The following is a 53,500-nucleotide window of genomic DNA, read 5'->3' as shown; positions in this document are numbered from 1 at the left end:
TTGCAGCCAACAGGACCCTCAGCAAGTCCTATCGTTGCAGGTCAAGAGCACTTTCTGTCTTCGTGATCAACCTCTGGACAGCCCACCTCGTGAAAGCACGAGGCTAGTGACGGGAGTACGGCTCACCCAGCGTCGTCGGGTGCGCAGCAAGCATGTCAGCCGCACGTTCCGCCTTGTCGTAGTGCGCATCCGGGAGCAGCTCAACGACGCGAAAGCCCGGCGGACGGCGAACACCACCGGACCCTCCGTAGCCGCACCCCACACCCAACAACGCCGCACCCCGCACCCACCAGCACAGCGCGGGACGCCCGGCCGGGGAAGGAACCCCGACCGGGCGCCCGCGTCGAACGACAGCGGCGGGAAACGCCGTTGCTACTCCTCCGCCCCGAACAGGTGCGTGTACGTGGCGAGGGCGATGGCGATGTCCGCCTGGGCCCAGAAGCGGTGGTACTCGAACGTCGGCACCTCGCCGCCGTTCAGGTACGCCTCGACCTGCGGCCAGTTCTCGTCGTCCTCGTAGAAGGTGCGGATCGAGGAGAACGTCGAACCCTGCTCGATCGGGTCGCCGTTGGGCATCGTGCCGCTCCAGCCCGCCGGGATGTAGATCTCGTCGGCGAAGCGCGCGTAGTCCTCGCGCGGCTCGGGGACCGAGATGCCCTGCCCGTCCTGGAGCGCGAGCAGCGCGTCGAGCAGGCCGGAGGCCGTCTCCTGCGCCGCGGTGTCACCGCTGGCCGCGGCGTAGAACGACAGCGCGTTGGCCAGCGAGCCGGTCACGCCCACGTCCTGCGAGTACGTGGTGACCTCGACGTGCAGGCCCGCGTTGTCGCCGGGGTTGGCCGGGTCCCACGTGTCGGGGGCGCCGGTCCACTCCAGGGTGGCCGGGATCTGGAAGTCCCCGCCCTCGCCGATGGTGACCTCGCTCACGACCCAGTCGGCCCACTTGTCGAGGACCGCACCGGCACGCTCGTCGTTGGTCGTGTAGTAGTACTCGGCAAGCCGCTGCATCGACCACGCCTGCATGCCGAACCAGCGGTTCGACGGCGGGTCGTGGTAGACGGGCTGCTCGTCGTAGAACATCCCGTAGAACGTCGGGGTACCGGCCGGGGGCTCGCCGTAGTGGCCCTCCCAGCTGTTGGTCGCGCCACCCGCGATCGCGCCCTCGGCGGACTGGAGCCACGTGTAGAACTCGATCATCCGCTCAAGGCTGTTGCCCCAGTCCTCCACCGCGGTGGGCGACTGCGGCTGGAGCGCCGCGTCGGTGGACAGGACGTGCGCGGCCATGGGGTTCTGGTAGCCGAAGTGCGCGTAGCTTGAGCCGATGCGCCAGGCCCACGGGGCCGAGGTGTCCAGCGCGCCGCCCCACGCGTAGTACCAGGACATCAGCTGGTGGTTGCTGCTCTTGCCGCTGCCCGCGGGGCACTCGGACGCGCCGACGCAGTCGCCGACCTCCTTGAAGTACTTGTCGTACATGGAGTAGCGCAGATAGTCGCCCATCATCGCGGCCTTCTCGACCGTCGCGGCGACCTGGCTCGCGTTGCCCTGCTCGCCCGCCCAGACATTGGCCCAGTAGGCGGCCTGCACCGCGCGGGCGTCGGCGTCGGGGGCGTTGGTGTAACGCCACTGCTGCGAGTACGCCTCGTCCCCGGTGAACAGGTCGAGGAAGCCGTTCTCGCCGCCGCTGCTGAAGTCCTCGCACGACGGGTGCGTGACGGTCTCCCAGGTCGACTCCTGCGGGCCGCGCTGGAAGGTGTTGATGAAGGTCGGATCACCGGCCGTTCCGCCGCAGGCCGCACCGTAGCCGTAGACGTCGTCCACGTCCTGGAGCCAGTGCATGCCGTAGATGTCGTCGGTGCCATACGTCGACGACAGCTCGTCGGCCAGCGGGTCGTCGCCCACCGGCACGTTCGGGTCGAGCGGCGCCGGGTAGTCCTCGGGGCTCGTGGACTCCGGCGCGTAGGTGGCGGGCGACGAGGGGTTGTACCCGCTGTTGGTCGGCTGCTCGTCGGCGCTGGGGATCATCCACTCTTCCATGAGCGCCCAGGCGTCGTTGAACGGCTGCCAGTCACCGGTGACCTGGCCGTACTGCGCCTCCAGCCAGATCAGATACGAGTACGCCTCCGATGTCGTCTCGTGCCCGTGGTCGGGCGCCTCGACGATCATCGTCTCGACGGAGTGGTAGGGGATGCCCTCGTCCGAGAAGTACCCGTTGGCCGGGTCCTTGATCGTCTCGTAGAGGGTGAGGAACTGCTCCTCGTACTGGAGGAGTTCGGGCTCGTCGCCGAAGGGCGAGCTGGCGTTGCCCTGGGCCGCGGCCGTGAGGCCGAGCGGCAGTGAAAGGGCGACGGCGCCGGCGACCCAGAGGCGCCGGGACGTGCGGTGTCTTGTTCTGGTCGGGATCTCGATGTCTGATCCACGGCGGATCCGCATCGTGTCCTCCTCGCGGCTCGTGGGGTGAGGAGCGGTTCGGACCAGTGGGAGCGCTCCCAAGCTTTGAGCAATGGACTGCACACGTCAAGTGGCACGACAAATCCCGCTCTTGCGTGGCAGGTCAGCGGTAATTTCTCGAACGACCCCTTGGCGAAAGGGGTCGTTGTGGCCTACGGTCCATTCAACCAGTGGGAGCGGTCCCAAACTGTCAGGCGCCGGGGACGGCGCGCTGTGACGACCCGGAGCCGCTCCGAGCATGCACCCCCACAACCCCCACATACCCCCACACAACTCCCAGGTGCTCCGTTGAACGAGCAGTGGCGAGAATCCCCGTGCCCTCGGCCGGTCGCGCTCCGGCGCCCCGGCCGATCGGACCCGTCATCGGTCTGTCCCCCGGTCCCGCCCGTGGCCGGTGGTATCGGCACGTGTGGGCATGCGGCGGGACCCGTGGAGACATCTCGGCAGTGGCTACCGGGTCGCCATGGCGGCCTGTCCCCGAGCCGCGACGGCATCCGACGCCGTTCGGCATCGGCCGTACGCAACCATCCGGAGGATCAACAGCGATGAGCCGCACCAACCCCCCACCCCGTCGGTCGCGCCGCAGGGCGTATCTGGTCGCCGGAGCCCTGGTCGGGGCTGCCGCCATGACCGTGAGCACGCTGAGCACCGCGTCGGCGGGCGATGACCCGCAGGTGTTGCAGCGCGTCGACAACCCGTACGAGGGCGCCCAGCTCTACGTCAACCCCGACTGGTCCGCCGCGGCCACCGAGGGCGGCGGCGCCGCGATCGCCGACCAGCCCACCGCGGTGTGGCTGGACAGCAGGGCCGCCATCGAGGGCGGCTCCGCGGGCTCGAACACCATGGGCCTGCGCGAGCACCTGGACGAGGCGCTGGCCCAGGGCGCCGACGCGATCCAGATCGTCACCTACAACCTGCCGGGCCGCGACTGCGCCGCGCTCGCCTCCAACGGCGAGCTGGGCCCGGAGGAGATCGACGTCTACAAGACCGAGTTCATCGATCCCATCAACGCGATCGTGTCGGACCCGGCCTACGCCGGACTCCGCATCATCAACATCGTGGAGATCGACTCGCTGCCGAACCTCATCACCAACGTCGGCAGCCGCGAGACCGCCACCCCCGAGTGCGACGAGATGCTGGCCAACGGCAACTACGTCGAGGGCGTGGGCTACAACATCGGGACGCTCGGCGACAACGAGAACGTCTACAACTACATCGACATCGGCCACCACGGCTGGATCGGCTGGGAGGACAACTTCCAGGCCACCGCCGACCTGCTGTTCGAGGCGGCCAACGCCGGGGGCGCCACCCCCGACGACGTCGCGGGCTTCGCGGCCAACACCGCCAACTACAGCGCGACGGTGGAGGACAACTTCTCCATCAGCGACACCATCAACGGCCAGCCCATCCGCGGCGAGAGCTCGTGGATCGACTGGAACAACTACGTCGACGAGCAGTCGTTCGCCCAGGACTTCGCCGCCGTCGCGGCCCCGGCCGCTGGCTTCCCCCAGGGCCTCGGCGTGGTCATCGACACCTCGCGCAACGGCTGGGGCGGCCCCGACCGCCCGACCGGGCCCGGGCCGCAGACCTCCGCCGACGAGTACGTCGACGGCGGGCGCTACGACCGCAGGATCCACCTCGGCAACTGGTGCAACCAGGCGGGCGCTGGCCTCGGCGAGCGGCCCACCGCGGCCCCCGCGGCCAACATCGACGCCTACTCGTGGATCAAGCCCCCGGGGGAGTCGGACGGCTCGAGCGAGGAGATCCCGAACGACGAGGGCAAGGGCTTCGACCGGATGTGCGACCCCACCTACGAGGGGAACCCGCGCAACCAGAACAACCCGTCGGGCGCCCTGCCGGACGCCCCGATCTCGGGTCACTGGTTCCAGGCCCAGTTCGAGGAGCTGCTGGCGAACGCCTACCCGCCCCTGTGAGCTGACGGTCTTCGCGATCCGGCGGTCTTCGTCCCTTGAGACGGAGGGGACGGATCGGATCGGATCGGCGTGAACCCCCCACGCGCCCGCCCCCGGTGCCCGCCAGGCGCCGGGGGCGCGGTGCGTCGCCGACCCCCTTGCTCAGTCGGGGAGTTCAACGTCGCGGTACTCCTCGCAGCCCTCGTACCCCTCGCCCTCGGCACCCCCGCCCCGGTCGACGTAGTGGACGCGGAGGGGGCGCCCGGCCTCGGGGCCCTCGTCGACGAGGTCAATGTCGACGCGGTCGTGGGCCCCGTCCTCGCGCACGCCGAGCGCGCCCGCGGGCTGCTCCCCGATCGTGGGCGCGCCCTCGGCCCACGAGCTCTGGTGCGCCTCGTCGTTGAGCGGTTCCGCTTCAACGGCGGTGCCATTCTCGACGGTGATGCGCCAGGCGCCCTTGGACGCGGCGCCGCAGTCCCCGTCGAACAGCTCCAGCGTGTAGGCGTAGTCGTCGGGCTCGTCCCACGCCCCGGACCCGGGCCCCGCCCCTGCCCCGTCGCCGCACCCGGCGAGCGCGGACACGGCCAACGCGAGCACGGCGGCGCTGCGCCGCCCGCTTCCTGTTCTTCTTCCCGTCATGTGTCAGGGACGGAGAAGCGGGCCCGAACGTTCGGCCGCGCCGTCATCCACTGCCGGAAACGGCCAGCGCCGGGCGCCGAACTGCGTCACCGTCACCAGCGTCCCGCCGTCGGGCGAGAGCGCCACGGCCCCGTCGGCCCGCCCGAACGGCACCTCGGCAACGACCGTTCCGCCGCGCGCCTCCCACACCGCGCCCCAGCCGTGGCTGCCGGGGAAGGAGGCGCGGGGCCCGCCGGTGGCCGACCACACGAGCGCGCCCTCGGGCTGGTCGTGCATCGGGAGGTCGGGCACGGCGAGCCGGGGGCGTTCCGCCCCTTCCCCCGCCGTGCCGCCAAGCGGCAGCAGCCACAGCGCGGCATGGCCCCGGTCGGTCGCGCCCGCCACAGCCAGCTCACCGCCATCGGGCGAGAACGCGAGCCCGGTGATCTGGCGCAGGCCCGCGGGCTCGGCCCGCAGCAGGGTCGCGCCGGTCGCCACGTCGCGGACGACGACGCGGCTCGCCGCGTCCTTGGCGCCCAGGGCGACCCGCGCGCCCGCGCGGTCGAGCGCCGCGGCCTCCATCCGCACGCCGCGCCAGTGACCCGGGCGCGCCTCGGGCTCGTCGATCGTCCGCACCGCGTCGCCCGTCGCCGCGTCGATGACGGTGGCCGAGCCCGCCGTGTGCAGCGCGCACACCAGCCGGGAGCCGTCGCCGCTGAACGCCAGCCGCAGCCGTTCCTCCCCGTGCGGCGCGGTTGACGGCAGAACGTGGCGCCAGCGCGTGGTGGCGCCCGGCACGTCGTCGAGGACGACGCACGACCGCTCGCCGAGGAGCGCCCGCGCGAGCGCGGAGCCGTCGGGGGCGAAGGCCAGATCGGAGAGATAGGCGGCCTCGGCGACGCGCGGCAGCGTGACGACGCGGGGGTCGCCCGCCCCGTCCCAGGTGCACAGGATCTGCGGGCGGTCGGCCGAGTCGCGGTCGAGCTTGGCGCCGAACGCGAGGGCGCGCGCGTCGTCGGCCACCGCGGCCACCGGTATGGACCAGTGGGAGCAGGGCAGCGGGGGCGCTCCCGCGGGGGCGCCCACGAGCGTGGCGGGGAGCCCGGTGAGCAGCACGCGCCCCGGGCCTGGCTCGGGCGGCGCGGCGGTGGCGTCGCCCGGCGGGGCGAGCCCCGCGAGGAACCACGCCTCGATGTCGTCCTGCACCGTGACCAGCGCGGCGCCGTCGGGGGTGAACGCCGCGATGGCCGGGGCCGGGTCGGCCCACAGCGTCCGCCCCTGGCCGTCGAAGAGGAGCGAGCCGAAGTCCGCGCCGATGAACCCGTAGGGCCCGTCGCCCGTCCAGATGGCGCGCGTGGTCAGGGCGGCGCTCGGCGCGTCCGCGTCAAGGCCCTCGGCAAAGCCCTCGGGGCGCGGCAACGCGCCGGGCTCCAGGGTCAGTTCGTCGTCGGACGAGCGGCGCACGGCCAGCAGCCGCGCGGCCGGGCAGGCCGCGGTGGCCAGCCCGGCGCGCTCGGGGGCCCCGCCCACCGCGCCGCCGACCGCGAACACCCCGCGCCCGTCGGGCGACACGGCCAGCGCGCCGACCGATGTGAGCCCGGTCTCGGCGGTCGCCAGCACCGCGCCCGTCACCACCTCGCGCACCACCACGCGCCCCGCGGGGCCCGCGTGCGCGAGCAGCCGCCCCTCGCCGTCGAGCGCCACGGGCCCGAACGCGTCCTGCCCCTCGGGCACCCGCAGCAGCACCTTGCCCGTGGACACCTCGACCACCGCGACCACATCGGTCGAACCCGTCCCGACGGCCAGCCGCTCCCCGTCGCCCGAGAACGCGAACCGCACCACGTCGTCGCGCCCGAAGCACACGTCGTCGTCCTCGTCGCCCAGCCACGGGCGGACCTGCCACAACGGCTCGCCCGTCGCCGCCGACCACGCGTGCCACGCGCCCTCGACGGCCGTCACCACCGTGGCGCCGTCCGGGCTGACGGCGATGTCGTACGCCTCGTCGTCGTACTCGCCACCCGAGAGGTACCACACCAGCGGGGCGTCCCTCGTGGTGTGCCAGCGGACGATGTCGCCGCCGTTGTGGTGCCACTCCGCCGCGGCGGCCAGCGCGAGCCAGCGCAGCCCGGGGGGCGCGGCGACGGCGCTCGCACCGCTGACGAAGTACGCGCCCTCGCTGCCGTCCGCGTCCTCGCGGTCGTCCTCGACCGGGACGGGCACGGTGCCGGTCTCCACGCTGTCGAGGCGCCCCAGGCGGCGGGTGCCCGCGAGCGCGTGGCACGGGCGGATGTCCCCCGCGACCCAGCGGGCCCACCAGCCGTCCGGCATCGGGCGCTGCCCGGCGGGCCAGCGCAGCACGCGCGGGGCGACAGCGGCGAGCGCCGCGTCGTCGAGCCCTTCGAGCAGGCGGCAGATCTCGCGCCAGCCCGCCTCGCTCGGCCGGGCGGCGAGCAGGGTGTCCAACGGTGTCATCGCGTCGTTCCTCGCCATGTCGTTCGTCGCCCCGTTCCCCCGTGCCCCGTTCCCTCGCGCTCCGCTCTCCGATGCCCCGTTCCCTCGCGCTCCGCTCTCCGATGCCCCGTTCCCCGGCGCCCCGTTGTCCATCGCCCGTCCTCACACCGCGTGGGCGCGCACCCGCTCGGGGCTCGCGACGACCAGCGCGCGCCCCTCGGGGCTCAGCGCCCAGGCCGTCGAACGGCCCAGGTCGGAGACCGCGAGCAGGGGCGCGCCCACGGCCAGGTCCCACACCGTCACCGTGCGCCCGGCCCGCACCGCCGCGCGCGGACCCGCCGCGCCCCACACCGGGCGGACCACCTGCCGCCGCGCCTCGCCCGGGAGTTCGGCGAGCGCGACGGTGGAGGGCGCGCCGCCGTCCAGGTCGACGAGCACCGCGACCGCGGCCGACTCGGCGGCGCCGACCACCGCGAGGGAGCGCCCCTCGGGCGAGAAGGCCAGGCCCGCGCACCAGTCGAGGCCCGTCGGGTGGGTGGCGAGCGCCCCGTCGCGCAGGTCGAGCACGGCGATCGCGCCTTCGGGCGCGCGCTCGTACGGGCGGCAGAGCCGGAACGCCAGGCGCGAGCCGTCCGCGTCCACGGCGATGGCCTCGCTGCCGCCGATCCCCGCGGGGTCGGCGACCTGCTCGCCGTCCGCGGCGCGCCAGGCCACCACGCTGCGGCTGCTCTGGTCGCAGCCCGCCACCGTCGCCCCGTCGCCGCTGACCGCGAGCCGCACGCCGCCGAAGTCGCCGTACCCCGCGTAGAACGGGCGGCTGATGGAGCGCCGCCACCGCTCGCGCGCGCCGAGCCGCGTCCAGTGCGCGACCTGGCCGACGTGCTGCTCCTCGGTCCCGCCGAACGACGCGCTCAACGCCGTGCCCCCCGGGCTGAACAGCAGGTCCCTGATCGCCACTCCCGGCGTGCGGCGCGACACCCCGAGGCGCACGGGATCGCTGCCCTGCCCGCCGTGGGAGGCGTTCTCCCACAGCAGCAGCTCGCCAAAGCCGGGGAACCACGGAGCGGCGGTGGCCACCGCGACCCGCTCGACGCCCTCCGAGACGGCCACCGCGGTCACGCGCTGCGCCACGGCGGGCCGCCCGGGGAGCGGCCTGCGGATGTCCAGTTTCCCGGGATCGCACAGGTGCCGAACAGCCATGACAGGGACCTTAAACCGCTCCGCCGCCCGCGGAGACCGTCCTTGCACGGGCCGACGGGCACAGTTCGGCCACGCCGCGTCAGGCCGTTGACGACAAGCCTCGGGGCCACGAGCGCCACGGGGCGCGAGGGACGCGAGGGACGGGGGGCGTTGCGTTCAACGCATGGAGTCAGCGGCCACCGCGCGCCCCCCCGAGGGCCCAGGGCGCGCCCGGCCGCTCCCCGCGCGGCCGTGGCGGGGCCGGGCCGGGGCGGAACGCCGCCCGTTTCGTGGGCAGTTGGGCGGGGTGCCGGGGCAGGGCGGCGCGACCGCCCCACGCGGCCCGCGGGAGCCCTCCCGTGGAGCCGCGCGCGCCGACGCGGCAACGCCTCGGCGTTCAAGAGGTGAACGTATCGATCCGGCAACGGCGCGCCGCGCGGGGCCACTTCACGCCCCGTCACCCGCCCGCGCACACGCGCCTCGCCCACGACCGCCCGCGAATCTCCGCGCGTCACACACCCCGAACGCGCCCCGGTCCGACGCCCTTCACGCCCCCCGTCACGACGACGCGCGCCGCACCAGCTCGGTCGGCAACACCAGGCGCGGCCGCTCGGGCGGCCCGTCGGCGATCTCGGCGAGCAGCGCCCGCGTCATCGCGCGCCCCATGCCCTCCATCGGCTGCCGCACGCTGGTCAGCGGCGGGTCCATGTGCCGGGCGAGCGCCGAGTCGTCGAAGCCGACGAGCGCCACGTCGTCCGGTACCGAACGCCCCATCTCCCGCAGCGCGCGCCTGGCCCCGATGGCCATCAGGTCGGAGGCGCAGAACACCGCGTCGAGCCCCGGCCGCCTGATCAGCAGCTCGCGCATGGCCGAGTGGCCGCTCTCCTCGGTGAAGTCACCGCGCCCGACCAGCTCCTCGCCCTGCTTGCGGCCCGCCGCCCGCAGCGCCTCCCGGTAGCCGTCGAGGCGGCACCTGGCCACATACATGTCGGCGGGGCCCGTGATCGTCGCCACGCTCGTCCTGCCGCGCCCGAGCAGGTGCTCGACCGCGAGCTGGGCGCCGCCGATGTTGTCGCAGTCGACGTGCGGGACCAGCTCGTCGGCCGACCTGCGCCCGTTCATCACCAGCGGGATGCCCATCTCGGCCAGCTGGTCGGGCAGCGGGTCGTCGCCGTGCACCGACACCAGCAGCACGCCGTCCACGCGGTGGCTCGCGGCGTACTGCGCGAACCGCGCCCGCTCCTTCGGGGTGCGGATCAGCGTCAGCAGCAGCTGGATGTCGGTGTCCGCGAGCTCCGCCGAGACGCCCCTGAGGATGCCGGAGAAGTACGGCTCGGCGAACAGCCTGGTCTCCGCCTCGGGGACGACCATCGCGATGGCGTCGGAGCGGTTCGCGGCCAGCGCCCTCGCGGCCCGGTGCGGTACGTAGCCGAGGTCGGCGATGGCCTGCTCGACGGCGGCCCGCGTGCGATCGCTCACCCGAGGCGAACCGTTGATCACGCGCGACACCGTGCCGCGCCCCACCCCCGCGCGGGCCGCGACTTGTTCAAGTGTCGGTCTTCCGTCGCGACCGGTGCCGCGCCTTGCCATTGCCATCGCTTCCTCCCGTTTCCGCCCCAGGATCCAACTACATCACGGAATCCGAGACGAACGGTTCTACGCCTTGACACCCGCTCAGCACTCGGGAACCCTTCAACCCATCACGCCTGGGAGCGCTCCCATGGCTAGCAAACCCTACAGAACCCGTACGTTCCGAGCCCAGGCCCCCATCCCCACGTGTCGCAACCACCCGGCTGGGAAGGCAACGTCAGTGCGCCAGGAGGACGACGACGTCATGCGCAACACACCACGTACCACCCTTCGATCGCGCCGGCGCGCGGGCAGAGCGCTCGCCGTCGGCCTCGCCGCCGTCATGTCCACGGCGTTGCTCGGCGCGTGTTCGAGCGACGACGACGACAACGGCGGCGGCAACGGAGACGAGGAGATCACTCTCCGGGTCGGCGTCTTCGGCCAGTTCGGCTTCGAGGAGGCCGGACTCTACGACGAGTACGAGCGGCTGAACCCGCACATCACTATCGAGCAGGACTCGATCACGGACAACGGCGACTACATCACACAGCTGCGCACGCGCCTCTCGCAGAACAGCGGGCTGCTCGACGTCCAGGCCATCGAGATCGGCAACATCGCCGAGATGACCACCGAGCTGTCCGACCGCTGGGTGGACTTCAACGAGTACCCCGACGTCGACGCGAGCCACTTCCTGGAGTGGAAGAACCAGCAGGCGACCGACCCCGACGGGCGGCTCATCGGCCTGGGCACGGACATCGGCCCGACCGGCATCTGCTACCGCACCGACTTCTTCGAGGAGGCCGGGCTGCCCACCGACCGCGAAGAGGTGACCGAGCTGTTCGCGGGCGGCTGGGAGGACTACCTCGCGGTCGGCGAGCAGTTCGCGGCCGACGGGCCCGATGGCGTCGCGTTCCTCGACTCCGCGGGCGGCATGTTCAACGCCGTGGTCTCGGGCTACGAGGAGCGCTACTACAACGCCGAAGGCGAGATCGCCTACGAGGACTCCGAGGCGGTCGCCACCGGCTGGGACCTGGCCACGCAGGCCGCCGAGGCGGGCCTGTCCAGCGGCCTCCAGCAGTTCCAGCCCGACTGGAACCAGGCCATGGCCAACGGCGACTTCGCGACCCTGCCCTCCTGCCCCGCCTGGATGCTCGGCTACATCCAGTCCCAGGCCGGTGAGGGCGGCGAGGACGTGTGGGACGTCGCCCAGTCCCCCGTCCCGTCCAACTGGGGCGGCGCGTTCTTCGGCGTCCCCGAGGCCGGTGAGAACAAGGACGAGGCCGTCGCCCTGGTCGCGTGGCTGACCGCCCCCGAGCAGCTGGCCACGTTCTTCACCGAGCGCGGCAGCTACCCCAGCTCCGCCGAGGCCCAGCAGCTGCCCGAGGTGCTTGAGGCCACCCACCCGTACTTCAACGACGCTCCGATCGGCCAGATCTTCTCGCAGGCCTCCGCTGACGTGCCCACGACCGTGATCGGCCCGTACGACCAGCAGATCCAGGAGGGCATCACGGACGGCCTGGTCGCCCTCGAGCAGAACGACCTGTCCCCCGACGACGCCTGGGACGACGTGGTCAGCGCGCTGGACAACGCGGTCGCCGAGTGAGCAGGACGGATCCATGACGACTGAACACCGTCAGGCCGCGCCCCCCGGTACCCCGGGGGGCGCGGCCCCGCGCCTTGACAAGCCGCCCCGCGGCGAGGCGCCCGCACCCGACCCCAAGGAGGCGCGCCGCCAGGCGCGCCGCTCCCGGCGCTACCGCTGGGACATCACGTACAGCCCCTACGGCTTCATCGCGCCGTTCTTCCTCTTCTTCGCGGCGTTCGGCCTCTTCCCGCTCCTCTACACGGGCTGGTCGTCCCTCCACCAGGTCAACCTGAACAACCCCAACGACCTGGAGTGGGTGGGCTTCGAGAACTTCACGCGCCTGTGGGACGACGAGTTCTTCTGGAACGCCCTCGGGAACACGTTCACCATCGGCGTCATCTCCACCGTGCCGCAGCTCGCGATGGCGCTGGGCCTGGCCCACCTGCTCAACTACCGGATGCGCGGCAGCATGTTCTTCCGCGTCGCCATCCTCACCCCGTACGCGACCTCGATCGCGGCGGCGACGCTCGTCTTCGTCATGCTCTTCGGGCAGGGCGACTACGGCGTCATCAACTGGGGCCTCGGCCTCATCGGCATCGACGGCGTCGCCTGGGAGGCGGGCCACTGGAGCTCCCAGTTCGCCGTGTCGACCATCGTCATCTGGCGCTGGACCGGCTACAACACGCTGATCTACCTCGCCGCCATGCAGGCCATCCCCAACGACCTGTACGAGTCCGCCTCGCTCGACGGGGCGTCCCGCTGGCAGCAGTTCGTGCATGTGACGCTGCCCTCGCTGCGCCCGACCATCCTGTTCACCGTCGTGGTCTCGACCATCGGCGCCACGCAGCTCTTCGGCGAGCCCATGCTGTTCGGCGGCGACGAGGCGGGCGGCGCCCAGGGCCAGTACCAGACGCTCGGCCTCTACATGTACGAGACGGGCTGGACCAACCGGCACCTCGGCCGGGCCGCGGCCATCGCCTGGACGATGTTCCTGCTGCTGATCGTCATCGGGCTGCTCTACGCGTTCATCACCCGGTGGGTGGGGCGCAGCACAGGAGAGGAGGAGTGATGGCCACCGCGACGCGGACCCACCCCGAGAAGGCCGCCGACGCCCCCGCTCCCCGAACGGCCAAGCGCCGCAGGGGGGTTAGGGCCGCGGGGCAGCAGCACAGGGCCGGGTGGCTCACCTATCTGATCCTGGTCGTCTTCGCCGTCGGGTCGATCCTCCCGCTGCTCTACTCGGCGATCGCCGCGTCCCACGACAACGCCAGGCTGAGCGAGCGCACCCCGCCGTTCTGGTTCGGCGACCGGCTCTTCGACAACCTCGAGGCCGCGTGGAACGACGCCAATCTGGTCAAGGCCATGACCAACACCATCTTCGTGGCCGGGGCGATCACCGTGTCCACGGTGCTGTTCGCGACGCTCGCGGGCTTCGCGTTCGCCAAGCTGCGGTTCCGGGCGAAGAACTTCATGATGCTGCTGGTCATCGGCACCATGATGGTGCCGCCGCAGCTCACCGTGGTGCCGCTGTTCATGGCGATCGCCGAGATCGAGTGGACGGGCCACCTCCAGGCGGTCATCCTGCCCACGATGGTCAGCGCCTTTGGCGTGTTCTTCATGCGCCAGTACCTCATACAGGCGCTGCCCACCGAGCTGATCGAGGCCGCGCGCGTCGACGGCGCGAGCAGCCTGCGCGTCGTGTGGCACGTCGTCTTCCCCGCGGCCAGACCGGCCATGGCCGTGCTGGGGATGCTCACGTTCGTGGCGGCGTGGAACGAGTTCTTCTGGCCGATCATCGCGCTCACCCAGCAGAACCCGACCGTCCAGGTCGCCCTCACCAACCTCGGCCGCGGCTACATCCCCGACCAGGGCGTGATCATGGCTGGCGCCTTCCTCGGCACGCTGCCGCTGCTGATCGCGTTCGTCCTGTTCGGCAAGCAGATCGTGGGCGGCATCATGCACGGAGCGCTCAAGGGCTGAGCACCCCGGCACCGCGGTTGATACCTTCTCTACGAGCAAGAATGGGAGCGCTTCCATGACTGAAAACCAACCCAGGGTCTTCCCACCGGACTTCCTGTGGGGCTCGGCCACCGCGTCGTACCAGATCGAGGGTGCCGCCGCCGAGGACGGCCGCACCCCCTCCATCTGGGACACCTTCGCCCGCACCCCGGGCAAGGTGCACGCCGGTGACACGGGCGATGTGGCCTGCGACCACTACCACCGGTGGCAGGACGACATCCGCCTCATGGCCGAACTCGGCCTGGGCGCCTACCGCTTCTCGGTGTCCTGGTCGCGCGTCCAGCCCACCGGGCGTGGCCCGGCCGTCCAGCGCGGCCTTGACTTCTACCGGGGCCTGGCCGACGGCCTGCTCGAGCGGGGCATCACCCCGGCCATCACCCTCTACCACTGGGACCTGCCCCAGGAGCTGGAGGACGCGGGCGGCTGGCCGGAGCGCGAGACGGCCGAACGCTACGCCGAGTACGCCCAGATCGTGGGCGAGGCCCTGGGCGACCGGGTCTCGATGTGGACCACGCTCAACGAGCCCTTCTGCAGCGCGTTCCTGGGCTATGGCTCCGGCGTGCACGCCCCGGGGCGCACGGAGCCGGAGTCCGTGCTCAAGGCGTCGCACCACCTCAACGTCGCCCACGGCCTCGGCGTCCAGGCCCTCCGCTCGGTCCTGCCGCGCAACGCGGAGATCGGGATCACGTTCAACCCCGGCGTCATCAGGCCCCGCACGGACTCCCCCGACGACGTGGACGCGGCGCGGCGCATCGACGCGCTCCAGACCCGGATCTACACGGGCCCGGTGCTGCACGGCGGCTACCCCGACGACCTGCGCCGGGACACCGCCCGCGCCTCGGACTGGTCGTTCCTGCGCGACGGCGACGAGGCGCTGATCCACCAGCCGATCGACTTCCTCGGGCTGAACTACTACAACCCCACCGTCGTCTCCGCCCCCACGGGCGGCGAGGTGGTCTCGCGCAACGACGGCCACGGCTCGTCCGCGCACTCCCCCTGGGTGGGCTCCGAGGACGTCGAGTTCCACCTGGCGGCCGGGCAGCTCACGGACATGGGCTGGGTCATCGACCCGACCGGCATGGTCGAGATGCTGACCCGCTTCAGGACCGAGGTGCCCAACCTCCCGCTGTACATCACCGAGAACGGCGCCGCGTTCGAGGACAAGGTCGACGCCGCGGGCGCGGTGCACGACCCGGATCGGATCGCCTACCTCCACGGCCACCTCGCCGCCGTCCACCAGGCCATCGAGCAGGGCGCCGACGTGCGCGGCTACTTCCTGTGGTCGCTGCTCGACAACTTCGAGTGGGCCTACGGCTACAGCAAGCGCTTCGGCGTCGTCCACGTCGACTTCGACACCCTCCAGCGCACCCCCAAGGCCAGCGCCCGCTGGTACGCGGGGGTCGCCGCCTCGGGACGCCTGCCCGCCACCAGCTGAGGCGCGCGGGCCCACGACTCCCCGCGTCCGCCCGGAAGCCCTTCCGGCATCCCTCCCGGAAGGGGGGACAGGGGAAGCCAGGCCCCCGGCCCCTCGCGGGGCCGGGGGCGGGTCGGCGCCGGGCGCCCCGCGGGCGGCTGGCGGGCGCCCCGCGGGCGGCTGGCGGGCGGCTACGGTGGGTCCGGTGGCGCGGGAACGGCTACTCGGTCTTCCTCGGATGCCGCAGAGAGGCCAGCTTCAGCCAGCAGGCCCGCCTCTCCCGGTCGAACAGATACCAGACACGCCCGCCACCGGTGACCTCTCGCGCACATCACTCGGGGGGGCTCGACCGGCCCCAGGTCATCATCCGTCGACTGCCGGAGCTGGTCAGCCGGTTCGGGATCAGCGTAGACCTCAGCGGTCGACTTCCACGAAGCGATCAGCGGGACGAGGGGACTGATCGAACCCAGGTCCGAAGCCGCGCGCGCCGTCTCCATGAGCTCGGCCAAGAACTCCAACGACGCGCGACCCCGGCCCCGCACCGGCCCGCCACCTCAGCTCAACGTGCGCGCGGTGAACGACGGGAGCGGCGGCCAGGGCAGGCCCGAAGGGTGCGCGCTACCTCAGCCGACCACCGGCGAAACGGCCGCCAACGAGGGACGCGGCCGCGCCCGTTCGGCGAACGGCCCCCGCCCCAGCCGACCGGTGACCGCGACGACCGCCACCCACCACCCTCCCTCCCGTAGGTGCCCATCGGTGACCGGCACCGCCCCACCCCCGACACCCGGCCGACGGCGAACGGGAGGACGTCAGGACCGTAGCCGCCCCGCAAAGCGAGCGCAGCCCGCAAAGCCAGCGCAGCCCGCCCCTCACACGTCGAACGTCCCCGCGGGCGGGGGCGGCGACGGCAGGGCCGTGGCATCGGTGACCGGCAGGGCCCCCGCCGCGAAGTCGGCCAGGTCGCGGCCCGCGAGCAGCCGCGCGGGAGACGGGTCCGCGGCGCAGCGGTGGCCGAGCTCGACGAGGGGCAACGGGCGGTCGGCGGCCCACAGGACGCCGTTGCCGTAGCGCCGCCCGCTGAGCACGGGCGGCTCGGCCATGAGCACCACATCCGTGAAACGGCTGCGGACCGTGGCCACTTGGCCGCGCAGGTGCGGAAAGGGCGGCCCGTCCGTGACATTGGCCGCGTAGGTGCCGCCGGGGCGCAGAACCCTGCGGACCTCGTCAAGGAACTCCCCGCTGGTCACATGCGCGGGCGTGCGCGCCTCGTCGAAGACATCCGTGATGACCAGGTCGGCCCAGCCGTCCGCGATCCTGCCAAGCACCTCGCGCGCGTCCCCGGCGCGCACCCGGATCCGCGCGCCGTGCGGCAGCGGCAGCTCGCGCCTGACCAGGTCGGTGAGCCGGACGTCGGGCTCGGCGACCTGCTGGGTCGAACGCGGCCTGGTGACCGCGACATAGCGCGCGATGCTCAGCGCCCCGCCGCCCAGGTGCACCACCGCGAGCGGCCGCCCCGGGGGCGCGGCGAGGTCGGCCATGTGGCCAAGGCGCCGCTGGTACTCGAAGACCAGCCGCGTCGGGTCGGCCAGATCGACATGGGACTGCGGGGCGCCGTCGATCAACAGCTCCCAGCTCTCGGCGCGTTGGGGGTCGGGAACGAGCCGCGCCAGCCCACCGCCCACCGGCTCCTCGACGCTCTCGGGGCCCCGCGCGCGCCGCGCTCTGTTTCTCACGCCCTCCAGTGTGACGGGCGGCCGGCGAAGGCTCGGCAGCGGTCCACGACGCGCAGCATCGACACGGCCTCGTTGAGCGCGGCGCGCAGCCGGTCGGGCTCGGTGGCGGCGATGACCGCGCCCTCGGGGGGCACGAGCCAGCCGCTCCCCGTCACCGGCGGTTGCGTGCCCCGGCGTGCGCCGGTGTAGGTCTGGGTGCACGCGCTCCCCGGCAGGTCCCAGCGTTCGGCGGTCCCCGGTGGAACGATGAAACCCAGGGTGTCGCCCTCCCTGTCGTGCAGCACCGGGCCCACGCCGTGCCGCAGCCGCAGGATGTCGACGGCTTCGAGTCCTTCCCGGGCAGGCACGGTGACCAGATCACAGGGCGCCGCATCGCCGGTGTCCGCCATGGCTCCTCCTTCAACCAGTCGCGCTTCAACCAGTCGTGTGCCGTGTACAACGCGCGTGCGCCGTCAACGGGTACGGCCGATGACCGCCGCAAAGGGTGGCACTTCATGGCGGATCGAGGGTGGGATATCCGGTTTGTAGCGAAACTCACCGTAGCGGCCCCCGCACAGCGGGTACCTTCCGGCCATGGTGACGTCACCCCCCGCGCCCCGACCCGGCGCCCCCAACCGGGTCTTCAGGCAGCTGCGCGGAGACAGGTCCCAGGGGGAGTTCGCGGCCGCGGTGCGGCGCGCCGCGCGGGAGATCGGCGAACGCGTCAGCTGCGACGCCCGGTACATCGGCCGCGTCGAGGCGGGCGAGATCCGATGCCCTAACTACGCGTATGAACGGGTATTCCTTCACATGTTCCCCGGTCGTTCCCTGGGCGAGCTGGGGTTCGAGCCGCGCCAGGTGGTGCGCGGGCGGCGGCCGCGCGTCCGTTCGCTGTCCGCCGATCCCGCCTTACCGGCCGCGGGCCTCGGCGGCGTTCCCGACGACGACACCCCGGATGACACCATGGAGGAGGGCGACGTGCTGCGTCGCGCGTTCATGACCGGCGGCCCGGCCGCCATCGCGTCCCTTGCGGCCCTGGGCGAACGCCCCGCGTCCGCAGGGTCCTTGCCCCGCCCCGGCGCGCGCGAGGCCGCCGCGGTGTGGCAGGCGGTCCGCGACATCCGCCTGCTCGACGACCGGCAGGGCGCCGACGCGCTCTACCGCCCGGCGTGCCGCGCCCTGCGCACGGCCTACGCGCTGCTCGACTCGGGGGCGCGCACCGCATCGGTGAACGAGCGGCTGCACGCGGGCGCGGGCGAGTTGGCGCTCTCGGTGGGCTGGCTCGCGCATGACTCGGACCGCCTCGACGAGGCGCGTTCCCACTATGCCGAGGCCCTGGCCACGGCGCGCGTGGGCGGGAGCGCGGCGCTTGAGGCGCACGCGTTCTGCAACGCCGCCTTCCTGGCCGGGGACGCGGGGCGGCCCCGCGAGGCGGTGCGCGCCGCGCAGGCGGGCGGCCACGCGGCGCGCGCGCTGGGCTCGCACCACCTGCGCGCGCTGCTCGCGCTGCGCGAGGCGGGCGGGTGGGCGCGCATGGGCGACCGCGCATCCGCGCAGGAGGCGCTCACGCGGGCGCGCAGCCACTACGGGCGGGGCGCCAACGACGCGGACCCGGAGTGGATGTCGTTCTTCGGGGAGGCGGAATTCGCCGATCTGGAGGCCACGGCCTGGGCGTCGCTCGGCGACGCGCGGCGGGCCGCCGACCACTCGCGCGCAGCGGTGGACGCGGCGCTCGCCGAGCCGCACTTCGCGCGCAACATCGCGCTCTACTCCGCCCAGTTGGCCGCGCGCCTGGTCGAGGACGGCGAGCCTGAGGAGGCCGCGGCGCACGGCCATCGCGCGCTCGACCTGCTGGAGCACGTCCGCTCGACGCGGATCAGGGGCCGCCTGGCCCACACCGCGCGACGGCTGCGCCCGGCCCGGCACGACGCGACGGTCGCGGCGTTCCTCGACCGGGGCTCCCGCGGGGCGCTCGCGGCATAGGGGCCGCCGGGGGCCCCGGCGCCGAAGGGCGCGGAACAGGCCGCGAAACAGGCCGCGAAACAGGGCGAAACGGCGCGAATCGGTCGTTTCAGCCGCGGGACTCGAAGTGGGCGGTGTCGTTCCAGCGTTCGAGGGCAGGTTCGCCATAGGCCCACCCGAGGGCCGAGACGGCCGCGGCGTCAAGCCGGAGGCGGGCGGCGAAGCGGACGTCGAGGCCGAGCCAGCGGGCCGCGACGGCGCGGAGGACATGGCCATGCGCGAACAGGACGGCGCTGCGGTCCTCGGCGCGCACCGAACGCGCCCACGCGGCCACCTCGTCGGCGCGGTCGGAGAGCTGCTGAAGGGTCTCGCCCCCCGTGACGCCGTCGCGCCAGATGACCCACTCGCCCCCGCGGCGTTCGGCGATCTGGTCGGTGGTCAGGCCCTCTTGCTCGCCGTAGTCCCACTCGCACAGGGCGTCCCACTCGGTGGCCTTGGCGTCGAGGCCGACCAACTCGCACGTCTCGCGCGCCCTGGACAGCGGGCTGGTGCGCACCTCGGCGCCCGCCAGGCCGTTCCACGGCGCGCGGCGCAGCCGGGCGCCGAGCGCCCTGGCCTGGTCGCGGCCCTCGTCGAGGAGCGGGACATCCGTGCGTCCTGTGTGGCGCCCGGCGACCGACCACGCGGTCTTTCCGTGGCGGATCAGCAGGATGTGCGCGGCCATGCGGGTCCCCTCTTCTGTCTCTTCCGTCACTCATCATCCCGTACGCAACCGGTGGGGGCGCCCCGGGCGTCCGTTCTGGTGGAGTTCGCCGTACGGTGGACTCACCACAAGCTGGTCCTGTCACCGACGACGAGACGAATCAGGAGTCTTCGCGCATGTCCCGAGACCGGCCACGCTGGTGGACCGAGCTGCTACTCATCGTGGTCGTCTACGGGGCCTACTCGGGCGCCAGGCTGCTGGCCCGCGGCGACGTGGGGACGGCGGTGGACAACGGCCTGGCCATCCTGCGCCTCGAAAGCTCGCTGTGGCTGCACCCCGAGGACCCGCTGAACGAGCTGTTCACGCAGGAGAAGTGGCTCGGCGTTCCCTCGTCGTTCGCGTACGCGTCGCTGCACTACATCGTCACGCCCGCGGTGCTGCTGTGGCTCTACCGCAGGCGGCCCCTGCACTACCGGTTGATGCGCACCTGGCTGCTGGCGTCCACGGTGCTCGGTCTCGTCGGCTTCACGCTGATGCCCACGAGCCCGCCGCGGCTGCTGCCGGGGGACTACGGCTTCGTGGACAGCCTGGCGCAGTACGCCGGGTACGGCTGGTGGGCGGACGACGCGAGCGCGCCGAGCGGCATGGGCGACTTCACCAACCAGTACGCCGCGATGCCGAGCCTGCACGTCGGCTGGTCGCTGTGGTGCGGCGTGGCGCTGTGGCACTACGGGCGGCGCACGCCGTTCATCCGCGCGCTGGCCGTGGGGTATCCGCTGATGACGACGATCGTCGTGATGGGCACGGGGAACCACTACTTCCTCGACGCCGTCGCGGGCGCCGCCGTGATGACGGCGGGGCTGCTGCTGGCGCGCCCGCTGTTGCGCACGGGCGACCGGATCAAGGGCTCCCTGGGGATGAGCGGGCCCGAGCCCGGCACCGAGCACGACAGCCTGTCCGCGCCGGAGCGGCAGCGGCGGTGGACGCGCTCGGGGCGCGGCCCCGGGCGCCCCGGCACGGCCGCGCGGCACAATGGGAGGTCGGCGCGGCGCCAGCTCGCGTCGCCGTCGTGAGGCGGCGCGGCGAACGGCGCGAAGGACAGCGCCGAGGACAGGGCCGAGGACAGGGCCGAGGACAGGAAGGCTGACAGACCCATGGGCGACTCAGGGCCCGCTTCCGAGCCACAGGGCGGTGGGCCGCAGGGCGGTGGGCCGCCGCGGCACCGCCGCCCGGCCGCGCTGTTCTTCGACCCGCCCGCGGACCAGGACCGGGAGGAGCACTTCTTCGCCCTGGAGTCGATCACGGACCCCAGGACGCTGCTCGACCGCGCCACGGAGCTCGCGGTCGCGTTCCAGGCGGCGGCGGACCGCTCCGTCGAGTACCAGGCGATGGCCGCGGCGCAGCTGGCCGACCCCGGCAGGTTCGACGCCCTCCCGGCCGCCGCGATCGCCGACCGCGCGGGCTGGACCGAGGACTACGCCGTCAAGATGATCGAGTACGGCCGTGAGCTGCTGCGGGACCGCCCCTAACCGATTTTCGCTCCGGCGGGGCGGAGTGCTAAGGTCTACGACGTCAGCAGGCGCCGCTAGCTCAGTTGGTTAGAGCAGCTGACTCTTAATCAGCGGGTCCGGGGTTCGAGTCCCTGGCGGCGCACCGACAGCCGAAGAGGCCCCCATCGACAGGTGGGGGCCTCTTCGCGTGGGCGCGGGGGCTGTTCAGCCGCGGACGATCTTGATGTTCCAGCCGCCTGTCACCGTGCGCTCGCCGACCTCGACGCGGACGGCGGCGTCGGCGTCGTAGTAGCTCTCCCCCGTCTCAAGCGGGGCGTCGGCCAGGCGTGGGTGGACGGACGCGGCGTGGCAGGCGCCCGTGTCGGGATGGCCGTCGACGACGTCGATGGGCCCGTCGGCCGAGGCGATGTCGCTGCGCACGCGGTAGAGGAGAACGCCCCTGGTGCAGCTGCGGGAGTCGTTGCCCACGGGGGTGCGGGCCTCGGCGACCAGGGCCTCGGCCGGGCCGGTGCGGACGACGGCGAGGCGCGTGTCGGCCTCGGGGTCGCCGTCCTGGAGGGGGGCGCCGATGGGCTGGAGGGTGTGCAGCGTGGTGCCGGTGGAGCGGACGCAGTCCACGTGCCCGTGGTCGAGCCAGCCGAGCTTCCACTTGTGCCAGCCGAACAGCTCGGGGGCGAGCCCGAACTGGCTGCCCATCAGGTCCCAGTCGCCGACGTGGGTGTCCCAGTCGCCGTGCGGGTCGTCGGGGCGGTGGTAGAGGTCGGGCAGGTCGAAGACGTGGCCTGTCTCGTGGGCCAGGACGTTGCGGTCGGGGCGGCGGTGCTCGAAGACCGTGACGAGGCGGCGGATCTCGGCGTCCCCGACGGTGACGGGCTCGTCGAAGTTGACGACCTTGGTGGCGTCCGGGTCGACGCCGGGGGCGTCGGGGTCGGCGACCAGGTAGACGACGTCGTAGTCGGCGAGGTCGACGCGGGGGGTGACCACCTTCAGCGCGTCGCGCACATAGGCCGAGCGCAGCGAGGCGTCCCAGTCGCGCCGTATGCCGTAGTCGCCCGAGTCGGCGGGCATGCGCAGCCACGCGGCCTCGATGTCGGCGCGCAGGTCGAGCTTGCCGTAGGAGGCGTCGCGGAAGAAGTCGCTCGTGGCGGGGAAGTAGTCGTCGGCGATGCGCCGCGGGGAGAGCCTGGGCTTCGCGTCGGGGAAGGAGAGGAAGAGCATCACCGCGCGCAGGGTGCCCACCGGCTCGGGGTACTCCTCGTTCCACGTGTCCAGGCCCTCGGAGTGGTGGAGGGGGGCGCGCGGCAGGGTGCAGGGCTCGTCGGCGCTCGCGGTGGTGGCGGGGCCCGAGGTCATGGTGGCGCCGAGCAGGACGGCCAGCGCGGCGAGCACGGCGGCGGGTCTGCGGGGTGAGCGGCGCACGGAGACCTCCGATCGGGGCTGATGAGGGCACCGCCACCACTCTGTTCAGATATGAGGGGGATCGCCCTGTTTCGGTACGCCGCCCGAGTCATGGGCAATACGATTACCCTGCGTATACATCAGTCGGAATCAATCCATAGGGCACACCGACGAGCAGAAACGATCAGGTTGGCGTCGGGTTGTCGAATGCCTGTCGGAAGCACATGTTTCGGGTTCAGGGACAGGCCACCAGACCACTGGCTCCACGCGCGCCACTGCCTCTATGATCGCCACATTTCCAGCGCGGATACGCCAAGCGGGCAGCCGGGGAGCGCCCGACAGCACCATCGGGAGCGATCGGTGAACGGACCCCACACAGCACCGGACCACGGCCCCGGGAGCGCCCCTGACGCGAGCCGGGCCGCGGTCACCCAGGGTGAGCATCAGGCCGAACAGCTTGCCGACTACCGGGCCGCCTTCCAGATCGCGGGGCTCCCGATGGCGCTCGTCGGCGGCTCGGGGGAAATCCTCGCGGCCAACGCCGCGCTCGGCGTCCTCCTCGGCATCGAGCCCGGCACGCTGGCCGGGCTGCGGGCCGACACCCTCACCGGGCTCGGCCTCGACGGCCGCGCGCGCGGCTCGTACCACGCGGTGCTGCGCGGGCAGAGCGAGCGCATGCGCTGCACGCGCCGCCTCAAGCACGCCGACGGGCACACCCTGTGGGCCGAGGTCACCGTGGCGCCGGTGCCGGGGCGCCGCTCCGCCGCGCTGCTCACCGTGTCCGATATCAGCGAGCGGCGCGACCTCCAGGACCGGCTGCGCCACATCCAGATGCACGACCCGGTGACGCGCCTGCCCAACCGCGCGCTCTTCTTCGAGCGCCTCACCAGCGCGCTCGCCGACTCCGCGACCGGGCGGATCGGGCTGTGCTACCTGGGCCTCGACGGGTTCAAGGCGGTCAACGACACCCTCGGCCACCGCGTCGGCGACCAGCTGCTCGGCGCCACCGCCCAGCGCCTGGCCCAGTGCGCGACGGGCGCGGGCGGGCACCTGGTGGCGCGGCTCGGCGGCGACGAGTTCGCGGTGCTGGTCGAGGGGTCGACGGGCACCGAGCAGCTGACCGGGCTCGCCGAGACGATGCTGGCCGCGCTCCAGCGCCCCTTCGACCTGGCGGGGCAGCGGCTCGCCGTCTCGGCCAGCATCGGCGTGGTCGAGCGGGAGTCCGCCGACACGACGGCCACCGGGCTCATGCAGGCCGCGGACACGACGCTGTACTGGGCGAAGGCGGACGGCAAGGCCCGCTGGACGCTGTTCGACCCCGAGCGCAACGCGCACCGCATGACCCGGCAGTCGCTCTCGTCCACGCTGCGCAGGGGCGTGGACCGGGGCGAGTTCACGCTGGAGTACCAGCCGATCGTGGGCCTCGCCGACGACATCGTGCGGGGCGCCGAGGCGCTGGTGCGGTGGCGCCACCCGCAGTTCGGCACGCTGGGCCCCGACCGTTTCATCGGCCTGGCCGAGGAGAACGGCGCGATCGTGCCGCTCGGCCGCTGGGTGCTCGCCGAGGCGTGCCGCCAGGCGCGGCGCTGGCAGCGCGAACACCCGGGCCCGCCGCTGTTCGTGAGCGTCAACGTCGCGGTGCGGCAGGTGTGGGACTCGGACCTGGTGCGCGACGTGGCCAGCGCGCTGCGGGAGTCGGGGCTGCCGTCGGGGCTGCTCCAGCTCGAGCTGACCGAGTCGGCGGTGATGGGCTCGGCGGGGCGGCCGTTGCAGGCGTTGCAGGCGCTGTCCGACATGGGCGTGCGGATCGCGATCGACGACTTCGGCACCGGGTACTCGAACCTCGCCTATCTCAGCAGACTACCGGTGCGGGCGCTCAAGCTGGACGGGATGTTCGTGCGGGGGTTCCGCACCGCGCGCCACCTCAACCCCGCGGACGAGACGATCGTCACCTCGCTCGTCCAGCTCGCCCACAAGCTCGGGCTGACCGTGACCGCGGAGTGCGTCGAGGGCCCCGCGCAGGCCGAGCGGCTGCGGCGCATCGGGTGCGACACGGGCCAGGGCTGGCACTACGCGCGGCCCATGTCCGCCGACCACCTGGCCGCGCTGCTCGCCGACCGCGCCTGAGCCCCGAGGGGCGCCCGGCGCCTGGGCCCGAGAGGCGAGTACCTGTCAACGGGGCCTTCCGGGGTGTACGCGGCACCGGCGGGAACGGGATACTCCCGGGCCATGACGATCATGGCTGATTCCGTGTCCTTCGAACGGTTCGAGCGCCTTCTCGACGACGAGTCGATCCCGGTGGTCCACCGCGCCCTGTGGCTGCTGCTGTGGCAGAGCGACGTGCGCGTGCTCGACCTGCTCACCCTCGAGGTCACGGACGCGGAGCGGATAAGACCCGTGGCGGCGGGGGCCGACCTTCAGCTGGCTGAACGCGCCGACGCGCTGCTCGCGCGGCTCGTCGGCGACCGCACGGCGGGGCCGCTGTTCGCGGTGGGGAGCAGGGCGCTGTCATGGGACGAGGCCGTGCGCGTGGCGAAGGAGCAGGGCCACGCCATCCACGCGTTCCGCACGAGCGGCCGACAGCGCCGCTGAGCGCGGCGCACGCCCAGCGCGGGGGCGCGTTCAGCTGAACAGGCGCCCCAGCGCCGGGCAGCGCGCCGTGTGGTCGAGGAGCCTCAGGCCCTCCCACGCGGTGACCTGGTTCGCGGTGAGCACCGGCTTGCCCGCCGCCGCTTCGAGCTCCGGCAGCCACGCGGCCGTGTGCAGCGCGGTGTCGGGGAGGAGGACCGCGTCGGCGTCGGGGTGGTCACCCTCGGCGACCAGGCGCAGCACCTCGTCCCGGCCCCATGTGCCCACCTCGGCGGCCGTGATGATGCCGCTGCCGCGCATCGCCACCACCTCGAGGCCCGCGGCCTTGAGGAAGTCGGCGAAGAGGCCCGCGACGTCGTCGGGGTAGGTCGCGGCGACGGCCACCCGCTGGGCGCCGATCGCGCGCGCCGCCCTGGCGAACGCGAACGACGTGCTGGACGCCGGGCGCTCCGCCGCGGTCGCCAGCCGCCGCACCTGGTCGGCCGCGCCGTCCCAGCCGAAGACGAAGCTCGCGCTCGTGCACGCCCAGACGACGGCCTCGGCGCCCCGCTCGAACAGCTCGCGAAGGCCAGGGGTGAGCCGGTCGACCGAGCCCATCTCCAGCAGCGCGTCCACGCGGTGGGCGTCCGTGCCGATGTCCGTGTGGACCAGCGGCAGCCCCACGTCGGCGCCCGCGGCGTTCAGCAGGGACTCCATGCGCGGGAACTCGTCCTCGGCCGAGTGGCCGGGGTAGAGGAATCCGACTGTCGCGACCATCGTGGGCTCACACTTCCTCTTCGGGGACGGCCGGTGGCGCCTCCGCCGCCAGGGGCATCGGCTCGACCGCCACGGCGGGCGCCTCGGCGGCCAGCGAGGCCGGTCCTCGGCGGGCCACCGGGTCGAGCAGCGCCTGATAGGGCCCGACGGCGGTCTTCCCTATCGACCGTAGCGCGGACCACATCGTCACCTGGTTCGCCGAGATGACGGGCATGCGCAGCTCGGCCTCGAGCTGCGGGATGACGTCGTAGGTCGGGAGGTTGGTGCACGAGATAAACAGCGCGTCGGGCGCGTCGGCAACGGCCTCGCGCGCCATGTCCACCACATCCCGGTAGGGAACGCGCCAGATCTCCCTGGTCAGCCCCAGATAGCTGCGCCCACACACCTGGACGCCCGCCTCGCTCAGATACTCCTCGAGCGCGTCGGTCACCGACCTCGTGTAGGGCGTCACCACCGCGATCCGCTGGGCGCCCAGCTCCACGAGCGCGTCGAGGAGCGCCCCCGACGTCGTCAGCGCGGGCAGCTCGCCCGCCTGCTCCATCGCGCCCTTCATGGCCCGCTCGCCCGCGACCCCGCTGACGAAGCTGCCCGACGTGCAGGCGTAGGCGACGACCTCGGGACTGACGGCGGTCAGCGCGCGCACGGCCTCGCGCAGCGTCTCGTGCTCGCTGACCAGCCGGGCCAGGTCGAGGCTGACCTCGACAGGGACGAAAGGCGTTCGCGTCAGATGGAGCGAGACGTCGTCGGGCACCCAGCGCCACAGCTCGCGGTCGAGGGCGAAGTCGAACGGCGCGACGACACCGATGCCACGCTGGGGCACCGGGCCGCCGAGGAAGGAGACATCCATGGGGACACCCCGATCGAACGGGCCGGCAGAGGCGAATGTGGGGAGATGAGAGAAGCAGATGCCTTCGTTGACGAAGGTAGATACGGCTTCCTACCGTGGTCAATCCTTGGCTTCCAGCCAACCAGCGGCTCGTTGCGGAACGGTTTCCCCCATGTCTGACCCTTGTGTCCTCGTCCTCGACGCCGACCCCCCGCCGCGGCTCGACCGGCTGGCGGGGAGAGCGGTGATCACCCACTCCGACGAGTCCTCGCTGCCCGGCCTGCTGCCCGGGGCCGATGTGCTGCTGGTGTGGGACTTCCTGTCCGACGCGGTGCGCGCCGCCTGGCCGGGCCCGGGGCCGCGGCCGCGCTGGGTGCACACCGCCAGCGCGGGCGTGGACCGGCTGCTGATCCCCGAGCTGCTGGCCTCCGACACCGTGGTGACCAACGCGCGCGGCACGTTCGACGGGCCCATCGCCGAGTATGTGGCGGGGGTGATTCTGGCCATGGCGAAGGACCTTCCCGGGCGGTGGGAGGCCCAGCGGGAGCGGCGCTGGGCGTATCGCGAGACGGAGAAGGTCGCGGGCACGCGCGCCGTGGTGGTGGGCTCTGGGCCGATCGGGCGACGCATCGGAGAGACGCTGCGGGCGCTCGGCCTCGAGGTGGAGCTGGTGGGCCGCACCGCGCGCGCGGCGGACCCGGAGTTCGGGCGCGTGCACGGGAACGACGCGCTCCCCGGTCTGCTGCGGGGCGCGGACTGGGTGGTGTGCGCCGCGCCGCTCACGCCGGAGACGGCGGGCATGTTCGACGCGGACGCGTTCGCGCTGATGAGGCCCACGGCGCGGTTCGTCAACGTCGGGCGCGGGCCGCACGTGGTCGAGGACGACCTGGCCGGGGCGCTGCGCGAGGGGAGGCTCGCGGGGGCGGCGCTCGACGTCTTCGCCGACGAGCCGCTGCCCGCGGACAGCCCGCTGTGGGAGCTGCCTGGGCTGCTGATCTCGCCGCACATGAGCGGGGACACCGTGGGCTGGCGCGACGACCTGGCCGCGCAGTTCTGCGACAACTTCGACCGGTGGATCGCGGGCGAGCCGCTGTTCAACGTGGTGGACAAGGAGCGTGGCTATGTCCCTGGGGAGGCACTGTGAGTGACGTGGGCGACCTGTGCGCGCTGTCCGCCGCCGAGTTGACCGCCCGCTACGCGGCGGGGGACCTCTCCCCCGTCGCGGTGACCGAGGCGGCGCTGCGGCGGGCCGAGGCGGCGGCAACGGCCGTCAACGCCTTCGTCCTGATCGACGACGCGGGGGCGCTCGGCGACGCGCTGGCATCGGAGGAGCGCTGGGGGCGCGGGGAGCCCGCGGGGCCCGTGGACGGCGTGCCGGTGACGGTGAAGGACATCCTGCTCCAGCGCGGCCACCCCACCCTGCGGGGCGCGCGGCCCGTGCCAGGGGACGTCGGGCCGTGGACGGAGGACGCGCCATCGGTGGCGCGGCTGCGCGAGGCGGGCGCGGTGTTCCTCGGCAAGACGACGACGCCCGAGTTCGGCTGGAAGGGCGTCACGGACTCCCCCGCGTCCGGCGCGACCGGCAACCCGTACGCCCCGGAGCGCACATCCGGCGGTTCGAGCGGGGGGAGCGCGGCGGCGGTGGCGCTGGGCGCGGGGCCGCTCAGCCTGGGCACGGACGGCGGGGGCTCGGTGCGGATCCCGGCGTCGTTCTGCGGGATCTTCGCGCTCAAGCCGACGTATGGGCGCGTTCCGCTCTATCCTGCGAGCGCGTTCGGCACGCTCGCGCACGTGGGGCCGATGACGCGGGACGCGCGGGACGCGGCGCTGCTGCTCGACGTGATCGGGCGGCCCGATCCGCGCGACTGGTCGCACCTCGGGCCCGCGCCCGGCGCGTTCGGCGAGGCGCTGCGCGCCGGGGCCGAGGGCGTGGCGGGGCTGCGCGTGGCGTTCTCCCCCGCGCTCGGCGAGGTGGCCGTGGAGCCCGCGGTGGCGGCGGCGGTGCGGCGCGCGGTGGACCGGCTGGCCGACCTGGGGGCGCGCGTCACCGAGACGGATCCGCCGCTGCCGCCGCTCGACGGGGTGCGGGAGGCGTTCCACACGCTGTGGTTCAGCGGGGCGGCGCGCGTGACGCAGCCGTTCGACGAGGAACGGCGCGCGGCGCTCGACCCGGGATTGCGCGAGATCTGCGCGCGGGGCGCGCGCTACTCGGCGCTCGACTACCTGGCGGCGGTGGATGTGCGGATGGCGATGGGGCGCGCGATGGGCGCGTTCCACGAGGAGTTCGACCTGCTGGTGACGCCGACGATGCCGAGGACGGCGTTCGCCAAGGGCGTCGAGGTGCCCGAGGGCTCGGGGATGGAGCGGTGGACGGAGTGGACGCCGTTCACCTACCCGTTCAACATGACGCAGCAGCCCGCCGCGTCGCTGCCGTGCGGCGTGGACGCGGACGGGCTGCCGATCGGCCTCCACCTGGTCGGCGCGCGCCACGCGGACGCGCTGGTCCTGCGCGCCGCGCACGCCCTGTACGAGGCGGGTGCGGCAGTTCTGCCTCCGGCGGTTCTGCGCGACGTCCCCCCGGGTTGAGGTCCGTCGCGGGAGTCCGGGGCCCGGGTCCTGCGGCCCCGGGCCCGGCGTCGGCCGCAGGGGGCGGTGCGGGCCCTCGGGGCCCGCGAGCCCGGAGCGCGGGCGTACAACCGCCGCGCGCCCGGCGCCAGCCGGGCCACGAACACCCGCGCGAGCGCCGCAGGCGCGGCGCGGCCACCAAGCGGAAGGCGCCACCGCCGCGTCCGCGCGCCTCGCGCCAGCACCGACCGCCGCACATCTGACGGCAGCCCACCCGCGCGAGCACCAGGCCGGGGAAGGCGGGGCGCCCTCGCCCCCCGGCCACCCGGCCACCCCGCCACCCCGGCGCCCCGCCGCACCCGCGCGAGGCGCGCGCGTACCGGCCGTCGGACGGCCGCAGGGGGCCCGCCCCGCGGGGCGCGCACCGGATGGGTCCGCGCCCACGACCACGGACCCGGCGTCCGCTGCCTCCCCGGAGGGGACGGCTCACGCCCGGCGGAAGTTGAGCGTTTCGCCCAGTGCTCCCGCGCGCCACAGGTCCTGGCAGGCGTCGGCCATGCGCTCCAAGCCGTCCACCACCGTGCCCCACACGATGCCGGGGACCCAGCCCGCGTCGCCGTTGATCAGCAGGTTGTTGCGCTCGTAGAACAGCGCCAGGTCGACCACCGTGGCCTTCCCCTGGTGCTTGGCCTGGCTCTCGTAGCCGTAGGACGCCGTGCCGAGCTGGGTGTCGGAGAACGTGAAGTAGCACAGGTCGCCGGGGATCGGGGTGACCGTGGGGTTCTCCAGGGGCGGCTCCTGAGGCGCGAACGGCGGGACGAGGGCGTAGATCTCGTTGCGCGCGTACTTGGCGTGGTAGACGTCGCCGCCGAGCGGCAGGGCGTTCCACACGGCGTCGCACGTGATCGGCGCCCGGTCGCCCAGCAGGCGGGCGGTGCAGCTGACGCCCCGCTTGTCGAGCGAGACGGTGATGAACCTGTCGTCGGTGCTGGTCATGGGATGCCTCCTGCCGTGGGGGTGTGGCGCGGGATGGGCCGCGGCTGCCACCATGCCACGGAAGGCCGCGGCGCCGTCATGCCGCGTGCGCCCGGTACCTGGCCACCGTCTCGGCCAGCACCTCGCGCCCGTCGCGCGCCCACATCCCGTCATTGAAGAGCTCCACCTCAACGGGCCCCCGGTACCCGGCCGCCGCGACCGCCGCCGTGAACCAGCGGAAGTCCACGGCCCCGTCGCCGAGTTGGCCGCGCCCGGTGAGAACGCCCGCGGGCAGCGGGGTCGTCCAGTCGGCGAGCTGGAACGTGTGGATCCGGCCGCCGCGCCCCGCGCGTTCGATGCCCTCGCCCACGCGGTCGTCCCACCACAGGTGGTAGGTGTCCACGGCGACGCCGACGCGGTCCGCGGGGAAGCGCTCCGCCAGGTCGAGCGCCTGGGAGAGCGTCGAGACCACGCACCGGTCGGCCGCGAACATCGGGTGCAGCGGCTCGATCGCCAGACGCACGCCCCGCTCGGCCGCGTACGGCGCGAGCTCGGCCAGCGCGTCGGCGATCCGCTCGCGCGCCCCCGCCAGGTCGCGGCTGCCCGGGGGGAGCCCGCCTGAGACCAGCACCAGGGTGTCCGTGCCCAGCGTGGCCGCCTCGTCGACCGCGGCGCGGTTGTCGTCCAACGCGGCGGCGCGCTCGGCCGGTTCGACGGCGGTGAGGAAGCCGCCCCGGCACAGCGTCGTCACCGCGAGGCCCGCGTCCCGCACCAGGCGCGCGGCGGCGGCGAGGCCGTAGTCGGCCACCGGCTCCCGCCACAGGCCGACCCCGGGAACGCCCAACTCCAGGCATCCGTCGACAAGATCGGGCAACGACAGCTGCTTGACGGTCATCTGGTTGATCGAGAACCCCGTGAGATCGGACGTCACCGGTCCACCCCCTGCACCGCGAGCAGCCGCGCCATCCGGTCGGCGGCGCGTTCGGGGTCGGGGAAGAGCCCCAGCTCGTCGGCCAGCCGGTAGGCGGTCGCCAGGTGCGGCAGCGAACGGGCCGACTGGAGGCCGCCGACCATCGTGAAGTGGTCCTGGTGCCCGGCCAGCCAGGCGAGGAACACCACGCCCGTCTTGTAGAAGCGCGTCGGCGCCCTGAAGAGGTGCCGCGAGAGCGCGACCGTCGGGTCGAGCAGCGCCCTGAAGCCCGCCGCGTCGCCCGTGTCGAGCGTGCGCACCGCGCGGGCGGCCAGCGGGCCGAGCGGGTCGAAGATGCCGAGCAGGGCGTGGCTGAAGCCGCGCTCGTCGCCCTCGATCAGCTCGGGGTAGTGGAAGTCGTCGCCCGTGTAGCAGCGCACGCCCCCGGGCAGGCGCCGGCGCAACGCGACCTCGCGCCCGGCGTCGAGCAGCGACACCTTCACGCCGTCCACCTTGTCGGGGTGCGCGGCAATGATGTCGAGGAACGTGCCGGTCGCGGCGTCCAGGTCGCCGCTCCCCCAGTAGCCCTCGAGCGCCGGATCGAACATCGGCCCGAGCCAGTGCAGGATCACGGGCTCGGCGGACTGCCGCAGCAGATGCCCGTACACCTCCGCGTAGTCCTCCGGGCCCTTGGCCACGGCGGCGAGCGCGCGCGAGGCCATCAGGATCACCTGGGCGCCCGACTCCTCGACGACGGCGAGCTGTTCCTCGTACGCCGCCCGCACATCGGCCAGCGTCGCGGCGCCTGGCCCGGTCAGCTGGTCCGTCCCCGCGCCCGACGCGATGCGCCCGCCGGTCGCGCGCGCCTCGGCGCCCGAGCGGCGGATCAGCTCGGCGGCGCGCGCCCAGTCAAGGCCCATGCCGCGCTGCGCGGTGTCCATCGCCTCGGCGACGCCGAGGCCGTGCGCCCACAGGTGGCGGCGGAACGCCAGCGTGGCGTCCCAGTCCACGGCCGCGGGGTCGTCGGGCGCGACGTCGGCGAACGGGTCGGCCACCACATGGGCGGCCGAGAACACCACGCGCGACGCGAGGGGCGCGCGCCCCGGCGCGAGGGGCACCGGCTCGGCGCGCGGCCGGTACTCGGTCAACCGGCCTTCGCCGTCGGGCAGTCGGATCACGGACATGGCGCGTTTCCCTTCTCTCGTCCCTTCTCGCACGGTGCTCACAGGGTCAGCTCGGGGACGGGCAGGCGGCGGCCCTCGGCCGACGAGGCGAGCCCGAGCTCGGCCAGCTGCACGCCCCGCGCCCCGGCGAGCAGATCCCAGGTGTACGGCTCGTCGAGCACCACATGGCGCAGGAAAAGCTCCCACTGCGCCTTGAAGCCGTTGTCGAACACGCCGTTGTCGGGGACCTCCTGCCACTGGTCGCGGAAGACCTCGGTGGCGGGCAGGTCGGGGTTCCACACGGGCTTGGGCGTGGCCGAACGGTGCTGCGCGCGGCAGTTGCGCAGACCGGCGACCGCCGAGCCCTCGGTGCCGTCCACCTGGAACTCCACCAGCTCGTCGCGGTTGACGCGCACCGCCCACGAGGAGTTGATCTGCGCGATCGCGCCCCCGGCCAGCTCGAAGATGCCGTAGGCCGCGTCGTCCGCGGTGGCGTCGTAGGGCGCGCCACTCTCGTCCCAGCGCCGCGGGATGTGCGTGGTGACCAGCGCCTGCACGGACTCGACGCGCCCGAACAGCTCGTGCAGCACATACTCCCAGTGCGGGAACATGTCCACGACGATGCCGCCGCCGTCCTGGGAGCGGTAGTTCCACGAGGGGCGCTGCGCCTCCTGCCAGTCGCCCTCGAAGACCCAGTAGCCGAACTCGCCGCGCACCGAGAGCACGCGGCCGAAGAAGCCGCCGTCGAGCAACCGCTTGAGCTTCAGCAGCCCCGGCAGGAACAGCTTGTCCTGCACGACGCCGTGCTTGACCCCGGCGTCCGCCGCCTGCCTGGCCAGCGCGAGCGCGCCGTCGAGGCCCGTGGCGGTGGGCTTCTCGGTGTAGATGTGCTTGCCCGCGGCGATCGCCTTGGCGATGGCCTCCTCGCGGGCCAGCGTGATCTGGGAGTCGAAGTAGATGTCGACGGCGTCGTCGCCGAGCACCGCGTCCAGGTCGGTGGAGACCGCGGTGGCCGGGTCGAGGCCGTGGCGCTCGGCCAGGGCGCGCAGCGCGTGCTCGCGCCTGCCGACCAGCACGGGCTCGGGCCAGATCACGGTGCCGTCGCCCACATCCAGGCCGCCCTCCTCGCGGATGGCGAGGAGCGAACGCACCAGGTGCTGGCGGTAGCCCATCCGTCCGGTCACGCCGTTCATGGCGATCCGGACGGTCCTCTTCGTCGTCATGCCCTTCCCTCCGGAGCAGTAAGCGCTTTCTATCCGGAGAGAAGCTAACCTCTCCCCACCGGCTAGGACAAGTGGAGCAGAGGATGTCAGTGACGCTTGCGGATGTCGCGGCGCGCGCGGGCGTCTCCGCGGCGACCGTTTCCCGGGTGCTGAACGGGAACTATCCCGTGGCGGGGGCGACCAGGGCGCGCGTGCTGCGGGCGGTCGAGGAGCTGGAGTACGTCGTCAACGGCCCGGCGAGCGCGCTGGCCGCCGCCACGTCCGACCTGGTGGGGGTGCTGGTCAACGACATCGCCGACCCGTTCTTCGGAATCATGGCCAGCGCGGTGCAGTCGGAGATGAGCCCCGTGCCGGGCGGGGGCGGCGGGGCGGGGCGCGCGGACGGACCTGGCAAGCTCGCGGTCGTGTGCAACACGGGAGGCTCCCCCGGGCGCGAGCTGACCTATCTCACGCTCCTCCAGCGCCAGCGCGCCGCCGCGGTGGTGCTGACGGGGGGCACGGTGGAGGACGAGGCGCACACGGGGGCGCTCGCCGCGCGTCTGCGCAGGCTCGAGGCGGCGGGCACGCGGGTGGTGCTGTGCGGGCGCCCGCCCCTTGACGCGGGCGAGGCGGGCCCGCACCCGCTGACGGTCGCGTTCGACAACAGGGGCGGCGCGCGCCGCCTGACGGACCACCTGCTGTCGCTCGGCCACCGCTCGCTCGGCTACCTCGCGGGCCCCGCGGCGCGCACGACCACCCGCCACCGCCTCGAGGGCCATCGTGCCGCGCTCTCCGCGGCGGGCCTGGGCGGCGACGCGGAACGCCTGACGGTGCACGGCGCGTACGACCGGGCGTCCGGCTACGACGGCGCGCGCGAACTGCTGCGGCGGGAGCCGTCGTTGACCGCGATCCTGGCGGCGAACGACACGGTGGCGCTCGGCGTGTGCGCGGCACTGCGCGAGCAGGGCCTGCGGATCCCGCAGGACGTCTCGGTGACCGGCTTCGACGACCTGCCGTTCGCGGTGGACGCGATGCCCGCGCTGACGACCGTGCGGCTGCCGCTGTACGACGCGGGCGCGAAGGCGGGGCGCTTGGCGCTGGGCCGCGAGGAGGGGCCTCCCGGCGGGGTGGCCACGTTCCGCGGGGACCTGATGGTGCGGGAGTCGACGGGCGCGCCTCGGTAGGTTGCGCTTGCCTTACGGGCTGCGCGGGCTTTACGGGCTGCGCGGGCTTTACGGGCTGCGCGGGCTTCGCGGACTGCGCTCGCTTCGCGGGCGCCAAAGCCCCCCGAAGCGCCCGCTAGGGTTCCCGCATGGGGAGTCAAAAGGAACGCATGCTCGCCGGTGAGCCGTACATCGCCGACGATCCCGACCTGGCCGCCGACGCGCTGCGCGGGGCGCGGCTCGCGGAGCGGTTCAACGCGACGGGAGCCGCCGACCGGGCGGTGCGGCTCGCGGCGCTGACCGAGCTGCTCGGGGAGGTCGGCGAGGGCGTCGAGGTGCGGCCGCCGTTGCAGGTGGACTACGGGTACCAGATCTCGATCGGCCCCCGCACGTTCGTCAACTGCGGAGCGGTCATGCTCGATGTCGCCCGCATCACCATCGGCGCCGACGTCCAGATCGGCCCGAACGTCCAGCTGCTCACCCCCACCCATCCGGTCGATCCCGAGCCGCGCCGCCAGAAGTGGGAGGCGGCCAAGCCGATCACGATCGGTGACAACGTCTGGCTCGGCGGCGGCGTCATCGTGTGCCCCGGGGTCACCATCGGCGAGAACACCGTGGTCGGCGCGGGTGCCGTCGTCACGCGTGACTTGCCGCCCAACGTCGTCGCCATGGGCAACCCCGCCCGGGTGAGCCGCACCATCTGAGGCCGTCGACAGGCCGGGCGTGCCGCCACCCTCCGTCACGTCCGCCAGTCGCGGGGTGGTACCTCCCCCGCTACGGTGGCCGCAAGGTCTCGACGCTGGAGGTGCCACGTGGTCTTCCTCCGCCGCGGCATGAAGGGCGGCATCTTCCCGCTGGTGCTCGCCTATCTCGTCCTGCTGACGTGCGTCCAGATCCTTTCCACCCGCCACTTCGGGCTGGCGGGCTGGTCCGGGTTCTCGATGCTGGCGCCCGTGGTGGCCGGGGCGCTGCTCTCGATACGGCAGACCGTCATCGTCGGCCTGGTCAATGCCGCGTCGGTCGGCCTGAGCTACGGCTACGCCATCCCCGACCTCGAGATGGGGGTCCGCGTCCTGGTCAACATCGCGTCGCTCTGCTCGTTCGCGCTCGCCGTGCTCGTGTGCCGCATCCGCCTCGACCGCGAGGCCAGGGTGCGGCGGCTGACCATCGCGCGGGAACGGCTCACCCTGCTGCGCGTCGCCAGCCAGCACATCGGGTCCACGCTCGATGTGTCGCGGACGGCGGGCGAGGTGGCCGAGGTGGCCGTGCCGCGGTTCGCCGACCTGGTCACCGTCGACCTCTACGAGTCCGTGCTGCGCGGCGACGAGCCGCCGGATCCCGAGCAGGGCCGCGGCACGCTGCGCCGGATCGCGCAGCGGTCGACGAGCGGGGACGGGGAGGGGCACGGGGACGGGGAGGGGCACGGGAGGGGTGAGGGCGGGGGCGAGTGGGCCGCGCCCGGGCCCGCCTTGGGGGAGGCGCACGCGAACGACGCCGTTCCGGTGCGCTGCCTGATCGAGGGCGCCTCGTGCCGGGCCACGCTGCTCGACGGCGAGGACGTGCCCGGCTGGCTCGGCGGCGACGGGCGGCACGCGGGGCCGCCGGGGCCGCCGGGGCTCCCGGAGGCGCACTCGGGGATCGCCGTGCCGCTGCGGGCCAGGGGCGCGACGCTCGGCGTGGCCGTGTTCGTCAGGAACCGGCGCGAGGAGCCGTTCGACGCCGACGACCTGCTGCTCGCCGAGGAGATCGGCGTGCAGGCCGCGGTCTGCGTGGACAACGCCCGCAGGTACACGCACGAGCACCGCATGTCCCTGGCGCTCCAGCGCAGCCTGCTCCCGCGGCGGCTGCCCCGGATCGCCGCGGTGGAGGTGGCCACGCGCTATCTGCCCGCGGACTCGACGGTGGGCGTGGGCGGGGACTGGTTCGACGTGATCCAGCTGTCGGGGGCGCGGGTCGCGCTCGTGGTGGGGGACGTCGTGGGGCACGGCCTGTACGCCACGGCCACGATGGGCAGGCTGCGTTCCGCCGTGCGCACGCTGGCCGACATCGACCTGGCGCCCGACGAGCTGCTCACCCATCTGGACGATGTGGTGATCCGGCTCGGCTCGGAGACCGAGGAGAGCGCCGAGGAGCAGGAGATCCCCGGGGGCGCGGTGGGCGCGACATGCCTGTACGCGGTGTACGACCCGGTGGGGCGCACGTGTGTCATGGCCCGCGCGGGCCATCCGGCGCCCGTGCTCGTGCGGCCCGACGGGCGCGCCGAGCTGCTTGAGGCGCCCGCGGGGCCGCCGCTCGGGCTCGGCGGGCTGCCGTTCGAGGCGACCGAGCTCTCGCTGCCCGAGGGCAGCCTGCTCGCGCTGTACACCAATGGCCTGGTGGACGTGGACCACGACATGGCGCGCGGCCAGGAGAGCCTGCGGCAGGCGCTCGCCGGGCGCTCGCCGTCGCTCGAGGCGACGTGTGACGAGGTGCTCGGCACGGTGCTCGATGGCGTGGTGCCGACCGACGACATCGCGCTGCTGGTCGCGCGCACGCGGGCGCTCGACGCGTCGCACGTGGCGACCTGGGACATCGCGGACGAGCCGACGGCGGTGGGCCGGGCGCGCGAGCTGGCCGACCGGCAGCTGGCGGCGTGGGACCTGAGCGACGCGGCGTTCGCCACCGAGCTCGTGGTGAGCGAGCTGGTGACCAACGCCATCAGGCACGCGGACGGGCCGTTGCAGCTGCGGCTGATCCGGGAGCCTTCGGCGTTGATCTGCGAGGTCTCGGACAGCAGCAGCACGTCGCCGCACCTGCGCAGGGCGCGGATCCTGGACGAGAGCGGGCGCGGCCTGTTCATCGTGGCCAACCTGACGGAGCGCTGGGGGACGCGGCACGGCCGGTACGGCAAGACGATCTGGGCCGAGCTGTCCCCCGCGCAGCAGCGGGGCACGGAGCTCGCCAGCCTCTGAGCGCCGCGCCCCAGGCCATAGCCTGGCCGTATGACGAACGTGCCGGACGACGAAATGGCCCTGGCCACCGGGCCCTTGGGGATGCGGCTGCTGGCGTTCGAGCGGCTGCCCGAGGACAGCGTGTTCGACGAGGCGCCGGTGGCGTACGCCCTGGTCGCGCTGTGGAACGCCGGGCGCCTGCTGATGGTGAACGTCCGCGACCGCGGCTGCTGGGAGCTGCCCGGCGGCGGGATCGACCCGGGGGAGAGCGCGCGGGAGGCGGCCGTGCGGGAGCTGTGGGAGGAGTCGGGCCAGTCGGCCGCGCCCGACGCGCTGGACTTCGTCGGCTTCGCCAGGACGTCGCTGCCCGACCGCAGGGTGCTGCGCGGGGCGCTGTACCGGGCGGAGACGGCGGATCCCGTGGCGTTCGCGCCGACCGACGAGATCGCCGCGATCCACTGGTGGAACCTCGCGGACCCGCTGGCCGGAGGGCGGGTGCAGACGGTGGACGCCTATCTGGCGGCACTCGCCAGGGTCTGAGCGGCACGGTCCCGGCACGGGGACGCGCCCCGGGGCGACGAACGCGCCGCGCGCCGCCGTTCGTGACGCCGCCCGTCAGTAGCGCCGCCCGTCAGCAGCGCCGCACACGGTGCGCGACAAGGTCGCCCGACGGCCAGGTACACGACCGCGGCGAGGCCGTAGCCGCAGACCACGCGCGCCCATTCCTCGTCGAACGTGAACAGGTCGTGCGACCAGCTGGCCAGCCAGCGGGCCGCGTCACAAACCGGGCTGACGCCCGTTCAGCCCTCGATGCCGCTCGGCTCGCCCGCGTAGGTGCGCCACAGCTCGGCGTAACGGCCCTCCGCGGCGAGGAGCCGGGCGTGCGGGCCGTCCTCGACGACGCGGCCCCTCTCCAGCACGACCACGCGGTCGGCGCGGGCCGCGGTGGTGAGGCGGTGCGCGACGACGAGGGTGGTGCGGTCCCCCGCGAGCCGGTCGGTGGCCTGGTTGACCAGGGCCTCGGTGGCCAGGTCGAGGGCGGCCGTCGCCTCGTCGAGCAGCAGGATGTCAGGGTTGACCAGCTCGGCCCTGGCCAGCGCGATCAACTGCCGCTGCCCCGCCGACAGGTTGCGGCCGCGCTCGCCGACCTCGTGGTGGTAGCCGCCGGAGAGCGCGGCGATCATCGCGTGCGCCCCCACGGTGCGCGCCGCCTCCTCCACCTCGGCGTCGGTCGCGCCGGGGCGCCCGTAGGCGATGGCGTCGCGGACCGTTCCCGGGAACAGATAGGGCTCCTGCGGCACCACGCCGAGGCGGTGGCGGTAGCCCGCGAGGTCGAGGGAGCGCAGGTCGTGGCCGTCGACGCGGACGGCGCCCGCGGTGGGGTCGTAGAACCGCGCGACCAGCTTGACCAGCGTGGACTTGCCCGCGCCCGTCTCGCCGACGAACGCCACGGTCTGCCCGGCGGGGATCGTGAGGGAGATCCCGGCAAGCGCCTCCGCGCCGTCCCCGTCGCCGTCGCCGCCGTACGAGAACCGCACGCCGTCGAACTCCACGGCTCCTTCGAGGCGTTCGACCGGCAGCGGGTCGGCGGCCTCGGGCGTGGTGGTGGGCTCGCGCAGCAGCTCCTGGATGCGGCGCAGCGACACCACGGCCTGCTGATAGCCGTCGAAGACCTGCGACAGCTGCTGCACGGGCGCGAAGAACAGCTCGATGTAGAGCAGATACGCCACCAGCGCGCCCGCGGTGAGCGTTCCCTCGCCCACGCGCCCCGCGCCCACCACCAGCACGCCCGCGGTCGCCAGGGTGGCGAGCAGCTGGACGAAGGGGAAGTAGACCGAGATGAGCCACTGGCCGTGCACACGCGCCTGGCGGTAGCCGTCGGACCTGGCGGTGAAGCGCTCGTGCCCGTCCCGCTCGCGGCGAAACGCCTGCACCATGCGCAGTCCCGCGACGGACTCCTGGAGGTCGGCGTTGACGCCGCTGACCCGCTCGCGCGCCAGCTCGTAGGCGCGCGTGGAGTGGCGGCGGAAGTACACGGTCCCGATGGCGAGCGGAACCAGGGTGGCCAGGACGACCAGCGCGAGCTGGAGGTCGATGACGAGCAGGACGCCCATGATCCCGAAGAACGTCATGAGCGCGACCAGCGCCTGGGTGAGCCCGGTCTGGAGAAACGTCGTCAGCGCGTCGACGTCGGTGGTCATCCGGGTCATCACGCGCCCGGTCAGCTCGCGCTCGTAGTAGGCGAGGCCGAGGCGCTGGAGGTGGGCGAAGATCTTGACGCGCAGCGCGTACAGGGCGCGTTCGCCCGTGCGGCCCACCGCGCGCAGCGCCGCGAACTGGGCGGCCCACTGGACCAGTACGACGGCCAGGGCCAGCGCGGACGCGGTCCAGACGGCGCCGAGCGCGGCGCGTTGCACGCCCTCGTCGATGCCGTGCCGGATCAGCACCGGCAGCAGCAGGGACGCGAGGGCGTCGGCGACGACGAGCGCGAGGGCAAGGGCGAGGGGCACGCCGAGGCCGCCGAGCAGCCGCCGCAGGCCGTAGCTCTCCTCGGGGCGCGCGGCGCGCTCCTCGTCGACGGCGGGCTCGTCGGTGGCCGGGGGCAGGGCGGCGACCTGGGCGAGCAGCTCGGGCGTCGCGCCCTCGGGCCCGCCCTCGGGCCCGCCGTCGCGCCGGTCGTCGCGCCCGTCGTCGCGCCGGTCGCCGGCCGGGCGTTCGGGCCAGGCGGCCGGGTCGAGGCCCCCTGCGCCCTGCCGCGCGTCGGCGTCGGCGAGGCCCGCGGGGTCGCGTTCGACGCCGCCGAGCTCGCCGGGGTCGGCGAGCAGCCTCCGGTAGAGCCCGCAGCGGGCGACCAGCTCCTCGTGGGTGCCGGTGTCGACCAGGCGGCCGCCGCCCAGGACGGCGATGCGGTCGGCGAGTTGGAGGGTTGACCCGCGGTGGGCGATCAGCAGCGTGGTCCGCCCCGCCATGACGGAGCGCAGCGCGCCGTGGATCTCGTGCTCGACGCGGGCGTCGACGGCCGAGGTCGCGTCGTCGAGGATCAGCAGCCTGGGGTCGGTGAGGATCGCGCGGGCCAGGGCGATGCGCTGGCGCTGGCCGCCGGAGAGCGTGAGGCCCTGCTCGCCCACGCGGGTGTCGTAGCCGTCGGGCAGCGCGCGGATGAAGCCGTCGGCCTGGGCGGCGCGCGCGGCGGCGAGGATCTGCTCGTCGGTGGCCTCGGGGTGGCCATAGGCGAGGTTGGCGCGGATCGTGTCGGAGAACAGGAAGCTGTCCTCGGGCACGAGGCCGATCGCGGCGCGCAGGGACGCGTAGGTGAGCCCTCGCACGTCCTGGCCTCCGACGCGCACCGCGCCGCCGTCCGGGTCGTAGAAGCGGGGCAGCAGCAGGGAGACGGTGGACTTGCCGCTGCCCGAAGGGCCGACGACGGCCAGGGTCTCGCCGGGCTCGACCCGCAGGCTCAGCTCGTCGAGGACCGGGGCGCCCTGGCCGTAGCCGAAGCTGACGCGGTCGAACTCGACGGTGGCGGGGGCGTCGGCGGGCAGGTCGCGGGCGTCGGGCGCCTCGCGTATCTCGGGCTCGGTGTCGATCAGCTCCATGACGCGTTCGACGCCCGCCCTGGCCTGCTGGCCCACGGTGAGGATGACGGTCATCATCCTGACCGGGCCGACGAGCTGGGCCAGATAGGTGGAGAACGCCACGAACGTGCCCAGCGTGATCTGCCCGCGGGTGGCCATCCAGCCGCCGAGCGCGAGCATCCCGACCTGGCCGAGCGAGGGCACGGCCTGGAGCGCCGGGGTGTAGCGCGCGGAGAGCCGCACCGTGCGCATCCGGGCGGCGAACAGCCGCCGCCCCGCCGCGCGCAGCTTGCCGGTCTCCTGCGCCTCCTGCCCGAAGCCCTTGACGACGCGCACGCCGGTGAGGGCGCCGTCCACGACGCCCGCGACGGCGCCCGCCTCGTTCTGCGCGACCCACGTGGCGGGGAAGAGGCGGGTGCGGCTGCGCCGGGCGACGAACCACAGCGCGGGCGCCACGGCGAGCGCCACCAGGGTCAGCGGCGGGGACAGCGTGAGCATGACGACCAGCGAGATGGCGAACAGCATGAGGTTGCCGATGGTCATCGGCATCATGAAGAGCAGGCCCTGGACGAGCTGGAGGTCGCTCGTGGCGCGGCCGACGACCTGCCCCGTGCTGAGCTGGTCCTGGCGGCGCCCGTCGAGCCTGGTGATGGTCGCGAACATGTCCGTGCGCAGGTCGTGCTGCACGTCGATGCCGAGGCGGCCGCCGTAGTAGCGGCGGATGAACGTCAGGGCGTAGACGACGACGGCCGCGGCGATCAGCAGCCCGATCCACAGGCCGAGGCCGCCCTCCTGGCCGATCACCACGTCGTCGATGACCACCTTGATGATCAACGGCATCAGGGCCATGACGCCCATGCCGACGAGCGAGGAGCCGACGGAGAGGAGCAGATTGCGGCGGTAGCGCCAGCAGTAGGCCGTCAGCCGCCGTATCCATCCACCGTTCCGTGCCGTCACGCCGTCTCCTCCCGTGCCGCGGAATGTCGCCGTCGGCACCTCCGCCGTCGCCGCAGTTCAGCGGCGCCGCAGTGCCAACATCGAGCGTCGGTCATTTCATCCCACCGCAACAACCGCTTAATGATGTGCCCGGCCTCCGCGCGCCGGTGTACGCTCGCGCCATGGGAACGCTGAACAACGGCGGTCTGTGCGTCGGTGCACAGGGCGCCTCCTGGAGCCCCGGGCTCCACTCCCGTCGCCCGCGTGCTCGGCGCCAGGCCCTGGTCCCGATGGACTCGCCCGGCACCTGAGCAGCCGCTCCCCCTGCCCTTTCGCGTCCCGGCCAGGGCCCGTCCGTGTCCCCACACGACCCGGACAGGCCGACGGCATCGCGTCTCCCTGATCCCCGCGGATCCCCTTGTCGCCGCACCGGCCTGTCCTCAAGCCCGAGGACGACGCCCGTGGCCTCCCGCCGCAAGTCCCTTTCGCAGAACTTCCTCCACAACGCCGCCGTGCTCCGCCGCATCGTGGCCGCGGCGCACCTCAACGCCGGTGACCTGGTGCTCGAGCCGGGCCCTGGCGAGGGCACGCTCACCAGGGTGCTGGCCCGCACGGTCCGCGAGGTCGTGGCCTACGAGCTCGACCCCGAGCTGGCCGCGCGCCTGCCGGGTCGGCTGCGCGCCGAGCGCAACGTCCGCGTGGTGCACGGCGACTTCCTGACCGCCCACCCGCCCCGAACGCCGTTCGCCGTGGTCGGCAACATCCCCTACTCCCGCACGACCGACATCGTGCGCTGGTGCCTCGACGCCCGCGCGATGACCGCGGCGACGCTGGTCACGCAGCTGGAGTTCGCCCGCAGGCGCACCGGCGACTTCGGCACATGGCCGCTGCTGACGGTGCGGAGCTGGCCGTCGCACGACTGGCGCCTCGGGATGCGGATCGGGCGGCGGCAGTTCACGCCGGTGCCGCGCACCGACGCGGCGGTGCTGCGCATCGTGCGCCGCCCCGCGCCCCTGCTGCCCCCCGGCGACCTGGCCGCGTGGCGCGCGCTGGTCACCGAGGGCTTCACCGGCGTCGGCGGCTCGCTGCGCGCCACCCTGTCCAGAAGCCACGGGGGCTCCCGGGTGCGCGACGCCCTGCGGGCCGCCGGGGTCGGGGACGACACCCCCGTGGGCCTGGTCACGCCGCCCCAGTGGCTCACGATCCACACCCGGCTGCGCCAACGCCGCTGAGGCCCGACGCGCGGGCCGGTCCCGTGGGCGATCGCGGCCCCTCCGCGGCCGCGGCCTTCGGGGAGGGACGAGGACATCGAGGGCCACCGGGCGTTCAGCGGGTTCGTCATGACGAGTCGACCGGCGCGGGGTGGCGTCCGGGCGGTCCCGCGACCCCGCGACCCCGCGACCCCGCGGCCCCGCGGCCCCGCGGCGAGCCTCCCTTCGGTGCTCAGCGACGGACGGGGGCAGCGGGGGCCGGAAAGGGAACTCGGAGTCATTGGGGGGCGCTCGGCCGTTCGGTGCGCCCCGGCTTGCGCCGGGGCGCGCGGTGGTCACGATGGCAAAGGACGCGACCGCACGACGCGAACCGGCAGGACAGGAGCGCCCGATGACCGACCCCGCCCCCCTCCCCCACCCCGTCCTTGAGTCCGCCGCCACCGCGCTGGCCGACGCGACCGCGCCGCACCCGAGGATCTACGAGGTGCCACCGGTCCAGGGCCGCGACATCCTGGCGGGGCTCCAGGGCGGCGACGGGGTGGAGCGGCCGCGCGCCGACGAGGAGTGGGTCACGGTCGACGGCGGGGCCGCGGGCCGGGTGCGGGTGCGGATCCTGCGCCCCGACGGCGTCAGCGGCACCCTGCCCGCGGTGCTGTATCTGCACGGCGGTGGCTGGGTGTTCGGCGACGAGCTGACCCATGACCGGCTGGTGCGTGAGCTGGTCGCGGGCGCCGGGGTGGCGGCCGCGTTCCCGCTGTACGACCGCGCCCCCGAGGCGCGTTACCCCACCGCGCTCGAGCAGTGCTACGCCGTGGCCCACTGGCTCGCCGAAGAGGGCGGGCGGCACGGCATCGACGGCTCGCGGATCGCGGTGTGCGGCGACTCCGAGGGCGGCACCCTCGCCGCGGGCGTGGCCCTGCTCGCCGCCGAGCGCCGCGACGTGCGCCTGCGCGGCCAGGTGCTGCTCTACCCGGTCCTGGACGCGACGTTCGAGACGGCGTCCTACCTGGAGTTCGCCGACGGCTACTACCTCACAAGGGACGCCATGATGTGGTACTGGGACCAGTACGCGCCGGAGCGCGAGCAGCGCGCGGAGATCCACGCGTGCCCCCTGCGCGCGCCCGTCGAGCGCCTTGGCGACCTGCCGCCCACGCTGCTGATCACCGCCGAGGCGGACGTGGTGCGCGACGAGGGCGAGGGGTACGCGGCGAAGCTGCGCGCCGCCGAGGTCGACGTCACGGCGGTGCGGGTGCTCGGCACGGTGCACGACTTCCTGATGCTCGACAGCCTGCGCGACCACAACGCCGCCCGCGTCGCCCGCCACCTCGCGATCGACGCGCTCCGCGAGGCGCTGCACGGCTGACGCCCGCCGCGGCCGGGGGCGTTCACCCCCGGGCGCGTTCATCCAGGGACGCGCAGCGCGAGCAGCGCGATGTCGTCCGCGCCGCCGGGCGGCATCCGCTCCAGGATGCCGTCGCACAGCTCGTCGAGCGGCCGGGACGCCAGCGCCATCGCGTGGCGGCGCAGGCGGTTGAGCCCGGTGTCCAGGTCGCTGGTCGCCATCTCGACGAGGCCGTCGGTGTACAGCAGCACGGTGGCCCCGCGCGGCAGGGGCTCAAGGCCGTCGGGGCGCAGCGGTGGCTTGCCGAGCCTGGCGCCGAGCAGCAGCTCCTGCCCCTCCTCCAGATACTGCGCCCTGCCCTCGCCCGTGACCAGCAGCGGAGGCGGGTGGCCCGCGCTGGTCCACCGCACCTGCCAGCCCTCGGGCGTGGCGGCCTCGTCGGTCGCGCCCGATCCGGCGCGTTCGATCCGGCGCGTTCGATCCTGGCCAGGATCAGGGTCGCCATCTGCACATCCGTGATCTCCTGCATCGACTCGTCCAGGCGGCTGACGATCGCGCTCGGCGGCTCGGCGCGGTCCCACGCGAGGGCCCTCAGCATGTTCCGCAGCTCGGCCATCCCCGCGGCGGCCGACAGGTCGTGCCCCACGACGTCGCCGATCGCCAGGCCGATCGCGCCGTCCGGCAGGATCAGCGCGTCGTACCAGTCGCCGCCGACCTGGGAGCCGCGCGGCGCTGGCTGGTAGCGCGCGGAGAGCTTGAGCGGGGCGATGTCGGGCAGCTTGGGCAGCAGGTTGCGCTGCATCGTGGCCGCGATGTCCCGCTGCCGCTCGAACAGCCGGGCGTTGTCGATGGCCAGGCCAGCCCTGCGCCCGATGTCCCGGATCAGCGGCAGGTCATCGGCGGACAGCGGGCGTTCCTCGTCCGTGCGCGCCACGGTGAGCGCGCCCATCACCTGCCGCGGCGTGCTCAGCGGGACGACGACCGCGGATGTGGCGCCCAGGGCGTGCAGAAACGTCGTGTGCACCACCGCGAGCGGGCTGTCGGGCGGCGCGGCGATCTCGTCGGGCCCCAGCACCACGGCCTCGCTGCCGCGCAGCACCCGCACCAGCACCGAACGCGACGTCTCGGGGATCGCGGAGAGCGCGCCCTGCCCGCCCTCACGCCCCACGTCGCGCCCCTGGGGGCCCACGACGGCGACGCGGCGCACCTCGTCGTCGGCGACGCGCAGGTCGACGGCGGCCCAGTCGGCCAGCCGGGGGACGAGCAGGCGCCCAAGCCGGTTGAGCGCTTCCTCGGCCTCCAGCGTCTGGGTCAGCACCTCGGTGATCTCCCCGACCAGGGTGAGCCGCTGCGCCAGGTCCTCCACCGCGGCCAGGTGGGCGGACTGGTGGTCCTGGGCGGCGCGGTGCTCGGTGGCGTCCTCGAACAGCGTGACCACGCCGATCGTCTCGTCGTCGACGGTCACGGGCGCCGCCGACCAGGAGACCGGCAGCAGCTCGCCGTCGCCGCGCAGGAAGCTGTCGGTGTCCACCCTGGCCATGCGCGTGTCGTCGAAGACGCCGAGCAGCGGGCACTCCTCGCGCGCCTCGAGGGTGCCGTCGGCGCGGCGGTGCAGCAGGTCGTGGAAGTCCTTGCCGAGCATGTCGCGGGCGGGGAGCGCCAGCAGCTCCCCGGCGTGCGGGTTGACGGCGTTGATGCGGGCGTCGCGGTCGGTGAAGATCATCCCGGCGTTGAGATTGACGAAGACAGCGCGCAGGACGTCCGGCTCGGCCGCCAGGAACTCAACCATCGCGTATCGCCGCCTTCGCTCGGCTTCTGCTCCCATTCACGGGCAGCTGAGGGCCGCTCGCAACCTCCCGGGGGCGCCCGCGGTGGGCCGCCCCGGCGCGGCGCACTCCCCCGAGCCGCCGCCCTGGTGATCCCCCGCCGCCGCCCGCCCCATACGGCACAATTGTCGCGTTTCATCCCATGACCGACGGGCGGGCGAGACGCATCGATGGCCGTGCACCAGCCGTGGCACCGCACCATGGCACCCCGCGACACCACCGAGGAGAACCGCTCCGCCACCCCGCTCGAGCTGTTCTTCGACCTCTGCTTCGTCGTCTCCGTCGCCTCCCTCGCGGCCGAGCTGCACCACGGGCTGTCCGGCGACCACGTCTCCACCGCCGTCCCCAGCTATGTCGCGGCGTTCTTCGCGATCTGGTGGGCCTGGATGGGCTTCACGTGGTTCGCCTCGGCCTACGACACCGACGACGTGCCCTACCGGCTCGCCGTCCTGGTCACCATCACCGGCGCCCTGGTGCTCGCGGCCGGGGTGCGGCGGGCGTTCGAGGAACAGGACTACGCCCTGGTCACCGCGGGCTACACCATCATGCGGCTGGCGCAGATCAGCCAGTGGCTGCGCGCGGGCCACTCCCACCCCGAAGGCCGCCCCGCCGCGCGCCGCTTCGCGCTCGGCCTCGCCTGCGTCCAGACGCTGTGGCTGCTGTGGCTCGCCGTGCCGCACGACTGGCGCCTGCCGCTCTTCCCCGTGATCGCCGCGCTCGACCTGGCCGTGCCGGTCCTGGCCGAACGCGCCCACCCCACGCCGTGGCACGCGCACCACATCGCCGAGCGCTACGGCCTGTTCACCATGATCGTGCTGAGCGAGTCCGTGCTCGCCGCCACCACCGCCGTGCGCACCGCCGTGGACGAGGACCGGGGCGACGCCCCGCTCTACGCGGTCGCCGCCGGCGGCCTGGTGACCGTGTTCGCGATGTGGTGGCTGTACTTCGCCAAGCCCGCCGAGCGCTTCCTCGCCTCCACGCGCGCGGGGTTCGTGTGGGGCTACGGCCACTACCTGGTGTTCGGCTCGGCCGCGGCCGTCGGCGCGGGGATCGCGGTCAACGTCGACCGCGTCACCCACCACTCCGAGCTCTCCGCAACGGTCGCGGCCGCGTCGTTCACCCTTCCGGTGGCCCTCTATCTGCTGACCCTGTGGCTGCTGCACCTGCGCCCCCACCACGTGGGCCACTGGTCGGCGGCGTCCTTCCCCGCCGCCGCCCTCGCGGTCCTGGCCAGCACGTTCACCGGCGCCCCCGTGGCGCTCACCGGCGCCGTGATGATCGCGCTGGTGATCGCGGGCTTCGCCGCCGCCCGCCGCGTGGCCTGAACGCGCCACCCCGGGCCACCGCCACCGCACCGCCACCGCACGGCCGCGCCTCCCGGAGATCACAGGTCGGCGACGCCCCCGCCGCAATCCCACCATCCGGGCGATACTTGCCGTATGCCGACCACCGCCGTCCCCTCCCGATCGGAACTGATCGCTCATCTCCTGCACACCCGCATCGCGGGCGAGGTCGCGACCCCCCGGGAGAACAACCTCTCCCACTACCGGGAGCTGGCCAACGGCAATCGGTACTTCTGGCTCGGCCTCGAGTTCGGCGACCGCTGGACGGACGAGCAGGACGTCCTCTCCGAGATGGCCGAGCGCTGCGGCGTGGACGCCGACCCCCAGCACCGGCAGGGCCAGGACACGATCGACCCCGAGCTGACCCTCGACGGGCTCGACCGCGCGGCCACGCTCCTGCGCAAGGCCGCCCTCGGCCGCCAGCGCGTGCTCGTGGCCACGGGCCACCCCGGCGGCCTGCTCGACGTGCACGCCCAGACGGCCGCCGCCCTGAAGGCCGCGGGCTGCGAGCTCGTCAGGGTGCCGATCGGCCTGAGCGCCGACGAGGGCGTGGTGGCCCAGCTCGCCGGGGTCGCGATGTACGAGCGGGGCGCGACGCTGTGGCACACGCACTCGCCGCTGCCCATGGCGGAGATCCTGGACGCCCTGCCGCAGGAGGGCGAGGACCTGCCCGACCTGGTGGTCGCCGACCACGGCTGGGCGGGATACGCGGCCCAGGCGGGCATCGACACCATCGGCTACGCCGACTGCAACGACCCCGCGCTCTTCCTCGGCGAGGCCGAGGGCACCCTCTCCGTGTGCGTGCCCCTCGACGACAACGTCGTCAACCCCCGCTACTACGAGCCCATGACCGCCTACCTCCTCGACGCGGCGGGCCTGACCCCGGCCTGATCCCCGCCTGAGCCCCCGCCGCGGCCCCGCGGGGCGGCGCGGACCCGCCCCGCGCACCCCGGGCCCCGCCGAAGGCGGACCCCTCAGCGGGGCACCCGCATCAGGCCCTCCTGGATCACCGACACCGCGAGCCGCCCGTCCCGCGTGAACATCCGCCCGTGCGCAAGGCCGCGCCCCGACTGCGACGTCGGCGAGTCCGTGTCGTACAGCAGCCACTCGTCCGCGCGGAACGGGCGGTGGAACCACATCGCGTGGTCAAGGCTCGCCCCCACCGTGTCCCCCGTCATCCAGCCGCCGCGCCCGTGCGCGAGCAGCACCGAGTCGAGCAGCGTCATGTCCGAGACATAGGTGCCGAGGCACAGGTGCGACACGGGCGTGTCCTGCTCCCCCGCCAGCTTCCCGTTGACGCGGAACCACACCTGCGAGCGCGCCTCGCGCACCCTCCCCGCGGTGGCGAACGGCGGCTCGTTGACATAGCGCAGATCGATCGCCTGGCGCGCCTGGAGCAGCAGCTCGAGCACGGCGCGGTCCCTGAAGAGGTCGGCGTAGCGCGGCAGCAGCTCCTCGGCGGGCGGCAGGGTCTCGGGGTCGGGCGCCGCGGGCATCGGCTCCTGGTGCGCAAGCCCCTCCTCGGCGCGCGCGAACGACGCCGACAGCGTGAAGATGGGCTGCCCGTGCTGCACCGCCACCACCCGCCGCGTGGTGAACGACCGCCCGTCGCGGATGCGGTCGACCGTGTAGACGATGCGCGCCCCCGGGTCGCCGGGGCGCAGGAAGTAGGAGTGCAACGAGTGCGGCAGCCGCTCGTCGTCGACCGTGCGGCAGGCCGCGACCAGCGCCTGCGCGGCCACCTGCCCGCCGAACACGCGGGGAACGACGGAGGCGTGGCTGTCGCCCCGGAAGATGTCCCGCTCGATGGGCTCGATGTCGAGCAGCTTCAGGAGGTACTGGAGAGTAGGGTCCATGGGGCGATTCTCCATGGCCCGCACGGGCGTTCAGCGCGAAGGCCCGGATCTTGGAGGATCCGGGCCTTCGCCGACAGTAGCGGGGACAGGATTTGAACCTGCGACCTCTGGGTTATGAGCCCAGCGAGCTACCGAGCTGCTCCACCCCGCGGCGTGTGTCTTCACCTTAACCCCGCGCGTACGGCGGGTGCAAATCAGGAGGCGGCGACGCAGTCGGGACAGCGGCCGTAGTACGTGACGTTGACCTGCGAGACCGCGAAGCCGAAGCGTTCCTCCTCGGGAAGCGCGGCCAGCGGATCGCCCGTCAGCCGCACGTCACGCATGGTCCCGCAGCCCGAGCAGACCAGGTGCTGGTGCGGCTGGTGGGCGTTCGGGTCGTAACGCTTCGCACGCCCGTCCGTCGTCACCTCCAGGACCTCGCCCAGCGCCACAAGCTCACCCAGCGTGTTGTAAACAGAGGCGCGGGAGATCTCAGGAAGCCGCTCGACGGCCCTGGCGTGGACCTCGTCGGCCGTGAAGTGGACATGCTCCCCGTCCAGCACCTCGGCGATCACCCGCCGCTGGGCGGTCAGCCGCCAGCCGCGGTCGCGGAGTCGCTGAAGCAGGTCACTCATGGCATCCACCCTAGCGTGGCGGCCTCGCTGGGCCGACGGTGTACAGATTCATCGCGCGTCTTGACTTGGACAAAGTCCAATATAGGATCTGGTTGAGCGCTGGCCAAGGGCCGGAGCGGCACCAAGGAGCTGGACAGCTGAAGGGCGTGACAGGTAAATGACCGATCAGATCGCTGCGGGACCACTCACCACCGAGGCGGGCGCGCCGGTCGCGGACAATCAGAACAGCCAGTCCGCCGGCGTCGGCGGGCCCGTGCTGATCCAGGACCAGCACCTCATCGAGAAGCTGGCCCACTTCAACCGGGAGCGCATCCCGGAGCGCATCGTGCACGCGCGGGGCGCCGGCGCGTACGGCACGTTCACCGTCACCGCGGACGTGACCCCGTACACCCGGGCGAAGTTCCTGTCCGAGATCGGCAAGGAGACCGAGGTCTTCCTCCGCTTCTCGACGGTCGCCGGGAACCTCGGCTCGGCCGACGCCGTGCGCGACCCGCGTGGCTTCGCGCTCAAGTTCTATACCGAAGAGGGCAATTACGACCTGGTCGGCAATAACACCCCGATCTTCTTCATTAAGGACGCGATCAAGTTCCCCGACTTCATCCACACCCAGAAGCGGGACCCGTACACGGGCTCGCAGGAGGCGGACAACGTCTGGGACTTCTGGGGCCTCTCGCCCGAGTCCACGCACCAGGTGACCTGGCTGTTCGGCGACCGCGGCATCCCCGCCTCCTACCGCCACATGAACGGGTACGGCTCGCACACGTTCCAGTGGACCAACGAGGCGGGCGAGGCGTTCTGGGTCAAGTACCACTTCAAGACCGACCAGGGCATCAAGAACCTCACCGCCGCCGAGGCCGCGAAGCTCGCGGGCGAGGACGCGGACAGCCACCAGCGCGACCTGCGCACCTCGATCGAGAACGGCGACTTCCCGAGCTGGACCGTTCAGGTCCAGATCATGCCCGTCGCCGAAGCGGCCACCTACCGCTTCAACCCGTTCGACCTGACCAAGGTCTGGCCACACGCGGACTACCCCCCGATCGAGATCGGCAAGCTCGAGCTCAACCGCAACCCCGAGAACATCTTCGCGGAGGTCGAGCAGTCCATCTTCTCGCCGCACCACTTCGTGCCCGGCATCGGCCCCTCGCCCGACAAGATGCTCCAGGGCCGCCTGTTCGCCTACGGCGACGCCCACCGGTACCGCGTCGGGATCAACGCCGACCACCTCCCGGTGAACCGGCCGCACGCCACCGAGGCGCGCACCCACGGCCGTGACGGCGCCGCGTACGACGGCCGCCACGGCGGCGCGAAGAACTACGAGCCGAACAGCTTCGGCGGCCCCGTCCAGACCGACAGGCCCCTGTGGGAGCCGCTGGCCGTCACCGGGTACACCGGCGACCACGTGGCCCCCTCGCACGCCGAGGACAACGACTTCGTGCAGGCCGGGAACCTCTACCGGCTGATGTCCGATGACGAGAAGGACCGCCTCATCGAGAACCTCGCGGGCTTCATCGCCCAGGTCTCCCGCGACGACATCGCCGAGCGGGCGATCGAGAACTTCCGCAAGGCGGACGAGGACTACGGCAAGCGGCTCCAAGCCGCGGTCCAGGCCCTCCGCGGCTGATCCCGCAAAGGGCCGCTTGCCGTACACCCCGGAGCGGCCGGAGGCCCCAGGTCCCCGGCCGCTCCGGACTACACGGACGCCGTGCCGACAACCGGCGTCCAGCAGTTGATGATGTCGCGCACCGAGACGATCCCGACCGGGCCCGGCTCGTCCTCGTCGAGGACCACGAGGTGCCGGAAGCCGCCCTGCGCCATCGCCGTCGCGGCGTCGGCCAGGGTCCACCGCGGGTCCGCGTAGACCACGTCGGTGGTGGTGTGCGCCCCGGCCCGCTCGCGGTCGGGGTCCTGGCCCCGGCCGACCGAGGCCAGCACATCCCGCTCGGTGAGGATGCCCACCCCCGAGGTGTCGGGGTCGAGCACGACGGCCGCGCCCACCCGCCGGGACGACATCAGCCGCGCGGCCTGCCTGAGCGTGTGATCGGGACCGATGGTGAGGACGACGGAGCTCATCGCGTCGCGTACCAACATGAGGAGTCAGCCACCTTCTGCGGGGACTCAGAGGGAGCTCGAGAGACTTTTCACAAAGTCACAAGCGCTGGGATTCTCATGTTCACATGGCCCTGGGTGACCATCAAGGGTCCGAGCCAGGACATTTTCGCCCGGATGTGATCGGTCAACGCCCCGCCTCAGCCGCCGAGATAGCCGAGCAGCTCGTCGTGCAGCAGCCCGTTGGACGCCGCCGCGTCCCCCCCGTGCGGCCCGTCGCGGCCGTCGAGCCCCGTGAAACGGCCGCCCGCCTCCTGCACCACGATCGCGGGCGCCGCCATGTCCCACAGCGACAACTCCGGCTCCGCGCACAGGTCGACCGACCCCTCGGCGACCATCATGTACGACCAGAAGTCCCCGTAGGCCCGCGTCCGCCAGCAGTCGCGCGAAAGCCTCAACAGGCCGTCGAGCCGGTCGCGTTCCTCCCAGCCGGTCAGCGACGAGTACGAGAACGACGCGTCCGCGAGCCGTTCCACGCCCGAGACCCGCAGCCGGGTCGCCGAGGTGAGGCTGCGCCCGGTGTACGCGCCCGCGCCGAGCGCCGCCCACCAGCGGCGGCTGAGCGCCGGGGCGGAGACGACGCCCACGACGGGCCTGTCACCGCCCGCGCCGCGTTCGACCAGCGCGATCAGGGTGGCCCACACCGGGACGCCGCGCACATAGTTCTTGGTGCCGTCGATCGGGTCGATCACCCAACGCCGCGGCCCCTGGCCCTCGTTGCCGAACTCCTCGCCCAGCACGGCGTCGCGCGGCCTGGCCCGTTGCAGCACGGAGCGGATCACCTCCTCCGCCGCGCGGTCCGCCTCGGTCACCGGCGTCATGTCCGGCTTGGTCTCGACCGTGAGATCGAGCGCCTTGAAGCGCTCCATGGTCGCGGCGTCCGCGGCGTCGGCGAGCACGTGCGCGAGGCGGAGATCATCGTGGTAGTCCGGCATGCCCACATCTTGACACCCCCGCGGAGCGCGTCAATCCTGAGCCTGGAGGCGAGGAGGCGACGATGCCCACCGCGCGAGATTCCCTGCTGCGAGCCGCGAGCGAGGCCGTGGAACGGCGCTCCTGGCAGTGCGTCAGAATGGTCGAGGTCGCCGCGGCCGCGGGGGTGTCCCGGCAGACCCTCTACAACGAGTTCGGCG

42 protein-coding genes, 2 tRNA genes and 2 pseudogenes (1 of these 46 running past the window's edge) are annotated in these 53,500 nt (G+C 73.4%); 23 read left to right on the top strand and 23 right to left on the bottom strand.

Going from position 1 to position 53,500, the window contains the following annotated elements; all coding sequences use genetic code 11:
• Window positions 1-372 precede the first annotated feature (372 nt).
• Window positions 373-2,256, bottom strand: a pseudogene (locus DEH69_RS22110) (glycoside hydrolase family 48 protein); the annotation flags it as partial.
• Between the two features lie 734 nt (window positions 2,257-2,990).
• Here DEH69_RS22110 and DEH69_RS22105 point away from each other — a divergent pair.
• Window positions 2,991-4,379, top strand: a complete 1,389-nt coding sequence (locus DEH69_RS22105) for a glycoside hydrolase family 6 protein (RefSeq protein WP_113688714.1) — start codon at window positions 2,991-2,993, stop codon at window positions 4,377-4,379.
• A gap of 141 nt (window positions 4,380-4,520) precedes the next feature.
• Here the strand turns inward: DEH69_RS22105 and DEH69_RS22100 are convergent, their stop codons facing one another.
• The 4 genes from DEH69_RS22100 to DEH69_RS22085 all read right to left on the bottom strand — a co-directional run bounded on the left by DEH69_RS22100 (window position 4,521) and on the right by DEH69_RS22085 (window position 10,202).
• Entirely contained in the window at window positions 4,521-4,997 is a 477-nt protein-coding gene (locus DEH69_RS22100; protein WP_147255756.1) for a hypothetical protein, read from the bottom strand.
• A 3-nt stretch (window positions 4,998-5,000) separates the two neighbouring features.
• Window positions 5,001-7,448, bottom strand: coding sequence for a WD40 repeat domain-containing protein (locus DEH69_RS22095; protein WP_147255753.1), 2,448 nt, complete (start codon window positions 7,446-7,448; stop codon window positions 5,001-5,003).
• A gap of 141 nt (window positions 7,449-7,589) precedes the next feature.
• Entirely contained in the window at window positions 7,590-8,627 is a 1,038-nt protein-coding gene (locus DEH69_RS22090; protein WP_147255751.1) for a WD40 repeat domain-containing protein, read from the bottom strand.
• Between the two features lie 537 nt (window positions 8,628-9,164).
• Window positions 9,165-10,202, bottom strand: a complete 1,038-nt coding sequence (locus DEH69_RS22085) for a LacI family DNA-binding transcriptional regulator (protein WP_113688710.1) — start codon at window positions 10,200-10,202, stop codon at window positions 9,165-9,167.
• 238 nt (window positions 10,203-10,440) lie between these two features.
• Between DEH69_RS22085 and DEH69_RS22080 the strand changes: the two genes are divergently transcribed.
• Genes DEH69_RS22080 through DEH69_RS22065 form a run of 4 tightly spaced genes read left to right on the top strand, consistent with a single transcriptional unit; the run spans window position 10,441 to window position 15,214 of the window.
• A complete protein-coding gene (locus DEH69_RS22080) occupies window positions 10,441-11,778 on the top strand; it encodes an extracellular solute-binding protein (RefSeq protein WP_113688752.1) in 1,338 nt (445 codons plus the stop codon).
• A gap of 13 nt (window positions 11,779-11,791) precedes the next feature.
• On the top strand, window positions 11,792-12,829 hold the full coding sequence (locus tag DEH69_RS22075) for a carbohydrate ABC transporter permease (protein ID WP_113688709.1): 1,038 nt from the start codon (window positions 11,792-11,794) through the stop codon (window positions 12,827-12,829).
• Complete coding sequence (locus tag DEH69_RS22070; RefSeq protein ID WP_113688708.1) at window positions 12,829-13,740, top strand: carbohydrate ABC transporter permease; 912 nt, start codon at window positions 12,829-12,831, stop codon at window positions 13,738-13,740. The genes DEH69_RS22075 and DEH69_RS22070 overlap by 1 nt, the downstream gene beginning before the upstream one ends.
• 55 nt (window positions 13,741-13,795) lie before the next feature.
• Window positions 13,796-15,214, top strand: coding sequence for a GH1 family beta-glucosidase (locus DEH69_RS22065; RefSeq protein ID WP_113688707.1), 1,419 nt, complete (start codon window positions 13,796-13,798; stop codon window positions 15,212-15,214).
• A gap of 848 nt (window positions 15,215-16,062) precedes the next feature.
• On the opposite strand, the gene DEH69_RS22060 is transcribed toward DEH69_RS22065, so the two are convergent.
• Together DEH69_RS22060 and DEH69_RS22055 are read right to left on the bottom strand one after the other, a co-directional pair.
• Window positions 16,063-16,935: a spermidine synthase gene (locus DEH69_RS22060; RefSeq protein ID WP_113688750.1), complete on the bottom strand. Its 873-nt coding sequence runs from the start codon at window positions 16,933-16,935 to the stop codon at window positions 16,063-16,065.
• Complete coding sequence (locus DEH69_RS22055) at window positions 16,923-17,315, bottom strand: hypothetical protein (RefSeq protein ID WP_113688751.1); 393 nt, start codon at window positions 17,313-17,315, stop codon at window positions 16,923-16,925. The genes DEH69_RS22060 and DEH69_RS22055 overlap by 13 nt, the downstream gene beginning before the upstream one ends.
• A gap of 184 nt (window positions 17,316-17,499) precedes the next feature.
• Here DEH69_RS22055 and DEH69_RS22050 point away from each other — a divergent pair, with 184 nt between their 5' ends.
• Window positions 17,500-18,888, top strand: coding sequence for a hypothetical protein (locus DEH69_RS22050; RefSeq protein WP_113688706.1), 1,389 nt, complete (start codon window positions 17,500-17,502; stop codon window positions 18,886-18,888).
• Between the two features lie 88 nt (window positions 18,889-18,976).
• Here the strand turns inward: DEH69_RS22050 and DEH69_RS22045 are convergent, their stop codons facing one another.
• Window positions 18,977-19,591 carry a histidine phosphatase family protein gene (locus tag DEH69_RS22045; RefSeq protein WP_113688705.1) on the bottom strand — a complete coding sequence of 205 codons (615 nt, stop codon included), beginning with the start codon at window positions 19,589-19,591 and terminating at the stop codon, window positions 18,977-18,979.
• A 155-nt stretch (window positions 19,592-19,746) separates the two neighbouring features.
• On the opposite strand from DEH69_RS22045, the gene DEH69_RS22040 reads away from it, so the two are divergent.
• The 3 genes from DEH69_RS22040 to DEH69_RS22030 all read left to right on the top strand — a co-directional run bounded on the left by DEH69_RS22040 (window position 19,747) and on the right by DEH69_RS22030 (window position 21,223).
• A complete protein-coding gene (locus DEH69_RS22040; protein WP_113688704.1) occupies window positions 19,747-20,643 on the top strand; it encodes a phosphatase PAP2 family protein in 897 nt (298 codons plus the stop codon).
• A gap of 81 nt (window positions 20,644-20,724) precedes the next feature.
• Complete coding sequence (locus DEH69_RS22035) at window positions 20,725-21,099, top strand: hypothetical protein (protein WP_113688703.1); 375 nt, start codon at window positions 20,725-20,727, stop codon at window positions 21,097-21,099.
• A 50-nt stretch (window positions 21,100-21,149) separates the two neighbouring features.
• Window positions 21,150-21,223, top strand: a tRNA-Lys gene (locus DEH69_RS22030).
• Between the two features lie 62 nt (window positions 21,224-21,285).
• Here the strand turns inward: DEH69_RS22030 and DEH69_RS22025 are convergent.
• Window positions 21,286-22,500: a M6 family metalloprotease domain-containing protein gene (locus DEH69_RS22025; protein ID WP_258534859.1), complete on the bottom strand. Its 1,215-nt coding sequence runs from the start codon at window positions 22,498-22,500 to the stop codon at window positions 21,286-21,288.
• 477 nt (window positions 22,501-22,977) lie between these two features.
• On the opposite strand from DEH69_RS22025, the gene DEH69_RS22020 reads away from it, so the two are divergent.
• Both DEH69_RS22020 and DEH69_RS31700 read left to right on the top strand, forming a co-directional pair.
• Window positions 22,978-24,606 (top strand): bifunctional diguanylate cyclase/phosphodiesterase, encoded by a 1,629-nt coding sequence (locus tag DEH69_RS22020; protein ID WP_258534870.1) that lies wholly within the window; start codon window positions 22,978-22,980, stop codon window positions 24,604-24,606.
• Between the two features lie 111 nt (window positions 24,607-24,717).
• The gene (locus tag DEH69_RS31700; RefSeq protein ID WP_181727544.1) at window positions 24,718-25,071 is read left to right on the top strand and encodes a hypothetical protein; all 354 of its coding nucleotides are present in this window, start codon (window positions 24,718-24,720) and stop codon (window positions 25,069-25,071) included.
• 30 nt (window positions 25,072-25,101) lie between these two features.
• Here the strand turns inward: DEH69_RS31700 and DEH69_RS22010 are convergent, their stop codons facing one another.
• Window positions 25,102-25,824, bottom strand: a complete 723-nt coding sequence (locus tag DEH69_RS22010) for an aspartate/glutamate racemase family protein (RefSeq protein ID WP_113688700.1) — start codon at window positions 25,822-25,824, stop codon at window positions 25,102-25,104.
• 7 nt (window positions 25,825-25,831) lie between these two features.
• Window positions 25,832-26,671, bottom strand: coding sequence for an aspartate/glutamate racemase family protein (locus tag DEH69_RS22005; protein WP_113688699.1), 840 nt, complete (start codon window positions 26,669-26,671; stop codon window positions 25,832-25,834).
• Between the two features lie 151 nt (window positions 26,672-26,822).
• Between DEH69_RS22005 and DEH69_RS22000 the strand changes: the two genes are divergently transcribed.
• Both DEH69_RS22000 and DEH69_RS21995 read left to right on the top strand, forming a co-directional pair.
• Complete coding sequence (locus tag DEH69_RS22000; protein WP_113688698.1) at window positions 26,823-27,794, top strand: D-2-hydroxyacid dehydrogenase; 972 nt, start codon at window positions 26,823-26,825, stop codon at window positions 27,792-27,794.
• A 5-nt stretch (window positions 27,795-27,799) separates the two neighbouring features.
• Complete coding sequence (locus DEH69_RS21995) at window positions 27,800-29,236, top strand: amidase (RefSeq protein WP_113688748.1); 1,437 nt, start codon at window positions 27,800-27,802, stop codon at window positions 29,234-29,236.
• A gap of 465 nt (window positions 29,237-29,701) precedes the next feature.
• Here the strand turns inward: DEH69_RS21995 and DEH69_RS21990 are convergent, their stop codons facing one another.
• From DEH69_RS21990 to DEH69_RS21975, 4 genes are all read right to left on the bottom strand, one after another.
• A complete protein-coding gene (locus tag DEH69_RS21990; RefSeq protein WP_113688697.1) occupies window positions 29,702-30,211 on the bottom strand; it encodes a DUF3830 family protein in 510 nt (169 codons plus the stop codon).
• 76 nt (window positions 30,212-30,287) lie between these two features.
• Complete coding sequence (locus DEH69_RS21985) at window positions 30,288-31,085, bottom strand: sugar phosphate isomerase/epimerase (protein WP_113688747.1); 798 nt, start codon at window positions 31,083-31,085, stop codon at window positions 30,288-30,290.
• Between the two features lie 32 nt (window positions 31,086-31,117).
• A complete protein-coding gene (locus DEH69_RS21980; RefSeq protein WP_113688696.1) occupies window positions 31,118-32,284 on the bottom strand; it encodes a dihydrodipicolinate synthase family protein in 1,167 nt (388 codons plus the stop codon).
• Between the two features lie 38 nt (window positions 32,285-32,322).
• The gene (locus DEH69_RS21975) at window positions 32,323-33,486 is read right to left on the bottom strand and encodes a Gfo/Idh/MocA family protein (RefSeq protein WP_113688695.1); all 1,164 of its coding nucleotides are present in this window, start codon (window positions 33,484-33,486) and stop codon (window positions 32,323-32,325) included.
• Window positions 33,487-33,569: 83 nt separating this feature from the next.
• Here DEH69_RS21975 and DEH69_RS21970 point away from each other — a divergent pair, with 83 nt between their 5' ends.
• The 4 genes from DEH69_RS21970 (at window position 33,570) to DEH69_RS21955 (ending at window position 38,098) form a co-directional block, all read left to right on the top strand.
• The gene (locus DEH69_RS21970) at window positions 33,570-34,649 is read left to right on the top strand and encodes a LacI family DNA-binding transcriptional regulator (RefSeq protein ID WP_113688694.1); all 1,080 of its coding nucleotides are present in this window, start codon (window positions 33,570-33,572) and stop codon (window positions 34,647-34,649) included.
• A 128-nt stretch (window positions 34,650-34,777) separates the two neighbouring features.
• Window positions 34,778-35,332 (top strand): sugar O-acetyltransferase, encoded by a 555-nt coding sequence (locus tag DEH69_RS21965; protein WP_113688693.1) that lies wholly within the window; start codon window positions 34,778-34,780, stop codon window positions 35,330-35,332.
• 108 nt (window positions 35,333-35,440) lie between these two features.
• A complete protein-coding gene (locus tag DEH69_RS21960) occupies window positions 35,441-37,579 on the top strand; it encodes a SpoIIE family protein phosphatase (protein ID WP_258534858.1) in 2,139 nt (712 codons plus the stop codon).
• A gap of 30 nt (window positions 37,580-37,609) precedes the next feature.
• On the top strand, window positions 37,610-38,098 hold the full coding sequence (locus tag DEH69_RS21955) for an NUDIX hydrolase (RefSeq protein ID WP_113688692.1): 489 nt from the start codon (window positions 37,610-37,612) through the stop codon (window positions 38,096-38,098).
• A 260-nt stretch (window positions 38,099-38,358) separates the two neighbouring features.
• Here the strand turns inward: DEH69_RS21955 and DEH69_RS21945 are convergent, their stop codons facing one another.
• Complete coding sequence (locus DEH69_RS21945; protein ID WP_181727543.1) at window positions 38,359-42,090, bottom strand: ABC transporter ATP-binding protein; 3,732 nt, start codon at window positions 42,088-42,090, stop codon at window positions 38,359-38,361.
• A gap of 440 nt (window positions 42,091-42,530) precedes the next feature.
• Here DEH69_RS21945 and erm point away from each other — a divergent pair, with 440 nt between their 5' ends.
• A complete protein-coding gene (erm, locus tag DEH69_RS21940; RefSeq protein WP_113688689.1) occupies window positions 42,531-43,301 on the top strand; it encodes an ErmE/ErmH/ErmO/ErmR family 23S rRNA (adenine(2058)-N(6))-methyltransferase in 771 nt (256 codons plus the stop codon).
• A gap of 370 nt (window positions 43,302-43,671) precedes the next feature.
• On the top strand, window positions 43,672-44,643 hold the full coding sequence (locus DEH69_RS21935) for an alpha/beta hydrolase (protein WP_113688688.1): 972 nt from the start codon (window positions 43,672-43,674) through the stop codon (window positions 44,641-44,643).
• 38 nt (window positions 44,644-44,681) lie between these two features.
• Here DEH69_RS21935 and DEH69_RS33030 read toward each other — a convergent pair whose 3' ends face one another.
• Window positions 44,682-45,032, bottom strand: a complete 351-nt coding sequence (locus DEH69_RS33030; protein ID WP_258534869.1) for a PP2C family protein-serine/threonine phosphatase — start codon at window positions 45,030-45,032, stop codon at window positions 44,682-44,684.
• A gap of 125 nt (window positions 45,033-45,157) precedes the next feature.
• Window positions 45,158-46,345: pseudogene (locus DEH69_RS21930) on the bottom strand (SpoIIE family protein phosphatase); the annotation flags it as partial.
• 273 nt (window positions 46,346-46,618) lie between these two features.
• Here DEH69_RS21930 and DEH69_RS21925 point away from each other — a divergent pair.
• Both DEH69_RS21925 and DEH69_RS21920 read left to right on the top strand, forming a co-directional pair.
• Entirely contained in the window at window positions 46,619-47,773 is a 1,155-nt protein-coding gene (locus tag DEH69_RS21925) for a low temperature requirement protein A (RefSeq protein ID WP_258534857.1), read from the top strand.
• Window positions 47,774-47,887: 114 nt separating this feature from the next.
• Window positions 47,888-48,682, top strand: coding sequence for a phosphatase (locus DEH69_RS21920; RefSeq protein ID WP_113688687.1), 795 nt, complete (start codon window positions 47,888-47,890; stop codon window positions 48,680-48,682).
• Between the two features lie 83 nt (window positions 48,683-48,765).
• Here the strand turns inward: DEH69_RS21920 and DEH69_RS21915 are convergent, their stop codons facing one another.
• From DEH69_RS21915 to DEH69_RS21905, 3 genes are all read right to left on the bottom strand, one after another.
• The gene (locus DEH69_RS21915) at window positions 48,766-49,647 is read right to left on the bottom strand and encodes an acyl-CoA thioesterase II (protein WP_113688686.1); all 882 of its coding nucleotides are present in this window, start codon (window positions 49,645-49,647) and stop codon (window positions 48,766-48,768) included.
• A gap of 77 nt (window positions 49,648-49,724) precedes the next feature.
• Window positions 49,725-49,798 (bottom strand) — tRNA-Met (locus tag DEH69_RS21910).
• A 43-nt stretch (window positions 49,799-49,841) separates the two neighbouring features.
• On the bottom strand, window positions 49,842-50,261 hold the full coding sequence (locus DEH69_RS21905; RefSeq protein ID WP_113688685.1) for a Fur family transcriptional regulator: 420 nt from the start codon (window positions 50,259-50,261) through the stop codon (window positions 49,842-49,844).
• Window positions 50,262-50,418: 157 nt separating this feature from the next.
• Between DEH69_RS21905 and DEH69_RS21900 the strand changes: the two genes are divergently transcribed.
• On the top strand, window positions 50,419-51,882 hold the full coding sequence (locus DEH69_RS21900; protein ID WP_113688684.1) for a catalase: 1,464 nt from the start codon (window positions 50,419-50,421) through the stop codon (window positions 51,880-51,882).
• Window positions 51,883-51,950: 68 nt separating this feature from the next.
• On the opposite strand, the gene DEH69_RS21895 is transcribed toward DEH69_RS21900, so the two are convergent.
• Window positions 51,951-52,349: a cyclic nucleotide-binding/CBS domain-containing protein gene (locus DEH69_RS21895; RefSeq protein WP_113688683.1), complete on the bottom strand. Its 399-nt coding sequence runs from the start codon at window positions 52,347-52,349 to the stop codon at window positions 51,951-51,953.
• 158 nt (window positions 52,350-52,507) lie between these two features.
• Window positions 52,508-53,302: a histidinol-phosphatase gene (gene hisN, locus DEH69_RS21890; protein WP_113688682.1), complete on the bottom strand. Its 795-nt coding sequence runs from the start codon at window positions 53,300-53,302 to the stop codon at window positions 52,508-52,510.
• 62 nt (window positions 53,303-53,364) lie between these two features.
• Here hisN and DEH69_RS21885 point away from each other — a divergent pair, with 62 nt between their 5' ends.
• Window positions 53,365-53,500, top strand: partial view of a TetR/AcrR family transcriptional regulator gene (locus DEH69_RS21885; RefSeq protein ID WP_113688681.1) — the start only. It continues 338 nt past the right edge of the window; the window shows 136 of its 474 coding nt (coding positions 1-136); it begins with the start codon at window positions 53,365-53,367; its stop codon lies beyond the right edge, outside the window.

The organism is Streptomyces sp. PT12, from assembly GCF_003311645.1.
Classification (GTDB): Bacteria; Actinomycetota; Actinomycetes; order Streptomycetales; family Streptomycetaceae; genus Streptomyces.
The sequence above is the reverse complement of the archived record's forward strand: the minus strand, read 5'-3'. Positions and strand labels throughout refer to the sequence as shown.

What these genes read in the sequence shown, in the direction of transcription:
- DEH69_RS22105 (WP_113688714.1), top strand. Translation starts at nt 2,991, where the DNA reads ATGAGCCGCACCAACCCCCCACCCCGTCGGTCGCGCCGCAGGGCGTAT.
- DEH69_RS22100 (WP_147255756.1), bottom strand. Translation starts at nt 4,997, where the DNA reads ATGACGGGAAGAAGAACAGGAAGCGGGCGGCGCAGCGCCGCCGTGCTC.
- DEH69_RS22095 (WP_147255753.1), bottom strand. Translation starts at nt 7,448, where the DNA reads ATGACACCGTTGGACACCCTGCTCGCCGCCCGGCCGAGCGAGGCGGGC.
- DEH69_RS22090 (WP_147255751.1), bottom strand. Translation starts at nt 8,627, where the DNA reads ATGGCTGTTCGGCACCTGTGCGATCCCGGGAAACTGGACATCCGCAGG.
- DEH69_RS22085 (WP_113688710.1), bottom strand. Translation starts at nt 10,202, where the DNA reads ATGGCAATGGCAAGGCGCGGCACCGGTCGCGACGGAAGACCGACACTT.
- DEH69_RS22080 (WP_113688752.1), top strand. Translation starts at nt 10,441, where the DNA reads ATGCGCAACACACCACGTACCACCCTTCGATCGCGCCGGCGCGCGGGC.
- DEH69_RS22075 (WP_113688709.1), top strand. Translation starts at nt 11,792, where the DNA reads ATGACGACTGAACACCGTCAGGCCGCGCCCCCCGGTACCCCGGGGGGC.
- DEH69_RS22070 (WP_113688708.1), top strand. Translation starts at nt 12,829, where the DNA reads ATGGCCACCGCGACGCGGACCCACCCCGAGAAGGCCGCCGACGCCCCC.
- DEH69_RS22065 (WP_113688707.1), top strand. Translation starts at nt 13,796, where the DNA reads ATGACTGAAAACCAACCCAGGGTCTTCCCACCGGACTTCCTGTGGGGC.
- DEH69_RS22055 (WP_113688751.1), bottom strand. Translation starts at nt 17,315, where the DNA reads ATGGCGGACACCGGCGATGCGGCGCCCTGTGATCTGGTCACCGTGCCT.
- DEH69_RS22050 (WP_113688706.1), top strand. Translation starts at nt 17,500, where the DNA reads ATGGTGACGTCACCCCCCGCGCCCCGACCCGGCGCCCCCAACCGGGTC.
- DEH69_RS22045 (WP_113688705.1), bottom strand. Translation starts at nt 19,591, where the DNA reads ATGGCCGCGCACATCCTGCTGATCCGCCACGGAAAGACCGCGTGGTCG.
- DEH69_RS22040 (WP_113688704.1), top strand. Translation starts at nt 19,747, where the DNA reads ATGTCCCGAGACCGGCCACGCTGGTGGACCGAGCTGCTACTCATCGTG.
- DEH69_RS22035 (WP_113688703.1), top strand. Translation starts at nt 20,725, where the DNA reads ATGGGCGACTCAGGGCCCGCTTCCGAGCCACAGGGCGGTGGGCCGCAG.
- DEH69_RS22020 (WP_258534870.1), top strand. Translation starts at nt 22,978, where the DNA reads ATGGCGCTCGTCGGCGGCTCGGGGGAAATCCTCGCGGCCAACGCCGCG.
- DEH69_RS31700 (WP_181727544.1), top strand. Translation starts at nt 24,718, where the DNA reads ATGGCTGATTCCGTGTCCTTCGAACGGTTCGAGCGCCTTCTCGACGAC.
- DEH69_RS22010 (WP_113688700.1), bottom strand. Translation starts at nt 25,824, where the DNA reads ATGGTCGCGACAGTCGGATTCCTCTACCCCGGCCACTCGGCCGAGGAC.
- DEH69_RS22005 (WP_113688699.1), bottom strand. Translation starts at nt 26,671, where the DNA reads ATGGATGTCTCCTTCCTCGGCGGCCCGGTGCCCCAGCGTGGCATCGGT.
- DEH69_RS22000 (WP_113688698.1), top strand. Translation starts at nt 26,823, where the DNA reads ATGTCTGACCCTTGTGTCCTCGTCCTCGACGCCGACCCCCCGCCGCGG.
- DEH69_RS21990 (WP_113688697.1), bottom strand. Translation starts at nt 30,211, where the DNA reads ATGACCAGCACCGACGACAGGTTCATCACCGTCTCGCTCGACAAGCGG.
- DEH69_RS21985 (WP_113688747.1), bottom strand. Translation starts at nt 31,085, where the DNA reads ATGACCGTCAAGCAGCTGTCGTTGCCCGATCTTGTCGACGGATGCCTG.
- DEH69_RS21980 (WP_113688696.1), bottom strand. Translation starts at nt 32,284, where the DNA reads ATGTCCGTGATCCGACTGCCCGACGGCGAAGGCCGGTTGACCGAGTAC.
- DEH69_RS21975 (WP_113688695.1), bottom strand. Translation starts at nt 33,486, where the DNA reads ATGACGACGAAGAGGACCGTCCGGATCGCCATGAACGGCGTGACCGGA.
- DEH69_RS21970 (WP_113688694.1), top strand. Translation starts at nt 33,570, where the DNA reads ATGTCAGTGACGCTTGCGGATGTCGCGGCGCGCGCGGGCGTCTCCGCG.
- DEH69_RS21965 (WP_113688693.1), top strand. Translation starts at nt 34,778, where the DNA reads ATGGGGAGTCAAAAGGAACGCATGCTCGCCGGTGAGCCGTACATCGCC.
- DEH69_RS21955 (WP_113688692.1), top strand. Translation starts at nt 37,610, where the DNA reads ATGACGAACGTGCCGGACGACGAAATGGCCCTGGCCACCGGGCCCTTG.
- DEH69_RS21935 (WP_113688688.1), top strand. Translation starts at nt 43,672, where the DNA reads ATGACCGACCCCGCCCCCCTCCCCCACCCCGTCCTTGAGTCCGCCGCC.
- DEH69_RS21925 (WP_258534857.1), top strand. Translation starts at nt 46,619, where the DNA reads ATGGCCGTGCACCAGCCGTGGCACCGCACCATGGCACCCCGCGACACC.
- DEH69_RS21920 (WP_113688687.1), top strand. Translation starts at nt 47,888, where the DNA reads ATGCCGACCACCGCCGTCCCCTCCCGATCGGAACTGATCGCTCATCTC.
- DEH69_RS21915 (WP_113688686.1), bottom strand. Translation starts at nt 49,647, where the DNA reads ATGGACCCTACTCTCCAGTACCTCCTGAAGCTGCTCGACATCGAGCCC.
- DEH69_RS21905 (WP_113688685.1), bottom strand. Translation starts at nt 50,261, where the DNA reads ATGAGTGACCTGCTTCAGCGACTCCGCGACCGCGGCTGGCGGCTGACC.
- DEH69_RS21900 (WP_113688684.1), top strand. Translation starts at nt 50,419, where the DNA reads ATGACCGATCAGATCGCTGCGGGACCACTCACCACCGAGGCGGGCGCG.
- DEH69_RS21895 (WP_113688683.1), bottom strand. Translation starts at nt 52,349, where the DNA reads ATGTTGGTACGCGACGCGATGAGCTCCGTCGTCCTCACCATCGGTCCC.
- hisN (WP_113688682.1), bottom strand. Translation starts at nt 53,302, where the DNA reads ATGCCGGACTACCACGATGATCTCCGCCTCGCGCACGTGCTCGCCGAC.